This is a genomic window from Streptomyces sp. NPDC107546, from assembly GCF_055639175.1.
In genome coordinates this window covers 284028-339864 of the sequence record NZ_JBVKBA010000002.1, presented here as the reverse complement: position 1 = coordinate 339864, position 55837 = coordinate 284028, and the positions used below count along the sequence as shown (strand labels likewise).

At 70.9% G+C, this 55837-nt stretch carries 53 protein-coding genes (2 of these 53 only partly in view); 24 read left to right on the top strand and 29 right to left on the bottom strand.

The annotated features are described in order from the left end of the window. The 4 genes from ACZ7L1_RS04105 to ACZ7L1_RS04090 all read left to right on the top strand — a co-directional run. Positions 1 to 335, top strand: partial view of an MBL fold metallo-hydrolase gene (locus ACZ7L1_RS04105; RefSeq protein WP_471433996.1) — the 3' portion only. 322 nt of this gene lie to the left of the window's left edge; the window shows 335 of its 657 coding nt (coding positions 323–657); its start codon lies off the left edge, out of view; its stop codon occupies positions 333 to 335. A gap of 337 nt (positions 336 to 672) precedes the next feature. Next, positions 673 to 1557: an ABC transporter substrate-binding protein gene (locus ACZ7L1_RS04100; protein ID WP_471433994.1), complete on the top strand. Its 885-nt coding sequence runs from the start codon at positions 673 to 675 to the stop codon at positions 1555 to 1557. Further along, positions 1554 to 2483, top strand: a complete 930-nt coding sequence (locus tag ACZ7L1_RS04095) for an amino acid ABC transporter permease (protein WP_471433992.1) — start codon at positions 1554 to 1556, stop codon at positions 2481 to 2483. The genes ACZ7L1_RS04100 and ACZ7L1_RS04095 overlap by 4 nt, the downstream gene beginning before the upstream one ends. Positions 2484 to 2545: 62 nt before the next feature. Further along, entirely contained in the window at positions 2546 to 3274 is a 729-nt protein-coding gene (locus ACZ7L1_RS04090) for an amino acid ABC transporter ATP-binding protein (RefSeq protein WP_471434225.1), read from the top strand. Positions 3275 to 3295: 21 nt separating this feature from the next. On the opposite strand, the gene aroQ is transcribed toward ACZ7L1_RS04090, so the two are convergent. After that, complete coding sequence (gene aroQ, locus ACZ7L1_RS04085) at positions 3296 to 3769, bottom strand: type II 3-dehydroquinate dehydratase (RefSeq protein ID WP_471433990.1); 474 nt, start codon at positions 3767 to 3769, stop codon at positions 3296 to 3298. Positions 3770 to 4061: 292 nt separating this feature from the next. Here aroQ and ACZ7L1_RS04080 point away from each other — a divergent pair, with 292 nt between their 5' ends. Further along, entirely contained in the window at positions 4062 to 5333 is a 1272-nt protein-coding gene (locus ACZ7L1_RS04080; protein ID WP_471433989.1) for an MFS transporter, read from the top strand. A gap of 39 nt (positions 5334 to 5372) precedes the next feature. Here the strand turns inward: ACZ7L1_RS04080 and ACZ7L1_RS04075 are convergent, their stop codons facing one another. From ACZ7L1_RS04075 to ACZ7L1_RS04050, 6 genes are all read right to left on the bottom strand, one after another. After that, a complete protein-coding gene (locus tag ACZ7L1_RS04075) occupies positions 5373 to 6473 on the bottom strand; it encodes a calcium:cation antiporter (protein WP_471433987.1) in 1101 nt (366 codons plus the stop codon). A gap of 218 nt (positions 6474 to 6691) precedes the next feature. After that, on the bottom strand, positions 6692 to 7696 hold the full coding sequence (locus tag ACZ7L1_RS04070) for a TerC family protein (RefSeq protein ID WP_471433985.1): 1005 nt from the start codon (positions 7694 to 7696) through the stop codon (positions 6692 to 6694). A 285-nt stretch (positions 7697 to 7981) separates the two neighbouring features. Continuing rightward, positions 7982 to 9928 (bottom strand): TerD family protein, encoded by a 1947-nt coding sequence (locus tag ACZ7L1_RS04065; RefSeq protein ID WP_471433984.1) that lies wholly within the window; start codon positions 9926 to 9928, stop codon positions 7982 to 7984. A gap of 47 nt (positions 9929 to 9975) precedes the next feature. Beyond that, positions 9976 to 10554: a TerD family protein gene (locus ACZ7L1_RS04060; protein WP_389002699.1), complete on the bottom strand. Its 579-nt coding sequence runs from the start codon at positions 10552 to 10554 to the stop codon at positions 9976 to 9978. A 158-nt stretch (positions 10555 to 10712) separates the two neighbouring features. Further along, positions 10713 to 12857 carry an excinuclease ABC subunit UvrB gene (uvrB, locus tag ACZ7L1_RS04055; RefSeq protein ID WP_471433981.1) on the bottom strand — a complete coding sequence of 715 codons (2145 nt, stop codon included), beginning with the start codon at positions 12855 to 12857 and terminating at the stop codon, positions 10713 to 10715. 40 nt (positions 12858 to 12897) lie between these two features. Beyond that, positions 12898 to 13767: an MHYT domain-containing protein gene (locus tag ACZ7L1_RS04050; protein WP_471433980.1), complete on the bottom strand. Its 870-nt coding sequence runs from the start codon at positions 13765 to 13767 to the stop codon at positions 12898 to 12900. A gap of 277 nt (positions 13768 to 14044) precedes the next feature. Between ACZ7L1_RS04050 and ACZ7L1_RS04045 the strand changes: the two genes are divergently transcribed. From ACZ7L1_RS04045 to ACZ7L1_RS04030, 4 genes are all read left to right on the top strand, one after another. After that, positions 14045 to 14917: a glycerophosphodiester phosphodiesterase gene (locus ACZ7L1_RS04045; RefSeq protein ID WP_471433979.1), complete on the top strand. Its 873-nt coding sequence runs from the start codon at positions 14045 to 14047 to the stop codon at positions 14915 to 14917. A gap of 84 nt (positions 14918 to 15001) precedes the next feature. Further along, a complete protein-coding gene (locus ACZ7L1_RS04040) occupies positions 15002 to 15556 on the top strand; it encodes a methylated-DNA--[protein]-cysteine S-methyltransferase (protein WP_471433977.1) in 555 nt (184 codons plus the stop codon). A gap of 116 nt (positions 15557 to 15672) precedes the next feature. Continuing rightward, complete coding sequence (locus ACZ7L1_RS04035; protein ID WP_471433976.1) at positions 15673 to 16578, top strand: pseudouridine-5'-phosphate glycosidase; 906 nt, start codon at positions 15673 to 15675, stop codon at positions 16576 to 16578. Next, a complete protein-coding gene (locus tag ACZ7L1_RS04030; protein WP_471433974.1) occupies positions 16575 to 17489 on the top strand; it encodes a carbohydrate kinase family protein in 915 nt (304 codons plus the stop codon). The genes ACZ7L1_RS04035 and ACZ7L1_RS04030 overlap by 4 nt, the downstream gene beginning before the upstream one ends. 47 nt (positions 17490 to 17536) lie before the next feature. Here ACZ7L1_RS04030 and ACZ7L1_RS04025 read toward each other — a convergent pair whose 3' ends face one another. Then, on the bottom strand, positions 17537 to 18331 hold the full coding sequence (locus ACZ7L1_RS04025; protein ID WP_471433972.1) for a methyltransferase domain-containing protein: 795 nt from the start codon (positions 18329 to 18331) through the stop codon (positions 17537 to 17539). A 205-nt stretch (positions 18332 to 18536) separates the two neighbouring features. Here ACZ7L1_RS04025 and corA point away from each other — a divergent pair, with 205 nt between their 5' ends. After that, positions 18537 to 19664, top strand: a complete 1128-nt coding sequence (gene corA / locus ACZ7L1_RS04020; protein ID WP_471433971.1) for a magnesium/cobalt transporter CorA — start codon at positions 18537 to 18539, stop codon at positions 19662 to 19664. Positions 19665 to 19694: 30 nt separating this feature from the next. Here the strand turns inward: corA and ACZ7L1_RS04015 are convergent, their stop codons facing one another. Next, complete coding sequence (locus tag ACZ7L1_RS04015) at positions 19695 to 20123, bottom strand: CBS domain-containing protein (protein ID WP_471433970.1); 429 nt, start codon at positions 20121 to 20123, stop codon at positions 19695 to 19697. Between the two features lie 156 nt (positions 20124 to 20279). After that, positions 20280 to 20921, bottom strand: a complete 642-nt coding sequence (locus ACZ7L1_RS04010) for a nucleoside/nucleotide kinase family protein (protein WP_471433968.1) — start codon at positions 20919 to 20921, stop codon at positions 20280 to 20282. A gap of 190 nt (positions 20922 to 21111) precedes the next feature. Between ACZ7L1_RS04010 and ACZ7L1_RS04005 the strand changes: the two genes are divergently transcribed. From ACZ7L1_RS04005 to ACZ7L1_RS03995, 3 genes are all read left to right on the top strand, one after another. After that, positions 21112 to 21801: a DUF2293 domain-containing protein gene (locus tag ACZ7L1_RS04005; RefSeq protein ID WP_471433966.1), complete on the top strand. Its 690-nt coding sequence runs from the start codon at positions 21112 to 21114 to the stop codon at positions 21799 to 21801. 44 nt (positions 21802 to 21845) lie between these two features. Next, positions 21846 to 22325: an anthrone oxygenase family protein gene (locus tag ACZ7L1_RS04000; RefSeq protein ID WP_471433965.1), complete on the top strand. Its 480-nt coding sequence runs from the start codon at positions 21846 to 21848 to the stop codon at positions 22323 to 22325. Between the two features lie 100 nt (positions 22326 to 22425). Then, the gene (locus ACZ7L1_RS03995; protein ID WP_471433963.1) at positions 22426 to 23916 is read left to right on the top strand and encodes a glutamate synthase subunit beta; all 1491 of its coding nucleotides are present in this window, start codon (positions 22426 to 22428) and stop codon (positions 23914 to 23916) included. 86 nt (positions 23917 to 24002) lie between these two features. Here ACZ7L1_RS03995 and ACZ7L1_RS03990 read toward each other — a convergent pair whose 3' ends face one another. From ACZ7L1_RS03990 to ACZ7L1_RS03980, 3 genes are all read right to left on the bottom strand, one after another. Continuing rightward, the gene (locus ACZ7L1_RS03990; RefSeq protein WP_471433962.1) at positions 24003 to 24818 is read right to left on the bottom strand and encodes an SAM-dependent methyltransferase; all 816 of its coding nucleotides are present in this window, start codon (positions 24816 to 24818) and stop codon (positions 24003 to 24005) included. 89 nt (positions 24819 to 24907) lie between these two features. Further along, the gene (locus ACZ7L1_RS03985; RefSeq protein WP_471433960.1) at positions 24908 to 25162 is read right to left on the bottom strand and encodes a DUF397 domain-containing protein; all 255 of its coding nucleotides are present in this window, start codon (positions 25160 to 25162) and stop codon (positions 24908 to 24910) included. After that, positions 25163 to 26023, bottom strand: a complete 861-nt coding sequence (locus ACZ7L1_RS03980; RefSeq protein WP_471433958.1) for a helix-turn-helix domain-containing protein — start codon at positions 26021 to 26023, stop codon at positions 25163 to 25165. A gap of 268 nt (positions 26024 to 26291) precedes the next feature. Between ACZ7L1_RS03980 and ACZ7L1_RS03975 the strand changes: the two genes are divergently transcribed. Further along, positions 26292 to 27041, top strand: a complete 750-nt coding sequence (locus ACZ7L1_RS03975; protein ID WP_471433956.1) for an ATP-binding protein — start codon at positions 26292 to 26294, stop codon at positions 27039 to 27041. Further along, the gene (locus ACZ7L1_RS03970) at positions 27032 to 27490 is read left to right on the top strand and encodes a hypothetical protein (protein WP_471433954.1); all 459 of its coding nucleotides are present in this window, start codon (positions 27032 to 27034) and stop codon (positions 27488 to 27490) included. The genes ACZ7L1_RS03975 and ACZ7L1_RS03970 overlap by 10 nt, the downstream gene beginning before the upstream one ends. Before the next feature lie 192 nt (positions 27491 to 27682). Here the strand turns inward: ACZ7L1_RS03970 and ACZ7L1_RS03965 are convergent, their stop codons facing one another. The 5 genes from ACZ7L1_RS03965 to ACZ7L1_RS03945 all read right to left on the bottom strand — a co-directional run bounded on the left by ACZ7L1_RS03965 (position 27683) and on the right by ACZ7L1_RS03945 (position 33268). After that, positions 27683 to 27856, bottom strand: a complete 174-nt coding sequence (locus tag ACZ7L1_RS03965; protein ID WP_471433953.1) for a hypothetical protein — start codon at positions 27854 to 27856, stop codon at positions 27683 to 27685. Positions 27857 to 28152: 296 nt separating this feature from the next. Continuing rightward, positions 28153 to 30018 (bottom strand): FUSC family protein, encoded by a 1866-nt coding sequence (locus tag ACZ7L1_RS03960; RefSeq protein ID WP_471433951.1) that lies wholly within the window; start codon positions 30016 to 30018, stop codon positions 28153 to 28155. A gap of 177 nt (positions 30019 to 30195) precedes the next feature. Beyond that, the gene (locus ACZ7L1_RS03955; RefSeq protein ID WP_471433950.1) at positions 30196 to 30978 is read right to left on the bottom strand and encodes a nucleotidyltransferase family protein; all 783 of its coding nucleotides are present in this window, start codon (positions 30976 to 30978) and stop codon (positions 30196 to 30198) included. 98 nt (positions 30979 to 31076) lie between these two features. After that, positions 31077 to 31787: an aspartate/glutamate racemase family protein gene (locus ACZ7L1_RS03950; RefSeq protein ID WP_471433948.1), complete on the bottom strand. Its 711-nt coding sequence runs from the start codon at positions 31785 to 31787 to the stop codon at positions 31077 to 31079. Between the two features lie 2 nt (positions 31788 to 31789). Next, complete coding sequence (locus tag ACZ7L1_RS03945; RefSeq protein ID WP_471433947.1) at positions 31790 to 33268, bottom strand: NCS1 family nucleobase:cation symporter-1; 1479 nt, start codon at positions 33266 to 33268, stop codon at positions 31790 to 31792. A gap of 260 nt (positions 33269 to 33528) precedes the next feature. On the opposite strand from ACZ7L1_RS03945, the gene ACZ7L1_RS03940 reads away from it, so the two are divergent. Continuing rightward, on the top strand, positions 33529 to 34185 hold the full coding sequence (locus ACZ7L1_RS03940; RefSeq protein WP_471433945.1) for a GntR family transcriptional regulator: 657 nt from the start codon (positions 33529 to 33531) through the stop codon (positions 34183 to 34185). Between the two features lie 10 nt (positions 34186 to 34195). Here ACZ7L1_RS03940 and ACZ7L1_RS03935 read toward each other — a convergent pair whose 3' ends face one another. Next, positions 34196 to 34897, bottom strand: a complete 702-nt coding sequence (locus ACZ7L1_RS03935; protein ID WP_471433943.1) for a uracil-DNA glycosylase — start codon at positions 34895 to 34897, stop codon at positions 34196 to 34198. Between the two features lie 113 nt (positions 34898 to 35010). Here ACZ7L1_RS03935 and ACZ7L1_RS03930 point away from each other — a divergent pair, with 113 nt between their 5' ends. Next, complete coding sequence (locus tag ACZ7L1_RS03930; protein WP_471433942.1) at positions 35011 to 35703, top strand: RNA-binding S4 domain-containing protein; 693 nt, start codon at positions 35011 to 35013, stop codon at positions 35701 to 35703. Between the two features lies 1 nt (position 35704). Here the strand turns inward: ACZ7L1_RS03930 and ACZ7L1_RS03925 are convergent, their stop codons facing one another. Together ACZ7L1_RS03925 and ACZ7L1_RS03920 are read right to left on the bottom strand one after the other, a co-directional pair. After that, entirely contained in the window at positions 35705 to 36397 is a 693-nt protein-coding gene (locus ACZ7L1_RS03925) for a class I SAM-dependent methyltransferase (RefSeq protein WP_471433940.1), read from the bottom strand. Positions 36398 to 36480: 83 nt separating this feature from the next. Beyond that, entirely contained in the window at positions 36481 to 37467 is a 987-nt protein-coding gene (locus ACZ7L1_RS03920; RefSeq protein ID WP_471433938.1) for an acyltransferase domain-containing protein, read from the bottom strand. A gap of 119 nt (positions 37468 to 37586) precedes the next feature. On the opposite strand from ACZ7L1_RS03920, the gene ACZ7L1_RS03915 reads away from it, so the two are divergent. Then, on the top strand, positions 37587 to 37853 hold the full coding sequence (locus ACZ7L1_RS03915; RefSeq protein WP_471433936.1) for a DUF6343 family protein: 267 nt from the start codon (positions 37587 to 37589) through the stop codon (positions 37851 to 37853). An 82-nt stretch (positions 37854 to 37935) separates the two neighbouring features. On the opposite strand, the gene ACZ7L1_RS03910 is transcribed toward ACZ7L1_RS03915, so the two are convergent. From ACZ7L1_RS03910 to rpsA, 4 genes are all read right to left on the bottom strand, one after another. Then, positions 37936 to 38316, bottom strand: coding sequence for a tetratricopeptide repeat protein (locus ACZ7L1_RS03910; protein WP_471433934.1), 381 nt, complete (start codon positions 38314 to 38316; stop codon positions 37936 to 37938). Positions 38317 to 38366: 50 nt separating this feature from the next. Further along, on the bottom strand, positions 38367 to 38975 hold the full coding sequence (gene coaE / locus ACZ7L1_RS03905; RefSeq protein WP_471433932.1) for a dephospho-CoA kinase: 609 nt from the start codon (positions 38973 to 38975) through the stop codon (positions 38367 to 38369). A 69-nt stretch (positions 38976 to 39044) separates the two neighbouring features. Further along, complete coding sequence (locus ACZ7L1_RS03900; RefSeq protein WP_471433930.1) at positions 39045 to 39983, bottom strand: PAC2 family protein; 939 nt, start codon at positions 39981 to 39983, stop codon at positions 39045 to 39047. 270 nt (positions 39984 to 40253) lie between these two features. After that, positions 40254 to 41744 carry a 30S ribosomal protein S1 gene (gene rpsA, locus ACZ7L1_RS03895; protein WP_471433929.1) on the bottom strand — a complete coding sequence of 497 codons (1491 nt, stop codon included), beginning with the start codon at positions 41742 to 41744 and terminating at the stop codon, positions 40254 to 40256. 344 nt (positions 41745 to 42088) lie between these two features. Here rpsA and ACZ7L1_RS03890 point away from each other — a divergent pair, with 344 nt between their 5' ends. The 3 genes from ACZ7L1_RS03890 to hrpB all read left to right on the top strand — a co-directional run bounded on the left by ACZ7L1_RS03890 (position 42089) and on the right by hrpB (position 45945). Next, on the top strand, positions 42089 to 42949 hold the full coding sequence (locus ACZ7L1_RS03890) for a class I SAM-dependent methyltransferase (protein WP_471433927.1): 861 nt from the start codon (positions 42089 to 42091) through the stop codon (positions 42947 to 42949). A 142-nt stretch (positions 42950 to 43091) separates the two neighbouring features. After that, positions 43092 to 43418: a hypothetical protein gene (locus ACZ7L1_RS03885; protein ID WP_471433926.1), complete on the top strand. Its 327-nt coding sequence runs from the start codon at positions 43092 to 43094 to the stop codon at positions 43416 to 43418. 25 nt (positions 43419 to 43443) lie between these two features. Beyond that, positions 43444 to 45945, top strand: coding sequence for an ATP-dependent helicase HrpB (gene hrpB / locus ACZ7L1_RS03880; protein ID WP_471433924.1), 2502 nt, complete (start codon positions 43444 to 43446; stop codon positions 45943 to 45945). On the opposite strand, the gene pgfA is transcribed toward hrpB, so the two are convergent. The 3 genes from pgfA to ACZ7L1_RS03865 all read right to left on the bottom strand — a co-directional run bounded on the left by pgfA (position 45935) and on the right by ACZ7L1_RS03865 (position 48983). Then, the gene (gene pgfA, locus ACZ7L1_RS03875; RefSeq protein ID WP_471433923.1) at positions 45935 to 46927 is read right to left on the bottom strand and encodes a cell envelope lipid trafficking protein PgfA; all 993 of its coding nucleotides are present in this window, start codon (positions 46925 to 46927) and stop codon (positions 45935 to 45937) included. The genes hrpB and pgfA overlap by 11 nt on opposite strands. A gap of 22 nt (positions 46928 to 46949) precedes the next feature. Next, a complete protein-coding gene (locus tag ACZ7L1_RS03870; protein WP_471433921.1) occupies positions 46950 to 47084 on the bottom strand; it encodes an SPW_0924 family protein in 135 nt (44 codons plus the stop codon). Between the two features lie 159 nt (positions 47085 to 47243). Next, positions 47244 to 48983 (bottom strand): lytic transglycosylase domain-containing protein, encoded by a 1740-nt coding sequence (locus ACZ7L1_RS03865; protein WP_471433920.1) that lies wholly within the window; start codon positions 48981 to 48983, stop codon positions 47244 to 47246. Positions 48984 to 49256: 273 nt separating this feature from the next. Here ACZ7L1_RS03865 and ACZ7L1_RS03860 point away from each other — a divergent pair, with 273 nt between their 5' ends. Beyond that, positions 49257 to 50111 (top strand): DUF4184 family protein, encoded by an 855-nt coding sequence (locus tag ACZ7L1_RS03860; RefSeq protein WP_471433919.1) that lies wholly within the window; start codon positions 49257 to 49259, stop codon positions 50109 to 50111. Between the two features lie 279 nt (positions 50112 to 50390). Here the strand turns inward: ACZ7L1_RS03860 and polA are convergent, their stop codons facing one another. Then, positions 50391 to 53117: a DNA polymerase I gene (gene polA / locus ACZ7L1_RS03855; RefSeq protein WP_471433918.1), complete on the bottom strand. Its 2727-nt coding sequence runs from the start codon at positions 53115 to 53117 to the stop codon at positions 50391 to 50393. A 186-nt stretch (positions 53118 to 53303) separates the two neighbouring features. Between polA and ACZ7L1_RS03850 the strand changes: the two genes are divergently transcribed. Together ACZ7L1_RS03850 and ACZ7L1_RS03845 are read left to right on the top strand one after the other, a co-directional pair. Continuing rightward, positions 53304 to 55583: an FdhF/YdeP family oxidoreductase gene (locus ACZ7L1_RS03850; RefSeq protein WP_471433917.1), complete on the top strand. Its 2280-nt coding sequence runs from the start codon at positions 53304 to 53306 to the stop codon at positions 55581 to 55583. Positions 55584 to 55637: 54 nt separating this feature from the next. Further along, on the top strand, positions 55638 to 55837 hold the 5' portion of the coding sequence (locus ACZ7L1_RS03845) for a PaaI family thioesterase (RefSeq protein ID WP_471433916.1). Its footprint extends 289 nt past the window's final position; only the first 200 of its 489 coding nucleotides appear in the window; it begins with the start codon at positions 55638 to 55640; the stop codon falls past the right edge of the window.

Below are 55837 nucleotides of genomic sequence, written 5' to 3'. Positions count from 1 at the left end.
CGGACGTCCTGGTCGACGACGGCGACACGATCCGGGTGGGGCGCGTGGAACTCACCGCGCGCCACCTGGTGGGCCACACGCCCGGCTCGATCGTCCTCGTCTACGACGACCCGCACGGCCACCCGCATGTGTTCACCGGGGACTGCCTCTTCCCGGGCGGTGTGGGCAACACGCACAAGAACCCGAAGGCCTTCGCCAGCCTGATCCACGATGTCGAGACGAAGATCTTCGACGTCCTGCCGGACGAGACCTGGGTGTACCCCGGGCACGGCAACGACACCACGCTGGGCGACGAGCGCCCGCACCTGCCGGAGTGGCACGCCCGCGGATGGTGAACTGCCGTGGCACGCGCGCGGCTGGGGAACGGCCCAGCTGGTGTGCGCCCGGCGTGACAGCCGGGCGCACGCGCCCCGTGTGAACCGTTCGCACGCGCCGGTCTCGTGCGCGCGCTCCCGGCGCGCCCAATGGTGCAGTCCACTGGAAGCAGCCCCGCACAGGATGACGGCTCCTGCGCGGTGACGGGCCGCCGGTCCCCCGATCCCCGCCCTCGACCGGCGGCCCCCGCCCGCGTTCCGCCCCAGCGTTCACAGAGATGCAACACTCGTTCCCACCATGCGGACAGTTGCTGACCTGACCTCGACAAACAGGGTGTCGCGCTGCCAATCTCCCGCCATGCATCTCGCCCAACGCGCCCTGCGCCGCGCCGCGTCCGGCGCCACCGTCGCCCTGCTCGCCCTCGCCGTGGGCTGCGCCCCGCAGCCGGAGGAGAACGCTTCCTCCAAGGCCTCCGGGGCGGGCGCCCAGACGTGCGCGAAGGGCAAGCTGGCCACGAAGACGTCCGGAAAGCTGACGATCGCGACCGACGAACCCGCCTACGAGCCCTGGTTCAAGGACGACAAGCCGGCCAACGGCAAGGGCTTCGAGTCGGCCGTCGCCTACGCCGTGGCACAGCAACTCGGTTACGAACAGAGCGCCGTCGTGTGGCAGACCGTCCCCTTCAACAAAGCCTTCGCGCCTGGGGAGAAGACCTTCGACTTCGACATCAACCAGGTGTCGATCAGTGTCGAACGCAAGAAGGCCGTGGACTTCTCCTCCGGCTACTACGACGTCCGCCAGGCCGTCATCGCCCTGAAGGGTTCCAAGGCCGCCAACGCGAAGAGCATCGCGGAGCTGAAGGACGTCAAGCTGGGTGCGCAGGTCGGCACCACGAGCCTCGATTACATCACCAACGTGGTGAAGCCGAAGCAGCAGCCGGCCGCGTACGCCAAGAACGACCAGGCCAAGTCGGCACTGAAGAACGGTCAGGTGGACGCCATCGTCACCGACCTGCCCACCGCGTTCTACATCACCGCGGCCGAGGTGACCGACGCGAAGATCGTCGGCCAGTTCGAGAACCAGGGCGGGACGCCCGAGCAGTTCGGGCTCGTCCTCGACAAGGGCAGCGCGCTCACCCCGTGCGTGACCTCTGCCGTGGACGCCCTGCGCAAGGACGGCACCCTGGCGAAGCTGGAGAAGCAGTGGCTGTCCGACGCCGTCGACGCTCCGGTGCTCAAGTGACCGTCATCGAGGAGGAATCCGGAGAGGACTCCGGCGAAGCCGGTATGCCGAGTACGGGGGTTGTGCCCGGCGGGGACGACACGTACGTCCCCTCGCAGCGGCGGATCGAGCGCGAGCGCCACAAGCGCGCACGCGCTCGGCGCGCCACCGCGATCGCGGCACTGTCGACGCTCGTCACCGCGGCCGTCGTCTACTTGATCGTCGTCAACGCGCCCGGCTGGCCGCGCACCAAGGAGACGTTCTTCAACGCGCACTACGCGCGCGAGGCGCTCCCGAAGGTCCTCGACGGGCTGTGGCTCAACGTGCGTCTGCTGCTGGTGTGCGGTGTCGCGGTCCTCGTCCTCGGCATGCTGATCGCCGTCGCCCGCACCCTGCGCGGGCCGGTGTTCTTCCCACTGCGCGTCCTGGCCGCCGCGTACACGGACTTCTTCCGCGGACTGCCCCTGATCATCAACTTGATGATCGTGGTCCTGGGCGTGCCCGCGCTACGGCTGCAGGGCGTGACCGTCGACCCGGTGCTGCTCGGCGGAACGGCGCTCACACTCACGTACTCGGCTTACGTGGCCGAGGTGTTCCGAGCCGGCATCGAGTCCGTCCACCCCTCACAGCGCGCCGCGGCGCGCTCCCTCGGCCTGACGAACCGCCAGGCACTGCGCCATGTGGTACTCCCCCAGGCAGTACGCCGCCAAGTGCCACCCCTGCTCAACGATCTGGTGTCGCTCCAGAAGGACACCGGACTGGTTTCGATCGGCGGCGCGGTGGACGCCGTCCGGGCCTCCGACATCATCGTGGGCCGGAGCCTCAACTACACGCCGTACATCGTCGCGGGACTTGTCTTCGTGGCGCTGACCATCCCGATGACCCGCTTCACGGACTGGGTGACCGCCCGGATGGACCGGCGGCGGGCGCAGGGAGGGAACCTGTGAGCGACATCCTCGAGAAGTCCGATGCCACATCCGGTGCGCCGGGCGGCACCCCCGTGCTGCGCATGGAGTCCGTCCGCAAGACCTTCGGCGACTCGGTCGTTCTGCGGAACGTCGATCTGGAGGTGGCCCCGCACACGGTGACGGCCCTGATCGGCGCTTCCGGCTCCGGCAAGTCGACGCTGCTGCGCTGCGCGAACCTTCTGGAGGAGATCGACGACGGCGCCATCTGGCTGGACGGCGAGGAGATCACCGACCCGCGTGTCGACCAGGACGCCGTACGGCGCCGGATCGGCGTCGTCTTCCAGGCGTACAACCTCTTTCCGCACATGACCGTCCTGGAGAACATCACGCTCGCCCCCCGCCGGGTGCACGGCGTCGCCCGGGCGACGGCCGAGGAGCACGCCCGCGATCTGCTGGAGCGGCTCGGACTCGCCACCAAGGCGACCGAGTACCCGGACCGGCTCAGCGGCGGCCAGCAGCAGCGCGTCGCGATCGTGCGGGCGCTTGCCGTACGCCCCCGGCTGCTGCTCCTGGACGAGGTCACCGCGGCCCTCGACCCGGAACTCGTGGGCGAGGTCCTCAGCGTCGTCCGGGACCTGAAGGACGACGGCATGACCATGGTGCTCGCCACCCACGAGATGGGCTTCGCCCGCGAGGTCGCGGACCAGGTCTGCTTCCTGGAGGGCGGCGTGGTCCTGGAGCGCGGTACGGCCGAGCAGGTCTTCGGCGATCCGCAGCGGGAGCGCACACGGCGCTTCCTGCACCGGATCGTGGAGGCGGGGCGGCTCTGAGGCAGGGGCTGCTCCCCGCGGTCACGCCTGCGTCCGCCCCGCCCCCGCGAGCGTCGAGACCCGCTCCACCGCGAACGCGTAACCCTGCACCCCGCACCCGGCGATGACTCCGTCGGCCCTCAGGGATACGTAGGAGTGGTGTCGAAACTGCTCACGCTGGTGGATGTTGGAAATGTGGACCTCCACCACCGGCAGCCCGTCACAGGTGTTGAGGGCATCGAGGATCGCGACGGAGGTGTGGGAGTAGGCGGCCGGGTTGATCACGATCCCGGCGTGGTTCAGGCGCGCCTCGTGGATCCACTCCACCAGCTCGCCCTCGTGGTTGGACTGCCGGAAGTCCACCGTGCCGCCGTAGGCGGCCGCCGCCTTGACGCACAGCGCCTCGACGTCCGCCAGCGTGTCGGAGCCGTAGATCTCCGGCTGTCGCTGCCCTAGAAGGTTCAGATTGGGGCCGTTGAGGATCATGATCGGGGCGTCGGCGAGGGTGCGGGGCACATTTCCTCCGGTCCGTTTCAGGTCTTCCGGTCCTTGGCGGACCGCTGATCAGCCCCCGGTCTATCACGTTGCGCCGAGCGCATGACCCGGCCCGGTGCGGGCTGGGCCAGGCGCCGTGCACGCGGAGGGTCCCGCCTGGCGCATCACCGTCACCCACTGACCGCGCCGTTCGCTCGGGCGCACGCCCGCCCCATCGGTCGCTGTGCCAAGCTCCCGTGCGCCCCCGTAGCGGGCGGTTACTGCGGGTAGTTGATCCGGCATGCACGATGCACGCTCGGTAAGGGCCCCTTCCATGCTCCGGCTCGCGGCCGCCTCGCTCGCCGGAACCGCCGTCGAGTTCTACGACTTCTTCGTCTACGGGACCGCGGCCGCCCTGGTCCTTGGCCCACTGTTCTTCCCGACGTTCTCCCCGGTGGCGGGCACACTGGCGGCGTTCGGGACCTTCGGGGTCGGCTTCGTGGCGCGGCCGCTCGGCTCGGTGCTGTTCGGGCACATCGGGGATCGGCGTGGGAGACGGCCGGTTCTCATCGCCTCCCTGGTGCTGACCGGCACGGCGACGGTGGCGGTCGGCTGTCTTCCGACGTACGAGGCGATCGGTACTGCCGCTCCCGTGCTCCTTCTGGCTCTGCGCTTTCTCCAAGGTCTGGGGCTCGGCGGGGAGTGGGGCGGTGCGGTGCTGCTGACCGTGGAGCACGCGCCCGCAGGGCGGCGCGTGTTGTGGACCAGCTTTCCGCAGATCGGCCCGTCGCTGGGCTTCTTGCTGGCCAACGGCGTGATGCTGGGGTTGTCGGCCACGCTGTCGGACGCGCAGTTCGCCTCCTGGGGGTGGCGGATTCCCTTCTGGGCGGCGGGGGTGCTCGCGACGGCAGGTCTGTGGCTGCGCAGCGCGCTCACCGAGAGCCCCCTCTTCCTGGACATCGACGACCACGCGCGCGTGCCACTCGTCGAGGTCGTACGCAACCACTGGCGGCTCGTCCTGCTGACGGCCGGCGCACTCGCGATCGGGTACGCCGTCTTCTACACCACGACGACCTGGTCCCTGGCGTACGCCACGGAGAGGCTCGGCGTGAGCCGCACGGTCATGCTGGCCTGCGTCATGGCCACCGTCGTGGTGCAGGGGATGCTGACCCCGCTGGTCGCCCTCGTGGGTGACCGCTGCGGGCGGCGTTCACTGTGTCTGACGGGCTGTGCCTGCACCGCGCTGTGGATGTTCCCCATGGTGGCGTTGCTCGCCACGGGCGAGCCCCTGCTGATGTTTCTGGGGTTCCTGGGGGCGGGGCTCGCCCTCATCACGATGTTCGCCGTGATCGCCGCGTATCTGCCGGAGCTGTTCGAGCCCCGGGTGCGCTGCACGGGTGCGGCCGTGGGTTACAACCTGGGCGGCGTGCTCGGCGGCGCCCTCACCCCGATCGCGGCCACCACGCTGGCCGAGCGCGGGGGCCGGGTGCCCTGGGGTGTCGGCGCCTACCTGACGGCCGTGGCCCTGCTCAGCCTCGGGTGCTTCGCACTGCTGCCGGAGACCCGCCCCGTACAGGTGCCGGTGTCGGAGCCGGCCCCCGGATGAGGCGCTGGGGCACGACGGTGGCCCCCTGTTGTGCCCGGGCTACGGGTTGACCGCCAGCTCCAGGTACGCCGCGAACACCACCAGATGAACCCCACCCTGAAGCGGCGTGGCCCGCCCCGGCACCACAGTCAGAGAGCTCACCACCACAGTCAGCGCCAACAGCACCATGTGCACCGGGCCAAGACCGAGGACGAGCGGTCCGGGGAGCCATACGCTCGCCAGGGCGACCGCCGGGATGGTCAGGCCGATGCTGGCCAGCGCGGAGCCGAGACTCAGGTTGAGGCTGGTCTGCACCCGGTCGCGGCGCGCCGACCGCAGCGCGGCGATGGTCTCGGGCAGCAGCACGAGCAGCGCGATGACGACCCCGACGACGGCCTGCGGCATCCCGGCCGCCGCCACCCCGGATTCGATGGTGGGCGACACTCCCTTGGCGAGCCCGACGACCCCGACGAGGGCGAGGCCGAGCAGGCCCAGGCTCAGGGCCGCGGTACGCGCGGACGGCGCTTCCGCGTGGTCGTCCGCGTGGATCACCTCGCCCTGCCGGGTGATGGGGAGGAAGTAGTCACGGTGGCGCACGGTCTGGGTGGCCACGAACAGGCCGTACAGGACCAGTGAGGAGAGCGCGGCGAAGGTGAGCTGGGCCGGGGAGAACTCCGGGCCGGGCTTGCTGGTGGTGAACGTCGGCAGGACCAGGCTGAGGGTGGCGAGCGTCGCGACGGTGGCCAGGGCCGCGCCGGTGCCCTCGGGGTTGAAGACCGCGATTCCGTGGCGCAGTGAGGCGACGAGCAGGCAGAGCCCGACGACGCCGTTGCAGGTGATCATCACGGCCGCGAAGACGGTGTCCCGGGCCAGGCTCGCGCTCTTGGCTCCGCCGTCCGCCATCAGGGCGACGATGAGGCCGACCTCGATGATCGTTACGGCGACGGCGAGAACGAGCGAGCCGAACGGCTCACCGACCCGGTGCGCGACCACTTCGGCATGGTGGACCGCGGCCAGCACAGACCCGGCGAGTACGAACGTGATCACCGTGACGACCGCGCCGGGCACGGCGCGGCCCCAGGTGAGGGCCAGCAGGACCACGGCGGCCACCGGCACGGCGGTCACCCACCGCGCCGCGAGTGACCGAAGCCCCACGATCATGCGGTGATCGTCGCAGACGCGCCCGGAGCCCGCATTCCGGCTCCTGCCCATCGTGTGGCCCCGATGACGGTTGCGGTCTGCATGAACGTCACCAAATCGGTCATGCCACCTCCTGGGTGCGTCCCCGCGCCGGGAACGCTCCGCATTTCGCATGGTCGTCCGGAGGGGCGCCCGGCAAGGTGCTGGGCACCCCTGTCGGCCGCATCGGCCGCGAAGCGTCAGGCCTCGACGCTGTCCTCGGCAGTGCTCTGTGTGGCCTTGTGCGTCGCGTCAGCCGCCGCCTCCTGTTTCCGGGAGGCGATCAGGCTGGTGATCGTCGTGACGATCAGTACGGCACAGATCACGCCGAGGGAGACCGGGATGGAGATCTCGGGGACGTGGACCCCGGACTCGTGGAGCGCGTGCAACACCAGCTTGACGCCGATGAAGCCCAGGATGATCGACAGGCCGTAGGACAGGTGGACCAGCTTCTTGAGCAGGCCGCCGATGAGGAAGTACAGCTGCCTCAGACCCATCAGCGCGAACGCGTTGGCCGTGAAGACGATGTACGGGTCCTGCGTCAGGCCGAAGATCGCCGGGATGGAGTCGAGGGCGAACAGTACGTCGGTGGTGCCGATCGCCAGCATCACCACCAGCATCGGCGTCATGACCCGCTTGCCGTTCTGCCGTATCCACAGCTTGGTGCCGTGGTAACGGTCGGCCACGCCGAAGCGGCGCTCGGCGGCCTTCAGCAGCTTGTTCTCCTCGTACTCCTCGTCGGCCTCATCGGCCCTCGCCTCCTGTATGAGCTTCCAGGCGGTCCAGATCAGGAACGCGCCGAACAGGTAGAAGACCCAGGAGAAGGACGCGATGATCGCGGCGCCCGCGGCGATGAAGACGGCCCGCAGGACCAGGGCTATGAGAACCCCGACGAGGAGTACGCGCTGCTGGTACTGCGACGGCACCGCGAACTTCGCCATGATCAGGACGAAGACGAAGAGGTTGTCGACGCTGAGCGACTTCTCGGTGATGAAGCCGGCGAAGAACTCCCCGGCGGGCTGACCGCCGCCGAAGACGAGCAGGCCCAGCCCGAACAGGCCGGCGAGGGCGATCCAGACGACCGTCCAGATCCCGGCTTCCTTGATCGATACGTCGTGCGGCTTGCGGCCGATGAAGAAGTCGACCGCGATCAGGGCGGCAAGGCCCACGATCGTCAGGACCCACAAGGTCATCGAAACATCCACTGCGCCCTCCGGCAGTACGTACGTCACGGCAAATGTCGGCGTCGTCGCCACCGGAGGTCTCTTCCACCCACCGGCGCAGGCGCGTGAACACCCGGTTCCGTGGGCCGACGCCCCGGGATCTGGCCTGATCCGTACTGACGGGTGCGCCGCAGCAGATAGGGAGTACTCCCCTCCGTGCCATCAACAGTACCTGAATCACCAAGAGAAGGTAAAGCAATTGGCAAAAGAAAGGTCAAAACAGCTGGTCAAGCGCCATCCCTACCCCAGCGGGCAGAGGCGGACGCCTCAGCGGTTCCAGGAGCGACGGGCCTCGGCGACCTGGGTGAGCACTCGGTCGAGCACCTGGCTGCCGTTCGGAAGCCGCGGCGGCTCGTAGGTCCAGGCGTGGCCGATCCACGGGTCCGCGAGGTGGTCGTCGGGCACCGGGGTGAGCCGCAGCAGTGAACGCCAGAGCGGGTCGAGCAGCGGCCCGTAGGCGGCCGCGTCGTCCTGGTCGGCGACCATCATCAGGTGGACACCGACGTCCGGGCCTTCGTCCGCGAGGTAGCGCAGCTGGTTCACGGCCCGGTCGTCGAAGCCGTGCGGGAAGTCGTTGACGATCAGCAGCTGCTGGGCCGTGTCGAGACCGGGCGGCAGGGAGTCGGACGCGCCGCCCCGCACCGCCATCCGCACCAGGTCGACGCGCTGGGTGAGCCGGGTCAGCACGTCGGCCACCCCCGAGGCGCCGACGGCAGGCGGAGTGGCGAGCACCCCGGAGTGCACCAGGGGCGCGAGCGTGGAAGCGCCGGAGCCCGCCGGGTCGATGACGTGCACCGCGAACGCGCCGGGCGGGTACACGGCAAGAAGCCGGGACGCGTGGGTGACCGCGATATCCATCGCGAGGCGGCGCAGCTCGTCCGGGTCCACGAGCGGGTCGGGGAATCCGGAACGGCCGCTGTCGATCCACAGACCGCGCTGCAGGGGCAGCCTGACCAGCATGGGAATGCGGAGGCTCTCGCTCTCGGGCAAGTGCAGGTCGCCGAGGCGCACGGCCATGGGGAGGTCCCTCGGTATCCGGTAGCCCTGCCAGACGGGACTGTCCCAGCGTGCGAACGCCTCAGGCAGCGCCGGTTCGACGACATCGGACTCGGCGATGAGCTGGGTGAGATCACGGTCGAGCGCGGCTCTCGCCTGGTTGACGAGGTGGGCGTGCTTGGCCTGGGCCGCGTCGCGTGCGGCGTCGCCCTGCTCGCCGAGGCGGGCGCGCGGATCGGCCAGGGCCTTGTCCAGCTCCTGCTCCAGGCGCGAGTCGGCGAAGTCGACGGCGCTGCGGTACGCGGCCACCGTACGCGCCAGGTCCTCGAACATGCCCCACACCTGGTTGTACAGGCGCTCCTCCATGGACCAGCCGGTCGCATCGCCCGCGACCGGCTGCGCGGCCTGCCCGGCGGGCGGGGGCGGCGGCGTGGCCTGGCGACCGGGGTGGTGGTAGTCGACCGGCCCGCCGAGAGCGGGTTGTGCGACAGGGATCGGGGCGTCGGTGACGTCGTACGGCGATCCCTGCTGCGGTATGCCGGACGGCCCCTGGTGCTGCGCCGGCGCCTCGGCGCCGGGCGGTTCCTGGGGAGGCGCGGGGGCGGTCGCCTGCCGTGTGCGGTCGCCCTTGGGCAGGCGCGGCGGAGGCGGGGCCACCGAGCGGGCCAGGCCCTGGATCACTGCTTCGTTGATGCCGTCCGCGAGCTGCCGGGCTTCGGGCAGGCCCTGGTCCGTGAAGAGCGCGGCGAGCCCGCCCGCGTACCCCTGGCCGACCGCACGCACCTTCCAGCCACCCTGCCTGCGGTAGAGCTCCAGTGCGATGACGGCGGACTCCGAGTCCAGGCCGGTGACGCTGTAGCTGGCGACCTGTGAGCCGTCGAGGCCGGTGACCGCCACGGAGGGGGCATCGAGGGCGCCGAACCGCACCGGACCGCCGATGCCGGTCGGCAGGGCCAGCAGCACCGTGACCCGATGCACGCGCTCCGGCAGGGCGTCCAGGTCGAAGGCGAGGCGGTGGTCGGCAACCGCCTGCCTGGAAACCTCCAGACCCGGCAGGATGGGCTTGCCCGGATGGGCCACCCACTCGGTACCGGGCACCCTGCCCTGCTCGTCGCTGAGCGTGGCCCCGGCCACGATCGGCGTGCCGGCCGCCACCCGGACCTCAAGTCGGACCTGGGGAAGCGCTTGGTTCTGCCCCCGGACCAGCTCGGCCGTCATCGCCTCGTCCCCCTGTGTCGCTTCTCGCGCCGAGCGCGTCCGGCCGCCTACAGGTGCGGCAGGATCGCCGGCATCAGGTCCTGGAAGGTGCGGCCGTTGGCCGGGGTGCCGAGAGCCGTCATCGTCCAGCCCCCGCCGGCACGGTGCACCTTCGCCATGATCTGCGCGGTGTAGGCGCCGCCGCCCGCGAGCGTGTAGCGGGCCAGTTCCTGGCCGTTGGTCTCGTCGACGAGGCGGCAGAACGCGTTCTGCACCTCCTGGAACGTCTGGCCCGTGAACGAGTTCACGGTGAAGACGATCTGGTCGATGTGGACCGGGACGCGCTGCAGGTCGACGAGGATCGCCTCGTCGTCGCCGCCCTGGCCCACACCGCCGACGAGGTTGTCACCCGTGTGGCGGACGGAACCGTCGTCGCTCACGAGGTGGCGGAAGAAGACCACGTCCACGGGCTGCTTGTCCGCGAACAGGACCGCGGACGCGTCCAGGTCGATCTCCCGGGTACGCGAACCGAACAGCCCGCGTCGGGGAGCGGCCTGCCAGCCGAGCCCCATGCGCACCGCGGTCAGCGTGCCTCCGTCGTTCTTCTGAAGACTGATGGCCTGACCCTTGGTCAAGTTGACGGTCACGCGCTGTTCCCCTCTCGAGCGTCCCCTGTTGGCCGCGGACTTGGCGGATGTCAAAACCCTACGCAGCGGCACTGACAGTGCCGAACCCCGGCTCGCGCTTTGTGTCGGTCTTGCAACACACCGCGCGCCTGCCGGGGTCCGGCACAATGGCGGGGACGTCAGGCCAGGCCCGCCTCCCTCATCTGGCGCAGTTCCCTCTTCATCTCCGAGACTTCGTCGCGCAGCCGGGCCGCGATCTCGAACTGCAGGTCCGCGGCGGCGGCGCGCATCCGTTCGGTCAGCTCCTCGATCTGCTCGGCGAGTTCGGCGGCCGGGCGGTCGGTCGGGACCGTCTCCTTGACCTTCGCCTTGCCCTTGGTCGGCTTGGCCCCCTTGACGGCGTGGTTGGCGAGCGCGGGCACCGGGCTCTTGCTGCCCTTGCCGTCCTTCGTCTTGCGGTAGCCCGTGCCCAGCAGCTGTTCCGTGTCGACGTCCTCGCGGGCGATCTGCGCAACGATGTCGTTGATCTTCTTGCGGAGCGGCTGCGGATCGATGCCGTTCGCCGTGTTGTACGCGACCTGCTTCTCCCGGCGGCGGTTGGTCTCGTCGATGGCCTTCTCCATCGCCGGGGTCATCTTGTCGGCGTACATGTGGACCTGACCGGAGACGTTGCGCGCCGCGCGGCCGATGGTCTGGATGAGCGAGGTGCCCGAGCGCAGGAAGCCCTCCTTGTCGGCGTCGAGGATCGCCACCAGGGAGACCTCCGGAAGGTCGAGTCCCTCCCTGAGGAGGTTGATGCCGACCAGGACGTCGAACTCGCCCGACCGCAGCTCCCGCAGCAGCTCGACGCGGCGCAGGGTGTCGACGTCGCTGTGCAGGTAGCGCACCTGGATGCCGAGCTCCAGGAAGTAGTCGGTGAGGTCCTCGGCCATCTTCTTGGTGAGGGTGGTGACGAGGACGCGCTCGTCCTTCTCGGTGCGCTTGCGGATCTCGTGCACCAGGTCGTCGATCTGCCCCTCGGTGGGCTTGACCACCACCTCGGGATCCACGAGGCCGGTGGGGCGGATGATCTGCTCGACGACGCCGTCCGAGCGGGAGAGCTCGTACGTGCCCGGGGTCGCCGACAGGTACACGGTCTGGCCGATGCGCTCCTGGAACTCCTCCCACTTCAGCGGGCGGTTGTCCAGTGCGGAGGGCAGCCGGAAACCGTGCTCGACGAGGGTGCGCTTGCGGGAGGCGTCACCCTCGTACATGGCACCGATCTGCGGCACGGTGACGTGCGACTCGTCGATGACGAGCAGGAAGTCCTCCGGGAAGTAGTCCAGCAGCGTGTTCGGCGCGGAGCCGGGCTCGCGGGCGTCGAAGTGCATCGAGTAGTTCTCCACGCCGGAGCAGGTGCCGATCTGGCGGAGCATCTCGATGTCGTACGTCGTGCGCATCCGCAGCCGCTGGGCCTCGAGGAGCTTGCCCTGCTTCTCCAGCTCGGCGAGGCGCTCCTCCAGCTCCTTCTCGATGCCCCTGATGGCCCGCTCCATGCGCTCGGGGCCGGCGATGTAGTGGGAGGCCGGAAAGACGTACAGCTGCTCGTCGTCGCTGATGACCTCGCCGGTGAGCGGATGGAGGGTGGACAGTGCCTCGATCTCGTCGCCGAACATCTCGATCCGGACGGCCAGCTCCTCGTAGACCGGGAAGATCTCGATGGTGTCACCGCGCACCCGGAAGGTGCCGCGCGTGAACGCCATGTCGTTGCGCGTGTACTGGATGTCGACGAAGCGGCGCAGCAGCTCGTCGCGGTCGATCTCGTCGCCGACTCTGAGGCTGACCATCCGGTCCACATACTCCTGAGGAGTACCGAGGCCGTAGATGCAGGAGACGGAGGCGACCACGACCACGTCACGACGGGTGAGCAGCGAGTTGGTGGCGGAGTGGCGCAGGCGCTCCACCTCCTCGTTGATCGAGGAGTCCTTCTCGATGTACGTGTCCGACTGAGGGACGTATGCCTCGGGCTGGTAGTAGTCGTAGTACGAGACGAAGTACTCGACCGCGTTGTTCGGCAAAAGTTCGCGGAACTCGTTGGCCAGCTGGGCGGCCAACGTCTTGTTCGGCGCCATCACCAAGGTGGGACGCTGGAGCCGCTCGATCATCCACGCGGTGGTCGCGGACTTGCCGGTGCCGGTCGCGCCCAGCAGGACGACATCCTTCTCACCTGCCCGGATGCGCTTTTCCAGCTCGGCGATGGCCGTGGGCTGGTCACCGCTCGGCTGGTAGGGGCTGACGACCTCGAAGGGCGCCACCGTGCGTTCGATGTGTGAAACGGGCCGCATGGAATCCACCGTACGACCCCGCACTGACAACGGGGGCCGGTCACCAGTCCTGAGGGCCGTGGGAGCCCCGGTGCTCGGCGCGCGGGCCGGAGCGGGACAGCGGACGGCGGCCCGTGCCCGTGGGGGCCAGCTCGGGGTGAGCCGGTACGCCGGGCTTGCGCTCGACGATCCGGTCGGGCTTGCCCACGACCATCATCGGGTCGAAGAGCACGACGACGCCGGCCAGGACCAGGAAGACGATCGGGCCGATCATCATGGGGGCGAGCAGGGACGCGGGCGAGTCACCGCCCGGGCTTCCGGCGGCGCCGTGCAGGTGGACGCTGACGGCGGCCATGCCGGTGTAGTGCATGCCGCTGACGGCGAGTCCCATGACGAGGCTCGCGCCGATGCTCCAGAGGAATCCGCGGATCTGTCCGGCGGCCCACAGAGCGGCTGTCGCGGCGACGACCGCTATGACGACGGAGGCGGCGACGGTGAGGGTGTTGTACTCGAGCACGCCGTGCAGGCGCATCCCGGCCATGCCCAGATAGTGCATCGAGGCGATGCCCAGACCGGTGATGGTGCCGCCGGTGAAGAGCGCCACTCCGGTCGCGCCCCGATAGCCCACGATGAAGACGCCGAGCCCCACCATGACGATGGCGACGCCGAGGCTCGCGAAGGTGATCGCCTTGTCGTAGTGGATGGGGGTCTCCTTGACGGTGAACCCCATCATGGCGACGAAATGCATGGTCCATATGCCGGACCCGATGGCGGTCGATCCCAGGGCGAGCCAGCCGGCCCGCCAGGACTGGGCGACCAGCATCGATCTGGTGGTGCAGCGCAGACCGAGCGCGCCGCCGAGGCTGGCCATGAGGTACGCCACCACCGGTGTGACGAGTCCGTAGCTGAAGCCGTCGACGGTGCCCTGCATGCGCGGCTGCCCTTCCCACCCTGATGGTCTCTGAAATTCCGGAAACCACCCCCATCCCCAGCCGTGACGACGGTCAGGGCTGAGGCAGAGAGTATGACCCTCACCGGGGCGGTCGAACGATTTTCCGGCAAAGAATCACGGCGCCCCCGCACTTGTGCGGCGCCTGTGACCAGTGTCGGGCATCCCGGTTCATTTGCGTCCTTGCTGCGGCCGAACCACCGGGCTCCGTGCTGTCATCCTGGTGCTTTCCGTGTCCGACCCGACACCAGGAGTAAGCATGTACGCGCGCGTTGCCGCCGCCACGCTCATCGCCCTCTTCGGGCTCGGCGTCGCCATACTGCCCACCCGGCACGCCCGCGCCACGGCGGATCAGAGCCCGGTCGTCATCGCGCACCGCGGCGCTTCGGCGTACGCGCCGGAGAACACGCTGGCCGCCGTCGACAAGGCGGCCGCCATGGGCTTCAGCTGGGTCGAGAACGACGTGCAGCGCACCAGAGACGGCCGGCTCGTCGTCATCCACGACGCCACGCTGGAGCGCACGACCGACGTCAAGCAGCTGTTCCCCGGCCGGTCGCCCTGGCGGGTGAAGGACTTCACTGCCGAGGAGATCGCACGCCTGGACGCGGGAAGCTGGTTCGGCCCTCAGCACGCGGGCGCGCGCGTGCCGACACTGCGGCAGTACATGGAGCGCGTGTCCCAGCATCACCAGAACCTACTCCTGGAGATCAAGAACCCCGAGCTGTATCCGGGACTCGAGCGGCAGATCCTCAAGCTGCTCGGCAACGAGGGCTGGCTCGACGCGGACCACCTCAGGAACCGGCTGATCGTCCAGAGTTTCAGCGCGGACAGCGTGCGGACGGTCCACGATCTGCGCCCAGGGATCACAACCGCGTACCTGGGCACGCCGCCGGCGACGGAGCTGCCGCTGTACTCGCGGTTCGCCGACCAGATCAACTCGACGCAGACCAAGCTCTCCACCCGCTACGTCTCCGCGGTCCACGCCCTCAAGGGGCCACACGACCGGCCGATGAAGGTGTTCGCCTGGAACGTCGACACTGCGGAGGCGGCCCGACGGGTGTCCGGCTTCGGAGTGGACGGCATCATCACGAACGCACCCGACGTGGTTCGGGCCGTGATCGGCGCTCACTGAACGGGGACGAGGTACGTCCGCCGGCGCACTGCGGCACTGCCCGTGCCCGGGGCCGTTGTCAGTGCCGCGCCGTACGGTGGGCGCATGGACAGTCATGGGCAGTACGAGCAACAGCTGGTGTGGACCGTCGTCCCCACCGACATCGGCCCTCTGCTGCTGGCCGCCACACGCGAGGGCCTGGTGAACGTGGTGTTCCACGCCTCGGACGCCGTGCGCGACAAGGCCCTGGAGCGGCTCGCGTCCCGGCTCGGGACCGAGCCCGTGGAGGACCCCCGCTCACCGCTGCTGGCAGAGGCGATAGGCCAGGTGACGGCGTACTTCGCGGGCAGGCTGCACGACTTCGCGCTGCCCCTGGACTGGTCCCTGATCACCGGCTTCAACCGCCAGGTACTGCGCGAGCTGGCTTCCGGTGTTCCCTACGGCACGGTGGTCGGGTACGGCGACCTGGCCGGCCGGGTCGGTCAGCCGGGCGCCGCCCAGGCCGTGGGTGTGGCGATGGGATCGAATCCGCTGCCGGTGGTGGTGCCGTGCCACCGCGTGGTCGAGAGCGGCGGCGGCATCGGTGGGTTCGGAGGGGGTCTGGAGACCAAGCGGAAGCTGCTGGCGCTCGAAGGGGTCCTGCCGGAACCGCTGTTCTGATCCGGCCCGTGACCGTCACGCGCCCAGGCGGTGTTCCCTCTCGGAGCCCGTAGGGGTTTGGCCGGGTGCGCCGCCCGCCAGAGATGAGAGAGGGCCCAGAGACAGGAGGCAGGCGCGTGCTGGTGGTGTCCGAAGAGGTGCGGGAGGCGCTCGCCGCCGGTCGACCCGTGGTTGCTCTGGAATCGACGATCGTCGCGCACGGGCTGCCGCGCCCGCGCAATCTCCAGGTCGCGCTGGAGTTGGAGGACGTGGTCCGGCAGGAGGGCGCCGTACCGGCGACGATCGCGGTGCTGGACGGGAGGCCCCATGTCGGCCTCGGCAAGGACCAGGTGGAGCGGGTCGCGAACGAGGACGGGATCCGCAAACTTGGCCATCGCGATCTGCCGCTCGCGGTGGCGGCGGGCGTCAGCGGGGCGACGACGGTGTCCGCGACGGCGCTGCTGGCCTCCCTCGCGGGCGTACGGGTGTTCGCCACGGGCGGGCTGGGCGGGGTCCACCGGGAGTGGACGGTGACTCAGGACGAGTCCGCCGACCTCGGCCTGCTGGCGCGGACCAGGATCACCGTGGTCTGCGCCGGTGTGAAGTCGATCCTGGACGTGCCTGCCACGCTTCAGCGCCTGGAGACGCTGGGTGTGGCGGTCGCCGGATATCGCACGGACCGCTTCCCGGGCTTCTACCTGTCCGACTCCGGCCATCCGGTCGACTGGACGCTTCAGACGCCCGGGCAGGTGGCGGAGGTCATGCGGGCGCAGGACGTGCTCGGCGCCCCCCGGTCGGCGCTCATCGTCGCCAATCCGGTACCGGAGGCGGAGCAGCTCGATCCGGAGCTTCACGCGCGCGTGCTCGCCGACGCGCTGACCGCGTGCGGCGAGGAAGGGATCACCGGTCAGGCGGTCACACCGTTCCTGCTGGACTATCTGGTGCGGCACACCGACGGCGCGTCGCTCAGCGCCAATCTGGCGGCGGTGCACGGGAACGTGCGGCTCGCGGCGCGAATCGCGGCGGCCTGGGCGGGGGCGTGAGCGGGGCTCTGCTGGTCGTCGGGGACGTCGTCACGGATGTCGTCGCACGACACCTCGGCCCGCTCGCGTCGGGTACGGACACGGCCGCCGTCATCCGCATGCTGCCCGGTGGCGCGGGCGCGAACGTGGCGTGCTGGGCGGCTCGGTGGGGCTGTCCGGACGTGCGGCTGCTCGGACGCGTCGGGGCCGATTCCGCCGCCTGGCACGAGCGGGAGCTGACGGAGTCGGGCGTACGGCCACATCTGGTCGTCGACCCCGAGGCCCCTACGGGAACGGTGATCTGTCTGGTGGACACGGGCGCCTCGGCGGAGCGGACGTTCCTCACGGACAGTGGGGCGTCGCTGCGGCTGGCCCCCGGTGACTGGTCGGACGAGCTGCTCGACGGTGTCGTACGGCTGCACCTGTCGGGCTACCTGCTGTTCTCCGAGCCCAGCCGGGCGCTGGCGAGGGTCGCCCTCGAAGCGGCACGCGCGCGTGGAGTGCCGGTGAGCCTCGATCCGGCGTCGGCGGGGTTCCTCACCGAGCTGGGCGTCGACCGGTTCCTGGCGTTCGCCGAGGGCGTCGATGTCCTGCTGCCCAGCCGGGACGAGGCGTGTCTGCTGACCGGACTGCCCGACCCGGCGGACGCGGCGGCCAAGCTGAGCCGCCATGTGCCCCTGGTGGTCGCCAAACAGGGTGCGCGGGGAGCACTGGTGGCCGCGTCAGGGGCGATCGCATCCCGGATCCCGGCGGCCCCGGCGACGCCCCGGGACACGACGGGCGCGGGGGACGCGTTCACCGGGGCGTTTCTGGCAGCGCTGCTCGCGGGGGCCGAGCCGGAGGAGGCGGCGACTGAAGGGTGCGAGGCGGGTGCGATGGCGGTGGAGACAGTGGGAGGGAGACCCATGAGAAGCCTGCGGGAGCCCCGGTAGGCTCTGCCGTATCCGGAGACGGTCCTTTCCCCTTCACCTCCCGGCCCTTACTCCTTGCGACCCCACGCCGAGATCATCGGAGCGGTCGCCAGGTCCATCGTGCCGGAGGCGATGTTGGCCAGGTGACGGTCGATGTCCTCGTCCGTGGCGAGGCCCGCGGAGACCATCTGGTCGCGGATCTGCCGGATCGTCGCGGATTCGAGCGCCGCACAGGCCGGAGAGGTGAGAGGGAAGTAGGCGTCGGCCTCGACCCGGCTGAGGCCCGCCTCCCGCAGCAGACGCGGGAGTCTGCGGCCGTAGGAGAGGTCGGCGCCGCGTTCGGCGAGCAGCGTACGGAAGCCCTCGCGCAGGCGGTTGGCGAGCCGCTGCTCGGGGCCGTACTCGTCCGGGCAGCTCAGGGGCTGCAGCGCCGGGTCCGCGTCCTCGATCAGGAGGCGTCCGCCGGGGCGCAGCGCCTTGATCATGGAGTCCAAGGCCCTGTCCCTGTCCGGGACATGGACGAGGACAAGCCGGGCGTGCACGAGGTCGAAGTCCTCACCGGGGGGTTCTTCCGTGCCCACGTCGTGAGTGCGGACCTCGATCGGAGGCTGCGCGGCCTGGGCTGCCCACGAGGTGTCGATGTCGGTCGCGACGACCTGCCCGGTCGGCCCGACTTTCTTGGCGAGCCAGGAGATCACGGAGATGCCGCCGGCGCCGACCTCCCAGCACCGCCAGCCGAGTCCGATGCCGAACCCCTCGATGTGGCGGAAGGTCGCGGGGTCGAAAAGGGCGGACAACGCCTCGAACCGCCGGCCGGCCTCGGTCTGCCGGTTGTCGAGAAGGTACCCGTCGTTGTGCGTCATGCGGAGATCATGGCAGTCGGCGTGCCGGTCCGTGCGGGGCGACGCTCCGCAGGGTCTCCCCGGCCCGCTCAGAGCGGCGGACAACCCAGGCGGCAAAGCGGAATGTTCCGTTTCCACAGGCTTCTCCGGCGATCGCGGCGGGCTGGCAGACTGGCTCGCGACGGCGCAGAGTGCGGCGCGAGGAGATCCACGCAAGGAGATCCAGATGTCCATGGCAGGGAATCTGCGGAAGGTCACGAGTCTCGGCAGGGTCGGCGGCCTCCGCAAGGTGGCACGGTTGGGGCGGCGCCGTGCGCGCGTCGATCTGAGCCACCCCGCCCGTTCCCCGCTGGGCTCCGCGGTGGTCAACTGCGTGATCTATCAGGACGGCGTGCGCGTTCCGGGAGCCGACGATCTCGTCGAGGCCGTGGAGCGGGTCCGCAAGAGCGGCGACGGCTTCGTCTGGCTGGGGCTGCACGAGCCGACGGACCAGGAGTTCGCAGGCATCGCCGAACTCTTCGACCTGCACCCGCTGGCGGTCGAGGACGCTGTGGAGGCGCATCAGCGTCCGAAGCTCGAGCGGTACGGGGACACGCTGTTCGCGGTGTTCAAGACCGTCTGCTACGTGGAACACCAGGAGTTGACGGCGACGAGCGAGGTGGTGAACACCGGCGAGATCATGGTGTTCATCGGCCCCGCCTTCGTCATCACGGTGCGGCACGGCCGGCACGGTTCACTCGGCCCGCTGCGCGAGGAACTGGAGGCCAATCCCCAGCAGCTCGCGAAGGGGCCGGCCGCGGTGCTGCACGCGATCGCGGACCACGTGGTGGACGACTACCTCAGCGTCACGGACGCGGTGCAGGAGGACATCGACCAGGTCGAGACGGGCGTGTTCGCGGAGAACGGCGCGCGCCTGGATCCGGGACGCATCTACCAGCTCAAGCGTGAACTTCTGGAGCTGAAACGTGCGGTGGCACCGTTGGACCGTCCTATCCAGGAGCTGGCCACCCGGCCGATCCGGGTGATCGACCCGGAGATACAGGCGTACTTCCGGGACGTCTCCGACCATCTGCTGCGCGCGACCGAGCAGATTGCCGCGTTCGATGAGCTGCTCAACTCGATCCTGCAGGCGCATCTCGCCCAGGTGAGCGTCGCGCAGAACGAGGACATGCGGAAGATCACGGCCTGGGCCGCGCTGATCGCGGTGCCCACCATGGTCACCGGGGTCTACGGCATGAACTTCGCGTACATGCCGGAGCTGCACTGGAAATTCGGCTACCCGCTGGTCCTTGTCGTGATAGCCGTGGCCTGTCTGGTGCTGTACCGAGGGTTCAAGCGCAACGACTGGCTGTGACCCCGGCGCGACTCCCGGCGGGTTGCCGGGTCAACGCGAGGCCGTCCTCGCGTAGACGCTCTCCACCCAGGTGGCCAGCTGATCGTCCGTCAGGTGCCCGGCGAGGTCGGACTCGCTGATCATGCCGACGAGGCGCTTGTTGTGGATGACGGGAAGCCGGCGGATCTGGTGTTCCTCCATCTCGTGGAGCACGTCACCGACATCGGCGTCCGCGTCGATCCAGCGCGGCGTGCCCTTGGCCATGTCGCCCGCGGTCACGCGCGAGGGGTCGTGGCCCATGGCCACGCAGCCGACGACGATGTCGCGATCGGTGAGGATGCCACAGAGCCGCTCGTTCTCGTCGCTGATGGGCAGGGCGCCGACGTTGAGTTCGCGCATCAGCTGGGCGGCGCGGTCCAGCGTCTCGTGGGCGGGGATCCACTGGGCACCACGGTGCATGATGTCTCCGGCGGTGGTCATGAGTACCTCCCGGTCCTGACGGCCGGCGCGGCACAAGACGCACCGCGGGTCCCGGCGCACTTCAATTCTCGTCGGGCCTTCGGACAAACGCACCTGGAACCGCCGGACGGCAGGAGCGCGTCGGAGGCGGCTTACCCCGTACGGGTGGGTGTGTGATCAGCCGTTCCAGGCCGGGTGGCGGGGATCGTCCGCGCGGATCAGCACGTCGGCGACTGCACCCGGGTCCGTCTCCGCCTCGTAGCGCTCGAACGCGGGCAGGGTCCAGTGTTCCGGCTCGGGCGTACGGCGGCGGAGCGCGCCCGGTGAGAGGAGCACGTGGACGGTCAGGTCGAAGGGGAACCAGTGCCGAAGGAGGAGGGGGCCGTGGAGCAACAGCAGGCCACCGGGCGGAAGGTGCACGTAGGGGCTGCGAGTCGCGCGGTCGGTGACCGGGTCCCAGAGGTCGGGCAGGACACGGCCGTCACCACCGGGCTCGAGGGGGCCGAAGACCTCGCGCCACAGGGCGCCGGTGTCGAGCCAGCCGTCATAGTAGGAGTCCAGGTCCCGATGGCCGTGCTCGAGGCGGACCGACGCGGGTCGCAGAAAGCCCTCCGCGCCGACGACGAGCGAGGGCCGGCCACGTATGCGCAGGGCGTCGGACACGCGCTGGGCGAGGTCACCGGGGCGTGCGGCCGAGGCTCCGTCGAAGGCTATGCGCCGCCAGGGGCTGCCGTCGCCCGGCTTCAGGTCGAGCAGTCGGTCGGCGAGGGTGTCGCCGAGCCGTTCCCAGGTGATCGCTTCGAGTCGCACAGGGCCCATGATGCCGCGCCACGCCGGCAAACCCGCTTCACGGCTTGGCCCAGGTGGGCGGCACCGCGCTCGGCCGGGAGCGGAGCGCTGAAGCAGGGCAGGGGCCTCGACGTCACCCGCGGAACCGGGCGGGAGAAGGCCAGAGGGCGAGCGGCGCCCGTTTGCGTCGGCGCCCGGATGGACGGGGAAGGAGACGGGTATGGCACCGACCCCGACTCCCTCGGCATGCGGCGCACTTCTGGTCTTTCAGCCGGTCAAGCGGCGACACTGTGCCGAGTGCCGGAGGGGACCGCTGCCGTTGCTGGTGCTGGAGGAGGGGAAGCCATGGTGCCTGGAGTGCGCGGATCTCGGGCATCTGGTGTTCCTGCCGCGGGGTGATACGGCGCTGACCCGGCGGGCGCGGGAGGCGAGCGGCTTGGCGGCAGTGGTGGTGCGGTTCAACCGGCGCCGCGGCCGGTACGAGCGCCAGGGTGTGCTCGTCGAGGAGGCTGCGCTCGCCCTGGCCGAGGAGCGGTGCCTGGCGGACGCCGAGGCGCGGCGCAGGCGGCGGGCGCGGGACGCGCGGCGGCGGGCGGAGGAGGACGCGCGCTTCGCGGAGGCATTCGCAGCGGAGATCCGGCGACTGTTTCCCGGATGCCCGGCCGAGCGGGCGCGCGCGATCGCGGGGCATGCGTCGGTGCGCGGCAGCGGACGGGTCGGGCGCAGCGCGGCGGGACGGGCGCTGTCACCGGAAGCGGTCACGGCAGCGGTGCGGGCGTCCGTACGGCACCTGGAGACGCCGTACGACCAGCTGCTGATGGACGGCGTGGCGCGGCCCGAGGCGCGACGGCGCATCGCGGGACGTGTGGAGGCGGTGCTGCGGGAGTGGAGTGTTCGGGAGGCGGCGTGATCCGGGGCCGTCCGTGTTCCGGGAAAAGCATGCGGGGAGTTGACATGATCGATGGGCCTTACTTCGTGCTGATCACGATCGGGGTGCTCGCGGCCGGGCTGGTGGCGGGGGTGTGCTGCGCGTTCTCCACCCTCGTGATGAGAGGGCTCGGCTCACTGCCTCCGGCGCAGGGGGTCGCCGCGATGAACGCGATCAACAGGGCCGCGATGACACCGGCGTTCATGATCGTTTTCCTGGGGGCGGCGGTGCTGTGCGCCGTGCTCGCCGTGGTGACGGTCGTGCTCTGGCCGGACGACGGGAAGGCGGCGCTGCTGGTGGGCAGTGCCTTGTATCTCATAGGTGTCTTCGGAGTGACCGCCATGGCGAACGTCCCCCGCAACGACACGCTGCTGCGGATGGACCCCGGCTCTCCCGAGGGGGCCGTGTACTGGCGCGCGTACCTGAGAGAGTGGACGTTGTGGAACCACGTCCGGGCGGTCGCCGCGGCCGGCGCCGCGGTGTCGTACGTCCTGGCCCTCACCTGAGGCATCAGCCGTCACGGGGCCCCGGTGGCCGGGCGCGCACGGGATCCCGGCGTCGTATCGTGGCACGAGACGATCCCGTATGGACGCAAGGGGGACGGCGATGGCCGATCCCAAGGGCTTTATGACCACACCCCGCGAGGAATGGCCCCGCAGGCCGGTCGAGGAGCGGGTGCGGGACTGGAACGAGGTGTACGTCCCCGGTGCGCTGCTGCCGATCATCAGCCGGCAGGCGAACCGGTGCATGGACTGCGGGATCCCGTTCTGCCACGACGCCTGCCCGCTCGGAAACCTGATTCCCGAGTGGAACGACCTCGTCTCGCGCGAGGACTGGCGGGCGGCGAGCGACCGGCTGCACGCCACGAACAACTTCCCGGAGTTCACGGGGCGGTTGTGCCCGGCTCCCTGCGAAGCGGGCTGCGTGCTGGCCATCAACCAGCCCGCGGTCACCATCAAGAACGTGGAGGTGGCCATCGCCGACCGGGCCTGGGAAGAGGGGTTCGCACCACCGCGCCCGCCGGAGCGGCTGTCGGGGAGCACCGTCGCGGTCGTCGGATCCGGGCCCGCGGGCCTTGCCGCGGCCCAGCAGCTCACCCGGGCCGGGCACACCGTGGCCGTCTACGAGCGGGCGGACCGGATCGGGGGGCTGCTGCGATACGGGATACCGGCGTTCAAGATGGAGAAGCGGCATCTCGACCGCCGGCTGGAGCAGATGTGTGCGGAGGGGACGAAGTTCCGGACGTCCACGGTCATAGGGAAGGACATCGGGGCGGCGGAGTTGCGGTCGCGGTATGACGCCGTGGTGATCGCGACCGGCGCGACGGCATGGCGTGAACTGGACGTACCGGGACGCGAGCTGGCCGGGATCCATCAGGCCATGGAGTATCTGCCGCTGGCGGACCGGGTGTGCGAGGGAGATCTGGAGGTCTCGCCGCTGTCGGCGGCCGGGAAGCACGTGGTGATCGTGGGAGGTGGAGACACCGGGGCGGACTGTCTGGGGACGGCGGTGCGCGAACGGGCCGCGTCCGTGACCCAGCTCGACATCTATCCGCAGCCGGAGCCGGAGCGGAACCATGACGCCGATCCCTGGCCGACGTATCCGAAGATCTACCGGTTGTCCGCGGCGCACGAGGAGGCGCGCGATCTGCGTACGGCGCCGGCGGCGGACGCGGACGCGCGGCTGTTCGCAGCGTCCACGCTCCGCTTCACGGGGGACGCGAACGGGCACGTTCGGGAGCTGCACCTGGTCGAGGTCGACGAGCGGCGCCGGCCGCTGCCGGGCTCGGGGCGAACGCTGCCCGCAGACCTCGTGCTGCTCGCGCTGGGGTTCTCGGGGCCCGACCGGAAGGACGGGATCATCGAGCAGCTCGGACTCGCACTCGACGCTCGCGGCACGATCGCGCGGAACGAGGACTTCGAGACGAGCGTCCCCGGCGTGTACGCCGCCGGGGACGCGTCGCGCGGGCAGTCACTGATCGTGTGGGCGATCGCGGAGGGGCGGGCCGTGGCGGCGGCGGTGGACCGGCGGCTGTCCGGCGGGACGTCACGCCTGCCGGCACCGATCGGGCCGTACGACCGCCCGATGACCGCGTAAGAGCCCCGAACAAAATCGGCGCCCGGCTCGCGACGCCTGGCACGCACTCCTCCAAGCTCTTCGAGCAGGGGGAACCCCCATGTCGGCTATCCCTTGCGCGCCACCGCCCCGTACCCCGGAATGACTCCGTCGTCCTGGCCCGGGACCGGTTCGCCGAGTTCCGGGTGCCATCTGTGGACCACCTCGACGCCGGGGTCGACGAGGTCGAGGCCGTCGAAGAAGCGGGCGAACTCCTCGCGGGAGCGGAGCGCCAGCGTGACCCCGGCCGCCTTGAGCTTCTCCGTGGCCGCCGCCGACTCCTCCGGTGTGAAGTCGGCCGTGGCGTGGGTCATCACCAGGTAGCTGCCGGAGGGCAGTTCGGAGAGCAGGCGGCCGACCAGGCCATGGGCGCCGTCCTCGTCGGGGACGAAGTGCAGCAGCGCGACAAGGGACAGCGCCACGGGCCGGGAGAAGTCCAGGACCTTCCTGGCTCCCTCGATGATGGTGGCGGGGTCCCGCACGTCGGCCTGCAGGTACTCGGTGACGCCCTCGGGCGTGCTGCGCAGCAGGGCAGCCGCGTGGGCCAGCACGATCGGGTCGTTGTCGCAGTAGACGACGCGTGCCTCGGGGGTGATCCGCTGGGCTATCTGGTGCAGGTTCGGTTCGGTCGGGATGCCCGTGCCGATGTCCAGGAACTGACGCACGCCGTTGTGGGCCAGCCAGCGGGTGGCGCGGTGCATGAACGCGCGGTTGACGCGTGCCATCACCGGCACCCTCGGGTCGAGGGTGAGCATCTGCCGGCCCATCTCCTCGTCGACGGGGTAGTTGTCCTTCCCGGCCAGGTACCAGTCGTACATGCGCGCGGGGTGCGGCTTGCTCGTATCGATGACGGCGGCGTCCTGGGCGGGATCCTGCCCGGTCATGAGGTACTCCGTAAGTGTCTGGGGAACTCAGTGGTCAACTGAACGCCAAGTCGGTGCTGCGGATGACGACACGGGGGACAGCAAGGTGGTTATGACAGCAGGAAGTCCGCATCCCCCGCCTTGGCCCCCTCGATGAACGCGGTCATCTCGTCGGAGGTGTAGATCAGCGCGGGCCCGTCCGGATCCGTGGACTGGCGGACGGCGATCCGGCCGTCGGGGAGCTTCATCGCCTCCAGGCAGTTGCCGCCGTTGCCTCCGCTCCACGGCCTGTGCCAGCCCTCGCTGCCCAGTTCACGGGCCGGCATGCCGTTGTAGACGCGTTTGCGCGGCGTGATGCGATCCATTCACAGCTCCTTGCGGAGATCCTCGAGGATCTCCTTCGTGCGTTGTGCAGGGGCGGCCTGGGCCGCCATGCGGTCCATGACCTCGAGGTGGGTCGCCACCTCGGTGCGCGCGTCCAGGTAGACGGCGCCGGTCAGGTACTCGCTGTAGACCATGTCCGGCAGTTCTGACATGGCGAACCGGAACAGGACGAAAGGCCCGTAGGTGCCTGGGTGCGGTCCCGAGGAGAGCTCCAGCACCTGCAGCGTCACATGGGGCAGTCGCGTGACCTCCAGCAGCCGTTCGACCTGGGCTCGCATGACCGCGGGACCGCCGACCGGGCGGCGCAGCGCGGTCTCGTCCATCAGGGCCCAGATACGGGGCGCGTCGTCGCGCGTGAGCAGTTCCTGGCGCTGCATGCGCAACGCCACGTGCCGCTCGATGTCCTCAGGCCTGGTCTGCCCGATGGCGCCCGACTTCAGGACGCCTCGGGCGTACTCCTCGGTCTGCATGAGGCCGGGCACGAAGTGGGGCTCGTACGAGCGGATGAGCGCGGCCGCGCCCTCCAGGCTGACGTACATCGAGAACCAGCCCGGAAGGATGTCGTGGAACCGCTGCCACCAGCCCGGCCTGTTGGCCTCCTCGGCCAGTTGGACGAAGGCCTCGGCCTCCTCGTCGCTCACCCCGTATGCCTTCAGCAGGAGTTGCAGGTAGGGGATTTTGAGGGCGACCTCGGCGGTCTCCATGCGGCGGACGGTGGCGGGTGCGACGCGCAGGATGAGCGCGGCCTCCTCCCGCTTGAGGCCCGCACGTTCACGCAGGTCCAGCAGGCGTCGGCCGAGGACCACCTGACCGACCGTCGGCGCCGAGCGCGGCTCGCTCACCTCGCACCTCCTCCTGTCCGTGTGACGCTGACTCGCGGTCGCCGCTGTTCGAGCTCTTTCCGCACCGTCGCCCACGTACGTGCGATTACGGTTCGCGGACTTTCGACGCAGGCTCCGGACTCGTACGTCCGTACCTCAGATCCCAACTGGCGTCGTGCGGCGTGCCGTTGCGAGAAGTGTGCCATGCCCCTTCTCGAAGTCACACAGCACTCTGCAATTTTCAGAGTGACTCTTGCCAAGTGTTCATGTCACGGCGATAGTGGCAAGCGTGATTCCGCCCGCGTCGTTAGGAACAGACGCCCCCGCAGACCGGTCCGAGCTGGGTGGCGCCTCAGGGCCGCGCTCCGGCGCGGCCGCCGAACGCCGGTTCCGCTTCGAGCTGGCCGCGCACCCGGGCTCCGTGGCGCGGGCCCGGCAGCTGACGCGTGCCCGGCTGGCCGGCTGGGCGGTGCGCGAAGACACGTGCGACACGGCCGTCCTGGTCGTCTCCGAACTCGTGACCAACGCGATCGTGCACACCGCCGGGGAGCACGTCGCGTGTGAACTCCACGACGAGGACGACTTCGTGCGCATAGCGGTGCGCGACGAGGGTTGTGCCCCCGGCGAGCCGCGAACCGCGCGGCAGCGCCCCGAGGAGGAGCACGGGAGGGGATTGCTTCTCGTCGCGGCTCTGTGCCGCGCCTGGGGAGCCCAGGAGGCGGGGCCGGGGCTGCTGGTCTGGGCGGAACTGGCACGCGAGGCCGACCAGTCGGTGCCCGCCCGGCTCCCCCGCCCGACGCAGCCGTCCCGGGACCTGTCGTGTTCCGGCGACAGGCCCCGGGCGCGCGAGGAGGCGACGCGGCCCGATCCCAGCAGGGAAGGCGCGGTCGCGCGGTCCGACCCGGGCTGGAGCGCCAAGAAGCCGCCCGCGGACGGCGGGGCGCGCTTCGATCTCGGCTGGGGTGCCAAGCGGCTCCCTGCGGACGGTCTGGGTTTCGAGGCGGAGCCGTCCCTGGGGACGGGGACCGCATGGGTGTGAGGGGGACGCAGACCGCGGGCGCTGGGCTCGCCCGGGTCCTGACCCTGGACTCGCTGGCCCGTCTCGACCGGGCGCGGAGGGCGTCCGGCGCGGCGTCCAGCCGGCTCCCCCTGCCCGACGGCATGACCGTCCCGCTCGGCTGCGACGCGGTGGCCGTGCCCGCCCGCTACGGGCCCCTGGTGCTGCCGAGACTGCCGCGGCTGGGCTGTGTGTACGCCGACCGGGCCGACTGGTGGTGGATCGTGCCGTCCGACTCCGACGTCGCCCTGGACTGGCCGGCACCCGCCCGCTACGCCCGCGGCGCGCTCGTCCCGGACGCGGAGAGCGTCCCCGAGCTCATCCGCCGGGCGGACGACAGCGTGCCGTACACCCCGCCGATTCCCCTGTATCTGGCGCTGTGCCGGGTCACGGGCACCACTCCGGCATGGGCGCGCCCCATCAGCGCGTGACCGTACGGCCGCCCCATGACATGGGGCCGCGCGCGTAACGGCATGACGCACGCATGCGTGCCTTGCGCATGCACGCGGGGTGCGTGAAAAGGTTGCAGGCGCGCCACTGACGACTGCAAGCCTGTCCCTGAGCACTGCGGCGTGCCGCCCACGACTGCGCGCACGCGCCCCTGCCGAACGCGACCTATGCGGTCACTCGGCGGCGTCGACCCCCCGCACGACCACCAGGAACGCGTCCGTCATGAGGTCCATCACGACCTCTGCGGGCTGCCCCTCCAGGCGCCGCGCCTGCGCGAACTCCTCCGCCGGCCACGAGCCCCGCGGCCCGCCGGCGGGGAAGCGCGCCAGCACTGTTCGCCCGTTCACCCTGTACCTCCTTGCAACGCCGTGTCTCGGCGAGCCGATCACGGTCGGCTCCTAGAGTTAAACGCATGCCCCTGGGTGAACGGCGCGTTAAGTGACGCTACTGAGACGCATTTGACACGCGGTCAATGCGTAAGCGGGATGAATTCGCCGGAACAGCCTGATTTGCCGGACTCTCGAACCTTCCGCGCGACGACCGCGGCCATGGGGACCGTCGGGGGCCAGTGCCGCGACCGCGGCTCTGCCAGGTGCCAAATCCCAGGTCCCCGGTGGCCCCCTGGAAGCTGTGACGGCTTGCGCTACACGGCCAGGGGCAGCCGTGGGATCTCCTCCGTGCCCAGTCCGGCATGCGCGCGGCGCTCGGCGAGTTCGTCGAGCAGTTCGGCGAGCCGTTTGCGGTGCCGAGGCGTGAGGCGTCCGCTGTCGTCCAGGTGCACGGCACAGGCGGTGGTGGTGTCGACGAGCCGTTCGAGCGTGGCGGCCACCTCGTCCGTGCCCTCGGTGTGGCGGGCGAGGGCGGGGTGCTCAGCGGCGGCGAGGTCGATCGCGAGGCGGGCCTCGGCGAGCGCGCGGTAGGCCTCGCGGCGCAGCGCCCAGCGCCCGGCGCGATCGTCCTCCCGGGTCAGGACGTGTGCGAGGTAGGCGTGTGCGGCGTCCATCGCGCGTACCAGCCGGGCCCGTACGGCGCCACCGCGCTGCCCCGGCGCCGGCAGGTGCCCGACGAGCAGCACGATCCCGCAGGCCAGCAGCGTCTCCCCGATGCGGCTCCAGGAGGCCTGCGACTCGCCGCCAACCATGACCAGGGCGAGGACGAGGACGGTGACGACGGCGGTCTGCGCGGCGAAGTGCCGTGTGGCGACCGGGATGAGGGCCCCGCACAGCGCCACGATCGTGACGAGCCCCGCGGGCCGGGGCACGACGGCGGCGAGGGCGGCGAAGACGACGGCACCCAGCACCGTCCCGGCCGCCCGGCACAGCACCCGGGAGACCAGCGGCCCGAGGTCGGGCTTGACGAGGAAGACGGCGGTGGCGGGCAGCCAGTACCAGTGGGTGTGGTGCCCGTACCAGTGGGTGCGATGCAGGGCCTGCGCGATGGCGGCACTGGCGCCGAAGCTGAGGGCGACGCGGAGTCCGTACTCGCGTCCCCCGGCACCCAGGACGGTGCGCAGCACGGAGGCGGCGGTGCGGCGCCGGGCGTGCAGGCCGTGTCCGTCACCGCCCCGGTCGAAGGTGTCGGCAGCGTGCAGGAGGGCGTCGTCGAGGGCGCGCAGCGCGGCGGCGTTGCGGGTCGGTGCGGGCAGCGGTCCGGTGTGCGTGTTGCCGCGCACGGCGGATGCGAGTCGGCGCGGCCCCTGCGTTGCCCGCGCGGGAACGGCGTCCCCGGCCCAGGCGAGGGCGGTGGCGGCCTCGGCGAGAGGCAGAGCGGCGGCGTACTGCGCGTGCAGGCGCCGTTCGGCGGAGGAGGGCGCGTACCGCCGCAGACGGGGCCCGGCGAGGGCGTCCTGGGCGTGGTCGAGGGCGGCGGTCAGGGCCGCCCTCCGCGCGGTGGCGTCCGGAGTGCCGGTGGCGAGGAGCAGGTCGGCGATGGCGTCGTACACCCCGGCGACGGCGTCGCGTTCCCCGTCGAAGCGGTAGTCGCCGGTGGTCGCGCCCGGCGTGGGCAGCACCAGGCGCAGCGCGAGCAGCCAGCCGGCGCCGGCGAGGAAGGCGAGGGCCCGCTGCCAGCCGCTCTCGGGCAGCGGCATCCCGGCACCGATGGCCGCGCCGACGAGCAGTTGCGTACCGGCCCCGGAGGCGACGGGTCCTACGGCGCTGACGGCTCCGGCGACGAGTCCGAGGGCGGTGAGCACGAGAGTGAGGAGGACGGCTTCGGTGTGCTCCCCGGCATACGTCCCGGCGAGCAGCCCGCCGGCCCCCGCGAGCGCGGGCACCCCGAGCCGCTGCACAGAGGTCCGCCGGCTGCCGGGCCGGTCGTTGATCCCGGCGAGCATGGCCCCGAGGGCGGCGAGGACACCGGCCGACGTACGCTCGACGAGCAGGGTGGCCAGCAGCAGCGGCCCCGCGGCGAGCGCACCCCGGACGACGGCACTCCAGGGCACGGGACCGCGCTGCGCACGCAGGGCGTGGGCGAGCCAGGGCGGCAGGGCGAACACGGGACGCGACACAAGGCTCCTGTCCGGACGAGGGCGGGGTGTGCCTTCGGGCGACGGTGGCCGGGCGGTGTGGGGTCAACGCTAAGGCGTGTTCCCGGAGCGAAAGGGACGCGAACGTTTCGGCGGTGTGAAAGGGCGGGCGGGGGCGCATTCTTTATGAACGCAACCCCACGCCGCCGACGTCGTCACTCACACCCGGATGAGTGCCTCTGCCGCAGCGACCGACCGGATCAGCGACTCCGGGTCCGGTCCCAGGTGGGCGATGATGTCGTCAGCCGCTCTGAGCCCCGCACGCTCCACCAGTCGTTTCTCGTTGGTCACCCATTCCCCGCGTGCAGCGAGAACGGCATGTGCCGCTTGGGCGGTTGCGACCGCGATGGCACCGGCGACCTCCGTCCGCCGCCCGCCCGGGGCGTGGTTGGCCTTGGCGTATGCGAGCGTCGCTCGTGCCGTTCCGAGCCATCGCGCGTACGCATTCGTGCGCAGCTTCTCCGGGTAGCGGGCGGGGCGTGGGACCGCTCCGCGCAGCACGCGGTTGACGGCCAGTTCGGCGACCAGCAGGTACGTCGGGATTCCGGCCAGATGGAACAGCAGCGGCTCGACCTGGAACCGCCCTGCTTCCGCCTCCGCGAGGACCTGGTCGACAACCTCCAGGTCCCGGTAGTGGATGTCCACGCGGCGGCCCTCGATCGTCAACCAGGCGCCGCCGTTGAAGACGCCGCCGCCCCAGCCGCCGATCTCCGAGACCTCGCCCTCCCAGCCGACGGAACGAAGGTCGTCGGGGTCGAACGGGCCCCGGTAGTAGACGGCGAGATCCCAGTCGCTGGCCGGGGTGTGGGTGCCCTGGGCACGGGAGCCGCCGAGGGCGACGGCACGGACCGCGGGGAGGGCGGCCAGGCGGTCCGCCACGGCGTCGAGGAACGCGTCGTCGTCTCCGGCCACCGTCTGCGCCACCGACGCGGTCTCGTTCACCTGGCCCCCTTCGTAGCAGGTAGGACGCCCACGGTAGCCCGGCGCGAGCGGTACGTCGCCGGGATTTCGACCGGTTGTGGTGGCGGGACCGTCCGGCCTCACCCCCGCCCCCACACCCTCCGTTTCGGCAGTGCCTTCGCCCAGCTGCCCGCCCGGCTCGTCGTCAGGCCCAGAAAGACCAGGGACTCCGCGAGCTTCACCGCCGCGGCAACCCCGTCGACCACCGGAAGCCCCAGCTTCTCCCCCACCGCCCGCTGTAGCCCGGTCATTCCGGCGCAGCCCAGGACGAGAACCTCGGCGCCCGCCGCGCGGGCCCGTTCGGCGGCGGCCACGAAGGCCTCCTCGGTGCGGGCCGTGTCGCCGAGGTCGAGGACGCCGATGCCGGTGCCGACCACGGCGGCGCAGTTCTGCAGGACGCCCGCCGTGTACAGGCTGTCCTCGATCTGCCCGCATGAGCGTTCCAGGGTGGTGACGACCCCGAACCGGCGCCCGAGCAGGCACGCCAGGTGGGCCGCGGCTTCGGTGATGTCGACGACCGGCACGTCCAGGAGTTCCCGCGCGCCCTCGCGGCCGTGCTCTCCGAAGCCCGCCATGACCACGGCGTCGTACGGGCCCTCGCAGGTGCGCAGTGCGTCGAGGACGGCTGCGGCCGAGAGATAGCTGTCGAGCCAGCCCTCCGCGGACTCGGGCCCCCACGCCGGCGTCAGTCCGGTCACGGTGGTGCCCGGGCCGGCGGCGGCCCGGGCACCACGGAGGATCTCCTCGGTCATCTCCTGCGTGGTGTTGCAGTTGGTGACGACGATCCGCACGCTCAGCCCTCCACGACGGCTGCGGCCGGAGCGGCGGCCGGAGCGGTGCGCTCGGATCGGCACAGCGCCAGGTACAGCACCGCGGACAATGCGGTCCCGATGAACCACGAGTACGGAGCCACCGCGCTGAAGTCCTTGACCAGCGCAAGCACCGCCGCGACCGCCGCCGAGGGCAGGAACGCCCACAGCGCCTTGGGGTTGATCCCCTTGCGGTAGTAGTAGCGGGATCCCGGTTCGGCGCTGAAGAGCTGGTCGACGTCGATGCGGCCGCGCTTCACCCAGTGGTAGTCGAGCATGATCACACCGAACAGCGGGCCGAGGAAGGCGCCGAGGCCACCGAGGAAGTAGTTGACGACGGTGGGGTTGGAGAAGAGGTTCCAGGGGGTGACGACCAGTGCGGCGACCGTGCTGATCATGCCGCCGACCTTGAAGCTGATCTTCTGCGGCCAGACGTTGGCCAGGTCGTAGGCGGGTGAGACGAAGTTGGCGACGATGTTGACGCCCATGGTGGCGACGGCGAAGGTGAAGGCCGCCAGGACCAGCACCCAGGTGTTGCCGATCTTCGCGACGAGCATCGCCGGGTCGGTGATGGCCTCGCCGAACACCTTGATGGAGCCGGCTGTGACGATGACCGACACGATCACGAAGGCCGTCGAGTTGACCGGCAGGCCCCAGAAATTGCCGCGCTTGACGGTCGTGTAGCCGGGCGCGAAGCGGGAGAAGTCGCAGAAGTTGAGCATCAGGGTGCCGTAGGTGGCGAGGATGAGCCCGACGGCGCCGAACCACTGCCGCCACTGCTCGCCCACGGAGACCGGGTGAGGCGTGGAGGTGAGCGAGATGCTCCAGTCGGCCTTGGCGAGGATCCAGACCGCCAGTGCGATCATCACCAGCCAGATGGCGGGACCACAGAAGTCCTGGAACTTCCGTACCGACTCCATGCCCCGGCTGATGATCAGCGCCTGGATCAGCCACAGTGCGACGAACGAAGCCCAGCCGAGCGCGTTGAGGCCGAGGAAGGAGTGGTGGGTCCACGACCTCATCCCCGGCCAGGCCGCGAGCAGCATGACGTTGACGGCGACGGACGCGAGGTAGGTCTGGATGCCGTACCACATGATGGCGATCACGGCCCTGATCAGGGCGGGGATGTTGGCGCCCCAGACCCCGAAGCTGATCCGGCTGACGACCGGGAACGGGACCCCGTGTCGCTGGCCGATCCTGCCCATCATGTTCATCCCGAGGTAGATGAGGACGAAGCCGACGAGCAGGGAGGTGAAGATCTGCCAGACGTTCATGCCGAGGACCAGCAGGCCGGCGGCGAAGGTGTAGTTGCCGAGGTTGTGGACGTCGGACATCCACATGGCGAACAGGTCGAAGACCTTCCAGCTGCGCTCGGCGGCGGGTGCGAGGTCTTCGTTGGTGAGGCGGGGGTCGGGGACGAACGCTGGGACGCCGGTGGCTTCGGCGCGGTCGGCGAGGGACACGGGGCCTCCATGGGCGAGGGGACGGAGGGGCCTTTCAGTACGGTCCGGTGCGGGGCCGATGGCGGGGAGGGACGTCCGGGTGGGGGCCGGATGCCGGTGCGGTCCGGCCGGGGTCCGCATGCGGGTGCTTCTCGAGGAGGAGCAGGGCGAGCAGTTTGGTATACCAAACTTCTGTCATGGTCTCGCCGTCAACCGTTCCGACCGATGTCCGTCCCGTTACGGCTCCGTAAAACACCCTCCGAATCCGCGAAGATGACCCCATGACGAAGATCGAACCCCTGGGTGCGGTGCGCGAGCGGGTGCTGGCCACGCTGCGGCAGGAGATCATCGCGGGGCGGCTTCGCCCGGGCGACCGCCTGGTCGAACGGGAGCTCGCCGAGCGGTTCGGGGTCTCCCGCGTCCCGGTCCGGGAGGCGATCCGCGCACTGGTCGCCGAGGGGTTCGTGCTTTTCGAGACACCGCGCAGAACGGTCGTGCGCAGGCTGACCCCGACCGATGTGAAGGAGCTCTTCGAGCTGCGCGAGGCCCTCGAGGTCTACGCGGCCGGGCTCGCCTCGACCCGGGCGGGTGAGAAGGAACTGGCAAAACTGGCGGGGCTGCTGGACCAGGCGGCGGCCGCGACCGCTGCCGGCGACGCCGAGACGATCACGGACATCAACACCCGTTTCCACGACCGGATCCTCGCGATGGCCGGCAACAGCCTGCTGATCTCGGTCATGGAACCGGTCGACGGACGGTTGCGCTGGCTCACCCGCCAGAACGAGGAGTGGCCCCAACTCCTGACCGAACACCGCGAGCTGTACGAGGCGATCGCCTCCGGCGACCCGGACCGCGCCCGCGCCCACGCCCTCGCCCATGTGCGCGCCAACTACCGCTCCACGGTGCGACACCTGTTCGGAGACGGAGAGCTGCCCTAGGCACTGCCGTCTACGGCCTGACGGGCAGCCCCGCCGAGTCCGCCGCCGTGCGTAGTACGTCCCGCAGCATCCGAGGCGTGAGCCGTCCCGTGAAGGTGTTGCGCTGGCTGACGTGGAAGCAGCCGAACAGTTCCAGTCCCTCCAGTGACACCCGGGCGCCGTGCCCGAAGGCGGGCCGCGGCCGGGGTACCGACCAGCCGGCCTCACCGAGCGCGGTCAGCGCGGCCTGCCAGCCGAAGGAGCCGAGCGCGACCACGGAGCGCAGCGACGGACGAAGCAGCCGCAGCTCCTGCACGAGCCACGGCCGGCATGTGTCCCGTTCCTCGGGTGTCGGCTTGTTGGCGGGCGGGGCGCAGTGCACGGGCGCGGTGACGCGCACGCCGTACAGCTCCAGGCCGTCGTCGGCGGACACCGACGTGGGCTGCGACGCCAGACCCACGTCGTGCAGCGCCGCGTACAGCACGTCCCCGGACCGGTCTCCGGTGAACATCCGTCCGGTCCGGTTTCCGCCGTGGGCCGCGGGGGCGAGGCCGATGACGAGCAGCCGGGCGTCCGGCGGCCCGAAGCCCGGCACCGGCCGCCCCCAGTACGTCCAGTCGACGAAAGCGGCCCGCTTGGTGGCGGCCACCTCCTCGCGCCATGCGACCAGGCGCGGGCAGGCACGGCATCCCGTGATCCGCTCGTCCAGCCGGGCGAGGCTGCTGCTGTCCATGCCTCCACGGTAGGGCCGGGCGGGGGTGCCCCGGCGCGGCACCCGGCTCTGCCCGGCTTTCACCGCGGAAATGGCGCCCGGTCCACCGCGCTCGGCGAGCTAAGGTCGGGAGCATGGCTTCTGAAGGTGCGGACCACGAGACGACGGGCGGAGCCGAGGGGGCCCGCGCGGCTGCGACAGGCCGGGACGCCGAGGCACGCCGCGGTGACGAGGCGGACCGGCGGGACACCGGGGCGGACGCGGACGTCCGAGCCACCGACGCGCAGCCCTCCCCGCAGCCGGCGGACGCCGAACCGACCGCCGTGGACCCGAAGACCGCCGCCGCCTCGGCGGCCGCCGAGGCGGCCGGCCCGGGGAACGGCGAGAGCGTCCGCATCGACAGCTGGATCTGGTCCGTAAGGCTCGTCAAGACCCGCTCGATCGGCGCCGCCGCCTGCCGGGGCGGACACGTGCGGGTCAACGGCGAGCGCGTGAAGCCCGCGTACAACGTGCGCATCGGCGACGAGGTGCGCCTCAGGCACGAGGGCCGGGAGCGGGTCGTCGTCGTGAAGCGTCTGATCCGCAAGCGCGTCGGCGCCCCGGTGGCCGTGCAGTGCTACATCGACAACAGCCCGCCCCCGCCGCCCCGCGAGGCGATCGCCCCGGCAGGTGTCCGCGACCGTGGCACGGGCCGGCCCACCAAGCGCGACCGCCGCGAGATTGAGCGCCTCCGCGGCCTGGCCGCGGCCCCGGGCGGCGGCTTCGCCGCCGGTCTTGGCACACAGGGCCGGCCCGGCGGCCGGAACCGGACCAAGGGTGGGAGCTGAGCTACCCCGCCCGCACCGCCCTCACCCATATACGGTCGTCCGTCAGATACCTGTCCACGCGCAGTCCCGCCTCCGCCAGCGCTTCCTCGAACTGCTGTCTGCTCAGGGGCCGGGAGAGGAACGTCTGCGTCCAGGTGGCGTCCGGGAATTCGTAGTGCGCGCGCACCGAGTCCACCCCGTCCCCCACCGGCTCCGCGGACACGATCCGTACCGTGAAGCCGCTCGGGTCGACCCGTTCGCGTGGCAGGTTCGTGTGGTAGTCCTCGCCCTCCTGCTGGATCAGCACGCATCCGCCGTCGGCCACGTGCCGGGCGCAGGTCCGCAGCAGTCGTCTGCGCACCTCGACGTCCCCGGCGTGCACGAGGAACGACGCGAGCAGCACCACGTCGAACGTCTCACCCAGGTCCAGGGCCTCGATCGGGCTGCATATCGTGCGTGCGCCGCGCACCCGCTCCAGCATCTCCGGTGACTCGTCCACCGCGGTGACCGTGAAACCGCGCTCCAGCAGCGGATGGGTCATCCTCCCCACCCCGCTGCCCAGCTCCAGGATGTGCGCCCCCGTCGGCACGGCCGCCGCGACGATGTCCGGCTCGTCCCCGGGCGGTAATCGTGAGTACAGCTCGACCGCACAGCCGTCGGGTGTGATCACGCCGGGGCCCGTGCCCCCGTAACCGATCCGCATCTTCTGCTTCATGCCCGTCCAACGGGCCGCCGCGAGTCTCCCGTTCCCCGTCCGCTGTCACCTGATGAGGTGAAACGTTCGAGGGTCGAACGACGTCACAACGTGAACCAGCCGTGGCCCCCGTACCAGTGCCCGCCCGCCCGCAGATGGTCCCCCACCGCCCGCTCCACGCTGCTCCGCCGGGGCAGCTCTCCGATCGGCAGCTCCGGGTCGCCGAAGACGAAGCCGACCGGTAGCCCGTCGTCCGGTGTCGTGTCCTGGTAGGCGAGTTCGAAGCGATTCTGGAAGCGGATGATGTTGGAGTCCGCCGGAAGGTACCGCTTGAGCTGGGGATCGAGCAGCCAGGAGTGGCACACGGCGATCTCATGGCGCTCGTCGGGGTAGTGCCGGGCGAAGAAGGCCCGTGCCAGCGTCAGTGACCGCTCGCAGGCGGACGGCGACAGCGGGCCACTGAAGTCGGGTATGTGCAGGCTCAGACAGAGGTCGCCGGGCCCGTGCGCGCGGCCCGTCGCCGCGACGGCCCGCCCCGTGCGCTCACCCAGCCGCGCCCGCTGGAACTGCAGCCGTCCCAGTTGGAACAGCTCCCCATGAAAGTGGAGCGCGATCCACCAGGGGAACAGCAACCCGCCCGTGCCACGGCGTCGGCGGTGCACCGCCATGTGCCGGCCGAGGTCGGCGAGTGTGCGCCGGGACACCTCTTCCGTGATGCCGCGCGCACGGTGGTACGCCCGCACGTACGGCAGCGCCGCGACGAAGACGTACACGGGGAAGAGCCGTCCGAGCGGCCCCGCCGACGCGGGGAACTGCGGCGGCTCCCAGGCCTTGCCGATCTCCCCCATGTCCCGTACCAGGCGGGCGACGCACTGCTCCAGCAGCGTCGTCGCCTCCGGATCCTGGCCGAGCCGGGCACGCTGGGTGACGAGTTCGTTGACGTCCTCGTGGGGCACGGAGAGGTCGAGCAGGACGTCGGGCAGCTCGTCCGCGTCGGGCAGGGTGGCCTGGACGCGCGTGTCACCGTAACTGTCCAGGTCCCTCAGCCACTCGGCGAGCCGCGCGTTGGCCCGCAGCGTCTCCAGCAGCACCGTCGCCTCCCCGCACGGACCGGGCCCCGCTGCTGTGCGCGGACGCCCGGATCCGGTCGCCGTCCCATGGTGAACGTGCACCACGAAGGGTACTTGTGCCTTGAGGAGCGGTGAGGGCGATGCGTACGGGCAGTGAACCGACGACGGCGCGCAGTGCGCTGCGGGCCCGCTTCTGGCTGAGCTTGTGGGGCCTGGTGTGGGCCACCTTCGGCACCGTCGTGTTCGCGCTCCTCGGCCGGCCGGGCTGGGCGGCCGCGTGCGGTGCGCTGTGGCTGGTCGTGGCCGCGGACATGACCGTGATCGTGCGGCACATCCGTCAGGGCCCGCACTGGCAGCCGGGCCGTGACGTCCCGCCGTACCTGCCGCCCGAGCGCCGCGGCCGGTAGCCGCTGAGAGGATCTTGTTGGCGGTGCGGCAGAAACGCGCGTGCCGCCTCACGCGCTGCCGAGCCGATCCGGAAGGCAGGCCCTAGGAGTCGAAGCGTGCCGCCTTCAGGTACTGAGGGTTCGGGTCCAGGGCGGCGGCCAGCCGGAAGTGCCGTTTGGCCTCGTCGTGCCGGGCTTGGCGCTCATAGGTGCGGGCCAGCGCGAAGTGCGCGTACGCGTTGTCCGGCTCGCGTTCCAGCACGATGCTGAACTCCAGTTCGGCCGGTCGTAGTTGCGCGGCGGCGAAGAAGGCACGCGCGCGAAGCAGCCGGGCGGCGGTGTTCTCGGGATGGGCGGCGATCACGCCGTCGAGCAGCTTGACCGCACCTCGCGGGTCCTGTGCGGCGAGGAGTTGTTCCGCGGCGCGGAAGTCGATGACATGCGTTTCCGGAGTGGGTCCGGTGGAATCGCTGGTCTCGGGCACGGCAGAGTCCTTCCCTTACTGCACCGGTTCAACGCCCCCGCGTGCGGACGCTATTCCTGTGAACGGTGCGCTCTGCGGACGAGTTCCTCCCATACGTCCCTTACGCGCTGCTTCAGCCGCTCCAGGGGCACATCGTTGTCGATCACGATGTCCGCGACTTCCAGGCGCTTCTCGCGTGGTGCCTGGGCGGCCATGCGGGCGCGTGCGTCCTCCTCGGTCATACCGCGCAGGCGAACCAGCCGGTCGAGCTGGGTCGCGGCGCTCGCGTCGACGACGATCACGACGTCGTAGAGCGGGGCCAACCCGTTCTCGGCGAGGAGGGGGACGTCGTGGACGACCACGGCGTCGTCGGGAGCGGTGGTCTCCAGTTCGCGGGAGCGGGCGCCCACCAAGGGGTGCACGATCGAGTTCAGGACCGCCAGCTTGTCCGGGTCGGCGAACACGATGGAGCCCAGCCCGGGGCGGTCGAGGCTGCCGTCCGCGGTGAGGACGCCCTCGCCGAACGCCTCGACGACCGCCGCGAGCCCGGGCGTGCCCGGAGCGACGACCTCGCGCGCGATGCGGTCGGCGTCGATCAGTACGGCCCCGCACTCCACGAGCAGCCTCGACACCTCGCTCTTGCCGGCGCCGATACCGCCGGTCAGGCCCACCTTCAGCATGCCGGGAAGCTTACGGCCTGCCGCTCGCCGTACCGATGGCAGGCCGTGGGTCGGCTGTCCGCCTCGGACTCAGCTGTCGCCCTCGCGTTCCGCCAGGAAACGCTCGAATTCCTGTCCGATCTCGTCCGCGGACGGGATCTCCATGGGTTCGGCGAGCATGTTGCCGCGTGTCTCGGCGCCCGCCGCGGCGTCGTACTGGTGCTCGAGCCCCTGGACGAGCCGCACCAAGTCCTCGTCACCCTCCCGGATCTGCCGCTCGATCTCCGTCTGTGTGCGGTGCGCGTCGTTGCGCAGGGAATGCGCGACGCTTGGCAGGACGAGTCCGGTGGCGGCCGTGATGGCCTCCAGGACGGTGAGCGCGGCGTCCGGATACGGGGAGCGGGCGATGTAGTGGGGGACGTGCGCGGCGACGCCCAGAACGTCGTGTCCGGCCTCAGCGAGCCGGTACTCGATCAGGGACTCTGCACTGCCCGGTACCTGCGCCTCCTCGAAGGGGCTGCGGTGGCCGGGTACCAGATCGGTGCGGTTGCCGTGCGGGGTCAGGCCCACCGGCCGGGTGTGCGGCACGCCCATGGGGATGCCGTGGAAGTTCACGGACAGACGGACGCCGAGCCGCTCCACGATCTGCCCCACGGCTGCGCCGAACCGCTCCCACTCCACGTCCGGCTCGGGCCCCGACAGCAGCAGGAAGGGCGCTCCGGTGGCGTCCTGGAGCAGGCGCACCTCGATCTTGGGGACCTCGTAGTCGGTCCAGCGGTCGCGCCGGAAGGTGAGCAGGGGACGGCGGGCGCGGTAGTCCACGAGCCGATCGTGGTCGAAGCGGGCCACGAGCTGCTGGGGCAGTGCATCCAGGAGCCGGTCGACGATCAGGTCGCCGGTCTCACCCGCGTCGATGTATCCGTCGAAGTGGTAGAGCATGACCAGTCCGGCCGATTCCTGGGCGAGCGCCATGTCGACGACGGCGAGGCCCTTCGGCTCCCATGCGTACAAACCCTGCGGATCAAGCACTGTAGACCGCTCCTCCTCGTGTTCGTACGGGACAACGCGGGCGGGGACACGGTCATTCCCGGTCCGCGCCCCAACTCCACGGTTTTGACCGGCCGTCCGCCCGATGCCTGCCGATGCCCATGCAAAGAGCACGCGCGCGTGGAGGGCGGGCAGTCAGGGCCGCGCTGCCTCGAGGCGGGGCGGTGTCCTGGCCCCGAAACGCGCCTGAGGGCCCGCCCCCCACAAGGGGGGCGGACCCTCAGTCATCGGCTAACGCCTAGCGGCGAGCGTTCAGCTCTGGCCGCCGGCCAGCTTCTCGCGCAGGGCCGCCAGCGCCTCGTCCGACGCAAGGGCGCCGGAGTTGTCGCCGCCCTCGGAGGAGTACGAACCGCCGGTCGCGGCCGGAGCGGCGGCCTCGCCACCCTCGGCAGCGGCAGCGGCGTCCGCCTCGCGGGACTTGATGACCTGCTGCTGGTGCTGCTCGAAGCGCTGCTGCGCCTCGGCGTACTGGCGCTCCCACTCCTCGCGCTGCTTCTCGTAGCCCTCGAGCCAGTCGTTGGTCTCGGGGTCGAAGCCCTCGGGGTAGATGTAGTTGCCCTGGTCGTCGTAGGACGCGGCCATGCCGTACAGCGTCGGGTCGAACTCGACGGCGGTCGGGTCGGCACCGAAGGACTCGTTGGCCTGCTTGAGGGACAGCGAGATCCGGCGACGCTCGAGGTCGATGTCGATGACCTTGACGAAGATCTCGTCGTTGACCTGGACGACCTGCTCCGGGATCTCCACGTGGCGCTCGGCCAGCTCGGAGATGTGGACCAGACCCTCGATGCCCTCGTCCACGCGGACGAACGCACCGAACGGAACCAGCTTCGTGACCTTGCCGGGCACGACCTGGCCGATCTGGTGGGTGCGGGCGAACTGCTGCCACGGGTCTTCCTGGGTCGCCTTCAGCGACAGGGAGACACGCTCGCGGTCCATGTCGACGTCGAGGACCTCGACGGTGACCTCCTGGCCCACCTCGACGACCTCGGACGGGTGGTCGATGTGCTTCCAGGACAGCTCGGAGACGTGGACCAGACCGTCGACGCCACCCAGGTCCACGAAGGCACCGAAGTTGACGATCGAGGAGACGACACCGGACCGGACCTGACCCTTCTGCAGGGTCGTGAGGAAGGTCTGGCGGACCTCGGACTGGGTCTGCTCGAGCCAGGCGCGGCGGGACAGGACCACGTTGTTGCGGTTCTTGTCCAGCTCGATGATCTTGGCCTCGAGCTCCTTGCCGACGTACGGCTGAAGGTCACGGACGCGGCGCATCTCGACCAGGGAGGCCGGCAGGAAGCCACGGAGGCCGATGTCGAGGATGAGACCACCCTTGACGACCTCGATGACGGTACCGGTGACGATGCCGTCCTCTTCCTTGATCTTCTCGATGGTGCCCCAGGCACGCTCGTACTGGGCGCGCTTCTTCGAGAGGATCAGGCGGCCTTCCTTGTCCTCCTTCTGGAGGACCAGGGCCTCGATCTCGTCGCCCACGGCGACGACCTCGTTCGGGTCGACGTCGTGCTTGATCGAGAGCTCGCGGCTCGGGATGACACCTTCGGTCTTGTAACCGATGTCGAGCAGGACCTCGTCCCGGTCGACCTTCACGATGACGCCGTCGACGATGTCGCCGTCGTTGAAGTACTTGATCGTCTCGTCGATCGCTGCGAGGAACGCTTCCTCGTTACCGATGTCGTTGACCGCTACCTGCGGGGTGGTGGCGGTGGTCTCGGTGCTGCTCGTCATGTGGAAAAGGGCTCCGGTACGGACATTGAAGTCGTAGGTACTGCTCACGCTGGAGCCCGTTTCGCTCTGCAGAAGCCGGACAGCCAAGGAAGCGCCCCACCAACCGACTGGTGATGACGCCTCGACAACCGAGGGGACATACAACAGATGCGAGCGCAGCCTGCTACGTCTGAGGTGCGCAGGCCCGCAGCGCAACTTGTAGCATACGGGGGCAGCCGGACAGGGTCAATGCGCGAAGGCGCACACCCGGGGCGGATCGCCGCATTCCCGGCACAAGTCATCGTGCGCCAGCGGCCGCACCCGGCCGATGCCACGGGACCGCGCAGGCCACAAAACCCTTTTCCGTGACACCGCCGCGTCAGGCTGAACGGAAGAGTACGACGAGGGAGCCCATCATCCAAGAGCCCGAACAGTTCGAGCCGGAAGCCACCCGACGTGCGGCGGGTGTCACGGAGAGTTCCCGGGCGAACCGGGGCTGGTGGGACCGGAACGCGGACGAGTACCAGATCGAGCACGGCACGTTCCTCGGCGACGACCGCTTCGTCTGGGGACCCGAGGGCCTGGACGAGGTCGAGGCCGAGCTGCTCGGCCCGCTCGAGGACCTGAAGGGCAAGGACGTCCTGGAGATAGGCGCCGGAGCGGGGCAGTGCTCCCGCTGGCTCGCCGGGCGGGGCGCCCGCCCGGTGGCCCTCGACCTGTCCCACCGCCAGCTCCAGCACGCCCTGCGCATCGGCGCCGGCGTCCCCCTGGTACAGGCGGACGCCTGTGTCCTGCCCTTCCGGGACGCCTCCTTCGACCTGGCGTGCTCGGCGTACGGGGCGCTGCCCTTCGTGGCGGACCCGCGGCTGGTGCTGCGCGAGGTGCACCGGGTGCTGCGCCCCGCCGGCCGTTTCGTGTTCTCGGTGACCCACCCGATCCGCTGGGCGTTCCCGGACGAGCCGGGGCCGGAGGGCCTCGCGGTCTCGGCCTCCTACTTCGACCGCACGCCGTACGTGGAGCAGGACGAGGAGGGCCAGGCGGTGTACGTCGAGCACCACCGCACGCTCGGCGACCGGGTGCGGGACATCGTGACGTCCGGCTTCCGGCTCGTCGATCTGGTCGAGCCGGAGTGGCCGGCCTGGAACACGTCCGAGTGGGGCGGGTGGTCGCCGCTGCGCGGCGGACTGATCCCGGGGACGGCGATCTTCGTGTGCGAACGGGACTGAGGTACCGAGGGAGCCGTTCCGGCCAATCTGCGGGGGTGGCGGCCGTGCGCGTATGCCGTTCGCACCGGCAGGGCACAAACGATGAGTCGACATATCACCCTCAAGGCCGCGCTCCGCGGTGCCAGCGGTGGGGGGTACGCGCATGCACGTCTGCCCGGTCTGCCGGCGAGGGGACAGGACCACCCGGCTCCCCACGTACTGGAGGACGCTGTCGCCCGAGGCGCGCGCCGGGGCACCCCACCTCGCGCGGCCCGCACTGGACGAGGAGCGCTGGGCGGCGCCGTTCGGGCTCCTGACCGTGGGCTGCGCCCTGCTCGTCTCAGAGGTGTGGCTGGGGTTCGTCGGGCTGGCCGGCGGGGGCCTGTGGCTGGTGTCCCTGCGCGGCAGCGTCGCGCAGGCGGCGCGGCAGCGGGCCGACTGGCGCAGGCAGCTGTTCTGCCTGCGCTGCCAACACGTCTTTCTTCCGTGACGCGGCCGCCTGGAACACTGGTGCGGTGATCCGCCGCGACGCTCTCGACCGCCTGCCCGTCCGTTCCGCCGTCCCCGCTCTCGGGGCCGCTCTGGGGGAGCACGGTACGGCGGTGCTCTGCGCGCCGCCGGGTACCGGCAAGACGACGCTGGTGCCGCTCGCGCTGGCGGGGCTGCTGGGCGGCGGTCCCGCTCGGCGGGTGGTGGTGGCCGAGCCGAGGCGGATCGCGGCGCGGGCGGCGGCCCGGCGGATGGCGTGGCTGCTGGGCGAGAAGACCGGTGAGAACGTCGGCTACACCGTGCGCGGGGAGCGGGTGGTCGGGCGGCACGCGCGCGTGGAGGTCGTCACCACCGGTGTGCTGTTGCAGCGGCTGCAGCGGGACCAGGAGTTGTCGGGCGTCGACGTGGTCGTGCTCGACGAGGTCCACGAGCGGCACCTGGACGCCGACACCGTCGCCGCCTTCCTGCTCGATGTGCGTCAGACGTTGCGGCCGGAACTGGAGTTGGTGGCGGCCTCCGCGACGACGGACGCGGAGGGCTGGGCACGGCTGCTGGGCGGCGCGCCGGTCGTCGAGGCGGAGGGCGTGTCGTACCCCGTCGAGGTGGTGTGGGCACCACCCGCGCGCCCCGTGCGGCCGCCGCACGGGACACGGGTGGATCCGGCGCTGCTCGCGCATGTGGCGTCGGTGGTGCGGCGGGCGCTGGCCGAGTGCGAGGGGGACGTGCTGTGCTTCCTGCCCGGTGTCGGGGAGATCGCGCGCGTGGTGGGTCATCTGGGGGATCTGGGCGGCACCGAGGTGCTCCAGGTGCACGGGCGGGCGCCGGCGGCCGTACAGGAGGCCGTGCTGTCGCCGGGCTCGGCGCGGCGTGTGGTGTTGGCGACGGCCGTGGCGGAGTCGTCCCTGACCGTGCCGGGGGTGCGGGTGGTCGTCGACTCCGGTCTCGCGCGCGAGCCGCGGGTCGACCATGCGCGGGGGCTGAGCGCGCTGACGACGGTACGTGCCTCGCAGGCGGCGGGTCGGCAGCGGGCGGGCCGGGCGGGGCGTGAGGCGCCGGGCCGGGTGTACCGCTGCTGGTCCGAGGCGGAGGATGCGCGGCTGCCGCGTTTCCCGGCGCCGGAGATCCGGCTGGCCGATCTGACGGCGTTCGCCCTGCAGGCGGCGTCCTGGGGCGACCCGGACGCATCCGGGCTGGCGCTCCTGGACGCACCGCCGCCCGGGGCGATGGCGGCGGCGCGGTCGGTGCTGACGGCGATCGGCGCGGTGGACACGGCGGGACGGGTCACGGAGCGGGGCGTACGGATGTCCCGGCTGGGACTGCATCCACGGCTGGCGCGGGCGCTGCTGGACGCGGTCCCGCGGGTCGGCGCGGAGCGGGCCGCGGAGGCGGTGGCCCTGCTGAGCGAGGAGCCGCCGCGGGAGTACGGCGACGACCTGGCGGCGGTGTGGCGGGCGGCCCGGCGCGGAGGCGACGCGTACGCGGCACGCTGGAAGGACGAGGCGCGCCGGCTGCGGGCCGCGGCGGGCGACGACCCTGTCGGCGGGACGGAGGCGGGCGACGACCATGTGGTGGGACTGGTCGCCGCGCTCGCCTTCCCGGAGCGGCTCGCCCGGGCCGACGGCGGCTCCTGCCTCATGGTGAACGGCACCCGCGCCGAGCTGAGGGAGGGGTCGGGGTTGCGCGGTGCCCCGTGGCTGGCGGTGGCCGTGGCGGACCGGCCCGTCGGTGCGGGGCACGCGCGCGTGGGGCTGGCCGCAGTGGTCGACGAGGACGTGGCGCGGCGGGCTGCCGGGGCCCTGTACTCCGCGGGCGAGGAGGTGCACTGGGCCGACGGGGACGTCGTCGCCCGGAGCGTCGAGCGGCTCGGGGCCGTCGAGCTGGCGGCGCGGCCGCTGCGGGACCCGGCACCGGTCCTCGTACGTCGGGCCCTGCTGGAAGGGCTGCGGCAGGAGGGCTTGGGCCTGCTGCGATGGCCCCCTCAGGCCTGTGTGCTGCGGCAGCGCCTCGCCTTTCTCCGACTGCACCTGGGCGAGCCGTGGCCGGACGTCCGCGATGACGCGCTCCACGCGCGCGTGGACGAGTGGCTGGAGCCCGAGCTGAGTCGCGCCCGGCGGCGGGCCGACCTTGCCCGGATCGATGCGGGGCAGGCCCTGGCCCGGTTGCTGCCCTGGTCCACCGGGGAGGCCGCCCGGCTCGACGAACTCGCCCCGGAGCGGATCACCGTCCCGAGCGGGTCCGCGATCCGGATCGACTACGCCGACCCCGAGCGGCCCGTCCTGGCCGTGAAGCTGCAGGAGATGTTCGGACTGCGGGCCTCACCCGAGATCGCCGGTGTGCCCGTCGTCGTGCATCTGCTCTCCCCCGCCGGGCGGCCCGCGGCCGTCACCGCCGACCTCGCCTCCTTCTGGCGGGACGGCTACAGGGCGGTACGGGCGGAGCTGCGCGGCCGCTACCCCAAGCACCCCTGGCCGGAGGACCCGGCCACCGCGGAGCCGACCCGGCACACGAACGCACGGCTCAGGCGGTGACCGGCCCGGGCTCCACGACCGGGGTGGACTCCGGGTCCTCCGGGCGGCGGCCGCGCGCCTCCAGGTAGAGGGACAGCGACAGCACGGCGGCGCCGAGGATCAGGAAGCCCCACGGCAGCAAGGACGTCAGCAGCAGGATCAGCAGGCGGTTGTGCTTGACCAGGGCGACCGTCGAGGCGATGCAGTCCTCGCGCATCCTCACTTGCCCCGCGAAGACCGTGACCCTGTCATGGCCCCCGAGGAGCGTGCCGCCGCGCAGTTCCTCCTTGTGGATCTCCTCACCGTAGACGGGCGCGCCGGTCAGGGGCTCGACCCAGAACCTGCGGACCGTGGTGTACCAGCGGGTCGTGCCGGTCTTCGCGACCGACTCGGGGGTGATGCCCTTGACGGGCATGACCTTGGGGAAGGGGACCTTGGTCCAAGGGATCGTCTGTTCGAAGTAGTAGACCTTGACGCCCCGGAAGGTCTGCGTGCCTTTGTAGTGGATGGGGCGGGTGACGCGGGCTTGCGCGTCGAAGTATTCGTAGTCCCGCTTCTGGGTCAGGAACGGCCATTTGAACTCGATGCCGTCACGGTGGACGGGGTCGCCGTCGACCATCTCGCCGGTGGCGTGGACGGGTTCCTGGCTGTGGGCGTCGAAGACGTACCGCTCCGGGATGCGTGACACCATGGCGCCGTCGGGCCCCTGCACATAGGACAGGCCGTCCCAGACGACCACGTCCCGGCCCGCGGTCTTCTCGATCTTCTCAGCTGCCTCCACGTTCCCTCTGAGGGTCTGCACGATGATGACCTTGGGGACCGTCCGGGACGTCATGGTGCCGTAGTCGAGGAGGGTGGCGTTCCTCGCTTCGAGGACCACGGTCTGGTACTGGTTCGCGGGGACCTTGACCAGGCGCGGGAAGGCGTACCAGCGCAGCAGCGGGGACAGCGCCGTGAAGAACACGGCGAAGGCGAGCAGGATCAGGCCGACCTTGCGGCGCATCTCGCGGCCTCCCTCGCGCGCGTCACGAATGGCTGGGGACCGTAGTCAGCAGTGGTTTCGGGGACGTCGTGCCGGACGGCGAACCCAGGACCGTCAGGCCGGACACCAGGACGAACGCCGCGGCCAGGCCGATCGCGGCGGCAACAAGGGCGCGCATTCAGGCCTCCCCGGACGGCTCCTGACACACGGAAACTGATGGTCAGTCAGATCGAGCACCGTAGCAATGGGGGCGTGAGATGAGAACAGGGCGTACGAAAAGGCGGCGGCGCCCCTGGCGTGGTGGAGGGGCGCCGCCGTCGTACGTTCCCGGCCGGGCTTACGAGCTCGCGCTGGGGCTGGGGCTCGGGCTCGGGCTCGGGCTGGGGGACGAGTCGGCCGCCGCGACCTTCAGCTCGACCGTCAGGGTGGCCCCGCCCGCGGTGGTGATGCGGAGCAGGAATGTGCCGGTCGTGTCGTCGGCGTACAGCTTCGGCAGCTTCAGCAGGCCGTTCGCGTCGGTCTTGAGGCCCGTGAGGGTACGAAGGGTCTTGCCGCTCGCGTCCTTGAAGTAGGGGCCCTTGTCGTTCTCGGCCGGGGCGTCGGCCGACTTGACGAGGGTCGCCGTGGCCGCGACACCGTCCGCGACGGCGCCCTTGTACGTGGCCTTCACCTCGACCTGGTCCGCGAACTCACCGCCCGGCGTGCAGGTCAGCTCGGTGTCGCTGGTCCGGACGATGGTGTCGGCCTGGCGTTCGACGACGGTGGCCGAGTAGTCGAGACCGGTGACCATGCGGCCGACGACCAGGGCGCGGACCGTGAAACCGCCGGTCTTCTGGCCGGCGACGAGCGCGGGCGCGGTGGCCTTGCCCGAGCTGTCGGTGACGACGGTCGCGGCGGTCTCCCCGCCGGTGAAGGTGGCGTCCGTGTCGCCCATGATCGCGAACCGCACACGGACCTTCGGCACGGCCTTCCCGGCCTTCGTGACGGCCTTCACCACGACCTTCCGGTCGAAGGTGTCGCCCGTCTTCGCGGAGAGCTGCCCGGTGCCGCTGTCGGCCAGGTGGTCCACCGTGTCGGTGGGGGTGGGAGCGGGCGGCGTCGGCTTCGGGGTGGTGGGCTTGCTCGGCGACGGGGTGGGGGTGGGGCTGGTGGTGGTGCCGCCGGCCGGCTTGGAGGTGCCGGGCTTGTTCGACTTCTCCGGCTTCGGGTCGGGGCTGGCGCCGGAGTTCGGGTCGCTGCGGTGCGAGGGCAGGGTGCCGGTGCCGTCCGGGATCGAGTGGGTGCCCTTGCGGTAGTACTCGTACCAGGACAGAACGGTGTTCAGGTAGTCCTGCGAGTTGTTGTAGCTGAGTATCGCGGCGTTCATGTCGGCCTGCACCGACAGGTCACGGTCTGCGCGGCACAGGTAGTGCGCGGTGGCCAGAGCGGCGTCGTAGATGTTGTTGGGGTCCTTGACGCCGTCGCCGTTGCCGTCGCGGCCCGCCCACGCCCAGGTGGACGGGATGAACTGCATGGGCCCGACCGCACGGTCATAGGTGCTGTCGCCGTCGTAGGCGCCGTTGTCGGTGTCCTTGATACTGGCGAAGCCGTTGCCATTCAGGACCGGGCCGAGGATCTTCGTGTACGTGGTGCCGTCCGCGTCGACCCGGCCGCCCTCGGCCTGGCCGGACTCCACCTGGCCGATGGCGGCGAGGAGTTGCCACGGCAGATTGCAGCCGGGCTTGGAGCTCTGGAGTTCCGCCGCGGCCTTCTTGTAGGCGTCGAGGACGGTGGCGGGTATGCCGGACTGCCCCGCGCCGGAAGGGCCCGTGGTGGGCGTCGCGCTGGGGCCGGGCGACTCGGTGGGGCTGTTGAGCGGGGGCAGGTCGGTGTAGTAGCCGCCGTTGCCGGTGGCGGTGTCATCGCCACTCACGTTGCCGGTCGTCTCGGGCGTGGACTGCGCACCGGTGGCCTGTCTGCCCTGGTCGTCGGTGGTGACCCCGGGAGCCTGCGATGCCGCCAGAGCCGCGACCGCTGCCGCGGCCACAGCGGTGGTCGCCGCCCCCTTGCGCAGCCTCCTGCCGAAACGCGCCGCCATTGAGTGAACCCCTCCCGTCGACGACCTGGTGTGTGCTGCTCTGTTGTGTCCGTGTGTTCGACCACGCACCCGTGCGCGGCGACCAAGTGACCCTACGACAACTTGCGTCGCGTCGACACCGGTTGGTGCCCGGTTTTCACCAGTTGGTCATGTCCGCTTGGGCTGAATGCAAAAGCAGAGCGGGTCGCCTCACCTTTCTCATGCGTCCCTCATACTGGACGCTCGTGATCGCCGGGTGGTTGTGCTCGGTCAACATCTGCGGCGGGAGGCGTCGTGCCGTTCACCCTCAGCCATGCCGCGGCCGTCCTGCCGGCCGTGCGCGGGGACGGGTCCGGACGCGGGCGGCTGGTACCCGCCGTTCTTGTCGCGGGATCCTTCGCGCCCGACATGACCTACTTCGCGGCGAGCGTGGTGTCCGGGGGCATGGAGTTCGGTACGGTCACGCACTCCTTCACCGGGGTGTTCACCGTCGATGTGCTCATCGCGTGGGCGCTGGTGGGGATGTGGCTGGTATTGCGGGAGCCGTTGGTGGCGCTCCTGCCGCCGACGGCGCAGGGGCGGGTGGCGGCGCTGGTGCGCTGCGGTGCACCGCTGCGCAAGGTCTCGTTCACCCTCGCGGCCCGGTGGTACGTCTCCGCGGTGCTGGGTGCGCTGACGCATGTCGTGTGGGACGCGTTCACGCATATCGGCCGGTGGGGGGTACGGCTGTTGCCCGGGCTGACGCGGCCGATGGCGGGTACGCCGCGGTACACGTATCTGCAGTACGGGAGTTCTGCCGTGGCGGCAGTCGTGATCGCCGTGTTCCTGGCGGTCGCGCTGCGGCGGGCGTCGGCCGGTTCGTCGACGGTGGCGGCGCTGCCGGTGCTGTCGTGGGCGGACCGGTGGCTGGCGGCGGCGGTGATCGGCGGCTGCGCGGCGGCGGGGGCGGTGCAGCGGGCGTCACGGTGGTGGGCCTACTGGGGAACCCACGCGAGACCGTGGGAGGTGATCCCGCCGGCGTGCTTCGGCGCGGGCACGGGCCTCGCGGTGGGGATGGCGCTGTATGTGACGGGCGTCAGGGCCCTGCGGCGCACGACCAGGTACGGCCAGGGCACCGACCGGGAACCGGCCCGACCGGCGTCACGCTGACTCCCTCGCGGGCCGGCCGGCCGGGAACGGGCTACGGGGACACGGTTGCCCGGAAGCTGACAGCTGCGCCCTCAATTCCCCCTCCGACCGGCCCCAGGTGGGCCACCGGACGACCCGGTGCCGGGGCAGCCCCGGAGGGCTGGGGCGGTCGGCCGGCCTCGGCAGCGGGCCGCTCGACCGGCCTTCCAGGCGGTGGCCGACCGGTCACCGGTCGAGGTCGCCCACCGCTCACCCGGAGGGCGTGACCGGCCGAGCGAGCCCGGCATGATCCAAACGTGCTCAGTGCGCCGCCGACTCCCAGTCCGTCCCGTAGCCCACCGAGACGTCCAGTGGTGCCCGCAGCCGTACCGCTGCCGCCATTTCCCGGCGAACCAGCTCCTCCGTCTGCCGCCGTTCGCCCGGGGCGATCTCCAGCACGATTTCGTCGTGGACCTGCAGGAGCATCCGGGACTTCAGGTCCGCCTCTCGCAGCGCCCGATCCACGTTCAGCATCGCGATCTTGACGATGTCCGCCGCAGTGCCCTGGATCGGCGCGTTCAGCGCCATGCGTTCGGCCATCTCCCGGCGCTGGCGGTTGTCGCTGTTCAGGTCGGGCAGATAGCGGCGGCGGCCGAAGAGCGTCTCGGTGTAGCCCGTGGCCCTCGCCTCGTCCACCACACGGCGCAGATACTCCCGCACCCCGCCGAACCGCTCGAAGTACGTGTCCATCAGCGCCCGTGCCTCGGCCGCCTCGATGCTCAGCTGCTGGGACAGGCCGAACGCCGACAGCCCGTACGCCAGGCCGTACGACATCGCCTTGATCTTGCGCCGCATCTCCGCGTCGACCGCGTCACGGCCGACCCCGAAGACCTGGGAGGCGACCGTGGTGTGCAGGTCCTCCCCGGAGGTGAACGCCTCGATCAGGCCCTCGTCCTCGGACAGGTGGGCCATCACGCGCAGTTCGATCTGGCTGTAGTCCGCGGTCATCAGGGAATCGAAGCCCTCACCGACCACGAAGCCCCGGCGGATCGCCCTGCCCTCGTCCGTGCGCACCGGGATGTTCTGCAGGTTCGGGTCCGTCGACGACAGGCGGCCCGTCGCGGCGACCGTCTGGTTGAACGTGGTGTGGATGCGGCCGTCCGTCGCGATCGTCTTGATCAGGCCCTCGACCGTCACCCGCAGCTTCGCCTGCTCCCGGTGGCGCAGCATGATCACCGGCAGTTCGTTGTCCGTCTGGGTCGCCAGCCATGCCAGCGCGTCCGCGTCCGTCGTGTAGCCCGTCTTCGTCTTCTTCGTCTTCGGCAGGCCCAGCTCGCCGAAGAGGACCTCCTGGAGCTGCTTGGGCGAGCCCAGGTTGAACTCGTGCCCCGCCGCCGCGTACGCCTCCTTCACCGCCTGCTGGACGGCGCCCGCGAACATCTGCTCCATGGTCTCCAGGTGCGCGCGGTCCGCGGCGATGCCGTGCCGTTCCATGCGCGCCAGCAGCGCGGAGGTGGGCAGCTCCATGTCGCGCAGCAGATCCGCCGCACCGACCTCCCGCAGCTTCTCTTCGAACGCCTGGCCGAGGTCCAGGATCGCCCGGGCCTGGATCATGAGCGCCTCGGCCTCGGCGCCCTCGTCCGTGCCGAAGGCCAGCTGCCCGTCCGCCGTGGCCGCGGGCGCCAGCTCACGGCCCAGGTACTCCAGTGAGAGCGCGTCCAGCGCGAAGGAGCGACGGCCCGGCTTGACCAGGTACGCGGCGAGCGCCGTGTCCATGGTCACGCCCTGCAGGGACCAGCCGTGCTCGGGAAGGACGCGCATCGCGCCCTTGGCGTTGTGCAGGACCTTCGGCCTGGCCGGGTCGGCGAGCCACTCCGCGAACGCCCTCTCGTCGGCCTCGTCCAGCTCCGCCGGATCGAACCAGGCCGCCGCGCCGTCGGCCGCGGCGAGCGCGATCTCGGCCACCGCGCCCGTGCCCAGCGCCCACGAGTCGACCGTGGCGACACCCAGGACCCGCGTGCCGTGCTCGGCCAGCCACGGCTTCAGCTCGCCCGCGCCCAGCACCACCCCGTCCAGTTCGACGCCGTCCGCTACGACCGGGTGTGCTTCGGCCTCCTCGGCGCCCGGGTCGACGGCGAAGAGCCGCTCGCGCAGCGAGGGGTTCCTGATCTCCAGGGTGTCCAGAACCATGGCGACGGCCTTGCGGTCGTAGGCGGCACGCCTGAGGTCGGCGACCGCCTTCGGCAGCTCCACCTGCCGCTCCAGCTCGGTCAGCCGGCGGTTCAGCTTCACCGACTCCAGGTGGTCGCGCAGGTTCTGCCCGGCCTTGCCCTTGACCTCGTCGACGCGCTCGACCAGCTCCGCGAACGAACCGAACTGGTTGATCCACTTCGCCGCCGTCTTCTCACCCACGCCCGGGATGCCCGGCAGGTTGTCCGACGGGTCGCCGCGCAGGGCGGCGAAGTCCGGGTACTGCGCGGGCGTCAGCCCGTACTTCTCGAACACCTTCTGAGGGGTGAACCGGGTCAGCTCCGAGACGCCCTTGGTGGGGTACAGCACCGTCGTGTGCTCGCTGACCAGCTGGAAGGAGTCGCGGTCACCGGTGACGATCAGCACCTCGAAGCCCGCGGCCTCGGCCTGGGTGGCGAGCGTGGCGATCACGTCGTCCGCCTCGTACCCCTCCACCGCGAAGCGGGCGGCGTGCATGGCGTCCAGCAGCTCGCAGATCAGCTCCACCTGGCCCTTGAACTCGTCCGGGGTCTTCGAACGGTTCGCCTTGTACTCGGTGAACTCCTCCGAGCGCCAGGTCTTGCGGGAGACGTCGAACGCCACCGCGAAGTGCGTGGGCGCCTCGTCGCGCAGCGTGTTGGCCAGCATCGACGCGAAACCGTAGATCGCGTTCGTCGGCTGGCCGGTCGCGGTGGTGAAGTTCTCCGCGGGCAGCGCGAAGAACGCGCGGTAGGCCAGGGAGTGCCCGTCCATGAGCATCAGCCGGGGACGGTCGCCGCCGGTGGTCTTCTCGGTCTGCTTCGATGCTGTCTCTGCCACGCCCCCGATCCTGCCACGCCCCACTGACACTCGGCCCCGGCCGCCCGGGCCCGCGGCCGATGAGCGGCCGGGAACCCGGGCCGGACGGGTGGGTTCGGGGCCGATACCCGCGCATCCCCGATGTCGGTGGCGCGTGCGAGGATGCGGAGACACAGGTCACAGGTGTACGCGAAGGGGAGGGCCGCGATGGCCAGCAAGCCGCCCACGGGCGATCCGGTTCAGGATGCGCCGCAGGTCGCCGAGCCTAAGCACTCCGCGGCGGGGCTGCCGGCGATCGGGCACACCCTGCGGATCGCCCAGCAGCAGATGGGAGTGCGCCGCACCGCGCTGACCCTCCTGCGCGTCAACCAGAAGGACGGCTTCGACTGCCCTGGCTGCGCCTGGCCCGAGCCGGACCACCGGCACAAGGCGGAGTTCTGTGAGAACGGCGCGAAGGCGGTGGCCGAGGAGGCCACCCTGCGCCGGGTCACCCCCGAGTTCTTCGCCGCGCACCCCGTGACCGACCTCGCCGGCCGCAGCGGCTACTGGCTGGGCCAGCAGGGGCGGCTGACGCACCCCATGTACCTGCCGGAGGGGGCGGACCACTACGAGCCGGTCACCTGGGAGCGGGCCTTCGACATCATCGCCGAGGAGATCACCGCCCTCGACTCCCCCGACCAGGCCGTCTTCTACACCTCCGGCCGCACCAGCAACGAGGCCGCGTTCCTCTACCAGCTGTTCGCCCGCGAGCTGGGCACCAACAACCTGCCCGACTGCTCGAACATGTGCCACGAGTCGTCCGGCTCGGCGCTCTCCGAGACCATCGGCATCGGCAAGGGCAGCGTCCTGCTCGAGGACCTCTACAAGGCGGACCTGATCATCGTCGCCGGGCAGAACCCCGGCACGAACCATCCGCGCATGCTTTCCGCCCTGGAGAAGGCCAAGGCCAACGGCGCGCGGATCATCAGCGTCAACCCTCTGCCCGAGGCGGGCCTGGAGCGGTTCAAGAACCCGCAGACACCGAAGGGCCTCACCGCCGGCGCCGCGCTCACCGACCTGTTCCTGCAGATCCGCATCGGCGGCGACCAGGCCCTCTTCCGCCTCCTGAACAAGCTGATCCTCGACACGGAGGGCGCGGTCGACGAGGAGTTCGTCCGCGACCACGCCCACGGCTTCGAGGAGTTCGCGAAGGCCGCCCGCGCCGCCGACTGGGACGAGACGCTCACGGCGACCGGACTCACGCGCGAGGAGATCGAGAAGGCCCTGCGGATGGTCCTCGCCTCTCAGCGCACCATCGTCTGCTGGGCGATGGGCCTGACCCAGCACAAGCACGCGGTGCCCACCATCCGCGAGGTGGTCAACTTCCTGCTGCTGCGCGGCAACATCGGCCGCCCCGGTGCGGGCGTGTGCCCGGTGCGCGGTCACTCGAACGTGCAGGGCGACCGCACGATGGGCATCTTCGAACGGCCCGCGCCCGCCTTCCTGGACGCCCTGGAGAAGGAGTTCGGGTTCGCGCCGCCGCGCGAGCACGGCTACGACGTCGTCCGGGCCATCCGCGCCCTGCGGGACGGCGAGGCCAAGGTCTTCTTCGCGATGGGCGGCAACTTCGTGTCCGCCTCCCCCGACACCGAGGTGACGGAAGCCGCCATGCGGCGCGCGCGCCTGACCGTGCACGTGTCGACGAAGCTGAACCGCTCGCACGCGGTCACCGGCGCGCGCGCCCTGATCCTGCCCACCCTCGGCCGTACCGAGCGCGACCTTCAGGGCAGCGGCGAGCAGTTCGTCACCGTCGAGGACTCCATGGGCATGGTGCACGCCTCCCACGGCCGTCTGGAGCCCGCGAGCCCGCACCTGAAGTCCGAGCCGGCCATCGTGTGCCGTATGGCCCGCCGGGTGCTCGGCGCCGACAGCAAGGTGCCGTGGGAGGAGTTCGAGAAGGACTACGCGACCATCCGGGACCGCATCGCACGCGTGATCCCCGGCTTCGAGGACTTCAACGCCCGGGTGGCCCGCCCGGGCGGATTCGCGCTCCCCCACGCCCCCCGCGACGAGCGCCGCTTCCCCACCGCCACCGGCAAGGCCAACTTCACGGCGGCAGCCGTCGAGTACCCGGAGCTGCCCGAGGGCCGGCTCCTGCTGCAGACGCTGCGCTCCCACGACCAGTACAACACCACCATCTACGGCCTCGACGACCGCTACCGGGGGATCAGGAACGGCCGCCGCGTCGTCCTGGTCCATCCCGAGGACGCCCGTGCGCTCGGCGTGGCGGACGGCTCGTACGTCGACCTGGTCAGCGAGTGGCAGGACGGCGTCGAGCGGCGCGCCCCCGGCTTCCGCGTCGTGCACTACCCCACTGCGCGGGGCTGCGCAGCCGCCTACTACCCCGAGACCAACGTGCTGGTCCCACTGGACGCCACCGCCGACACCAGCAACACCCCCGCGAGCAAGTCCGTGGTGGTCCGCCTGGAACAATCGGCGACCGACTGAGCGTTTGCTCAGCCACAGTCGAGTGACCGATCACCACGAACGGAGCCGTGCCCCATGGGCGAGCAGCACACCGTGAAGTTCCCCCAGGAAGTCGTCGACGAGTACGCCGCGCTCGGCGTCGACCTGCCCGCCCTCTTCTCCGCCGGACACCTCGGCACGCGGATGGGCGTCCAGATCGTCGAGGCGTCCGCAGAGCGCGTCGTCGGCACCATGCCGGTGGAGGGCAACACCCAGCCGTACGGACTGCTCCACGG

Excerpts from the sequence above, each read along its gene's own strand:
- ACZ7L1_RS04100 (WP_471433994.1), top strand. The coding sequence starts at position 673 with ATGCATCTCGCCCAACGCGCCCTGCGCCGCGCCGCGTCCGGCGCCACC.
- ACZ7L1_RS04090 (WP_471434225.1), top strand. The coding sequence starts at position 2,546 with ATGGAGTCCGTCCGCAAGACCTTCGGCGACTCGGTCGTTCTGCGGAAC.
- ACZ7L1_RS04080 (WP_471433989.1), top strand. The coding sequence starts at position 4,062 with ATGCTCCGGCTCGCGGCCGCCTCGCTCGCCGGAACCGCCGTCGAGTTC.
- ACZ7L1_RS04075 (WP_471433987.1), bottom strand. The coding sequence starts at position 6,473 with ATGATCGTGGGGCTTCGGTCACTCGCGGCGCGGTGGGTGACCGCCGTG.
- ACZ7L1_RS04065 (WP_471433984.1), bottom strand. The coding sequence starts at position 9,928 with ATGACGGCCGAGCTGGTCCGGGGGCAGAACCAAGCGCTTCCCCAGGTC.
- uvrB (WP_471433981.1), bottom strand. The coding sequence starts at position 12,857 with ATGCGGCCCGTTTCACACATCGAACGCACGGTGGCGCCCTTCGAGGTC.
- ACZ7L1_RS04050 (WP_471433980.1), bottom strand. The coding sequence starts at position 13,767 with ATGCAGGGCACCGTCGACGGCTTCAGCTACGGACTCGTCACACCGGTG.
- ACZ7L1_RS04045 (WP_471433979.1), top strand. The coding sequence starts at position 14,045 with ATGTACGCGCGCGTTGCCGCCGCCACGCTCATCGCCCTCTTCGGGCTC.
- ACZ7L1_RS04040 (WP_471433977.1), top strand. The coding sequence starts at position 15,002 with ATGGACAGTCATGGGCAGTACGAGCAACAGCTGGTGTGGACCGTCGTC.
- ACZ7L1_RS04025 (WP_471433972.1), bottom strand. The coding sequence starts at position 18,331 with ATGACGCACAACGACGGGTACCTTCTCGACAACCGGCAGACCGAGGCC.
- corA (WP_471433971.1), top strand. The coding sequence starts at position 18,537 with ATGTCCATGGCAGGGAATCTGCGGAAGGTCACGAGTCTCGGCAGGGTC.
- ACZ7L1_RS04015 (WP_471433970.1), bottom strand. The coding sequence starts at position 20,123 with ATGACCACCGCCGGAGACATCATGCACCGTGGTGCCCAGTGGATCCCC.
- ACZ7L1_RS04010 (WP_471433968.1), bottom strand. The coding sequence starts at position 20,921 with ATGGGCCCTGTGCGACTCGAAGCGATCACCTGGGAACGGCTCGGCGAC.
- ACZ7L1_RS04005 (WP_471433966.1), top strand. The coding sequence starts at position 21,112 with ATGGCACCGACCCCGACTCCCTCGGCATGCGGCGCACTTCTGGTCTTT.
- ACZ7L1_RS04000 (WP_471433965.1), top strand. The coding sequence starts at position 21,846 with ATGATCGATGGGCCTTACTTCGTGCTGATCACGATCGGGGTGCTCGCG.
- ACZ7L1_RS03995 (WP_471433963.1), top strand. The coding sequence starts at position 22,426 with ATGGCCGATCCCAAGGGCTTTATGACCACACCCCGCGAGGAATGGCCC.
- ACZ7L1_RS03990 (WP_471433962.1), bottom strand. The coding sequence starts at position 24,818 with ATGACCGGGCAGGATCCCGCCCAGGACGCCGCCGTCATCGATACGAGC.
- ACZ7L1_RS03985 (WP_471433960.1), bottom strand. The coding sequence starts at position 25,162 with ATGGATCGCATCACGCCGCGCAAACGCGTCTACAACGGCATGCCGGCC.
- ACZ7L1_RS03970 (WP_471433954.1), top strand. The coding sequence starts at position 27,032 with ATGGGTGTGAGGGGGACGCAGACCGCGGGCGCTGGGCTCGCCCGGGTC.
- ACZ7L1_RS03940 (WP_471433945.1), top strand. The coding sequence starts at position 33,529 with ATGACGAAGATCGAACCCCTGGGTGCGGTGCGCGAGCGGGTGCTGGCC.
- ACZ7L1_RS03935 (WP_471433943.1), bottom strand. The coding sequence starts at position 34,897 with ATGGACAGCAGCAGCCTCGCCCGGCTGGACGAGCGGATCACGGGATGC.
- ACZ7L1_RS03930 (WP_471433942.1), top strand. The coding sequence starts at position 35,011 with ATGGCTTCTGAAGGTGCGGACCACGAGACGACGGGCGGAGCCGAGGGG.
- ACZ7L1_RS03925 (WP_471433940.1), bottom strand. The coding sequence starts at position 36,397 with ATGAAGCAGAAGATGCGGATCGGTTACGGGGGCACGGGCCCCGGCGTG.
- ACZ7L1_RS03915 (WP_471433936.1), top strand. The coding sequence starts at position 37,587 with ATGCGTACGGGCAGTGAACCGACGACGGCGCGCAGTGCGCTGCGGGCC.
- coaE (WP_471433932.1), bottom strand. The coding sequence starts at position 38,975 with ATGCTGAAGGTGGGCCTGACCGGCGGTATCGGCGCCGGCAAGAGCGAG.
- rpsA (WP_471433929.1), bottom strand. The coding sequence starts at position 41,744 with ATGACGAGCAGCACCGAGACCACCGCCACCACCCCGCAGGTAGCGGTC.
- ACZ7L1_RS03885 (WP_471433926.1), top strand. The coding sequence starts at position 43,092 with ATGCACGTCTGCCCGGTCTGCCGGCGAGGGGACAGGACCACCCGGCTC.
- pgfA (WP_471433923.1), bottom strand. The coding sequence starts at position 46,927 with ATGCGCCGCAAGGTCGGCCTGATCCTGCTCGCCTTCGCCGTGTTCTTC.
- ACZ7L1_RS03870 (WP_471433921.1), bottom strand. The coding sequence starts at position 47,084 with ATGCGCGCCCTTGTTGCCGCCGCGATCGGCCTGGCCGCGGCGTTCGTC.
- ACZ7L1_RS03865 (WP_471433920.1), bottom strand. The coding sequence starts at position 48,983 with ATGGCGGCGCGTTTCGGCAGGAGGCTGCGCAAGGGGGCGGCGACCACC.
- ACZ7L1_RS03850 (WP_471433917.1), top strand. The coding sequence starts at position 53,304 with ATGGCCAGCAAGCCGCCCACGGGCGATCCGGTTCAGGATGCGCCGCAG.